This is a genomic window from Paraburkholderia nodosa (genome assembly GCF_001718195.1).
GTDB classification, from domain to species: domain Bacteria; phylum Pseudomonadota; class Gammaproteobacteria; order Burkholderiales; family Burkholderiaceae; genus Paraburkholderia; species Paraburkholderia nodosa_A.
The window spans coordinates 56535-113220 of record NZ_MCNV01000016.1; the positions used below are offsets into that span (position 1 = coordinate 56535).

Sequence of the window (56686 nt, forward strand, 5' to 3'; positions counted from 1 at the left end):
ACCTGTCGACGTGGGAGCCGGCGAAGGCGGTGCGCTTCGGCTGGGTGCCGGCCGGCCTCAACGAGGCGGACTGGCACACCACGCCGGTTCGTCAGTTCGTGATCTGGATGACCGGCTGGGTCGAGTTCGAAACGAGCGACGGCGACACGCGCCACTGCGAGCCGGGCACGGTCGTGCTGTGCGAAGACACCATTGGCAAGGGCCATCGCTCGCGCCATCCCGAGGAAGGCCAGTTCAACGTGTTCATTCCGCTCGCCTGAGTAACCGCTTGATTCGCACGACCGGGCGCTCGTGGCGCGCCGCCATTCACGCCTGCGCGCCGCGCAGCACGAGCCGCCCTTCCAGGCCGCCTTCGGGCCGGTTGCGCAGCGTGAGTTCCGCGCCCATCGCCACGGCGAGCTGGCGCGAGATTGCGAGACCGAGACCCGTGCCGCCCGTGCCCCGGTTGCGCGAGGTCTCGAGCCGGTAGAACGGCTCGAACACCTTCTCGAGCGCTTCCTCCGGAATGCCGGGACCGCTGTCGAGCACCGAGATCGTGACGGTCTTGTCCCGCGGCGACGCGCTCACCTCGATGGCCGCCGTGCTCCCGTACTTCAGCGCGTTATCGACGAGATTGCCGACGATGCGACGCAACGCCTGCACGCGCGTGACGATCGCCACGTTCAGGCGGCGCTCGAAGGTCACGGGCGAGCCCGCATCCACGTAGTCGCATACGAGGCTGTCGAGCAGCGCATCCAGGTCGACGCGGGCGGGCGCTTCGCCGGTGCCGTGCAGCGTACGCGCGTAGGCCACGCCCTCCTTCACCAGCTGCTCCATCTCGTGCAGGTCCTGCGCGAGCTTGCCCGCTTGCGCTTCGTCGTCCATCTGGTCCACGCGCAGGCGCATGCGCGTGATCGGCGTCTGCAAATCGTGGGAGATGGCCGCGAGAATCTGCATGCGCTCGGCCACGTGCGCCGAGATGCGCTCCTGCATCGCGTTGAACGCTCGCGCCGCGCGCGCCACTTCGGAGGGCCCTTCTTCCTCCAGACGCTCCGCCTTCAGGTCCGGGCCGAGCGCGTCGGCCACACGCGCGAGTTCGTGCAGCGGCCGCGTGGCGGTGCGCACCGCGAACCAGCAGCACGCCGCCAGCACGACGAGCTGGGCGATGAGCACGGCCGGCAGCCAGCCCGACAGGGGCAGCGCGGGACCCGGGCGGTAATCGATCGTGAGCGGCGAGCCGTCCGACAGCTGCAGGTGGATCTGCAGGCGTTCGTGCTTGCCGGGCACCGAATTGGTCGTGAGCGCGTACTTGTCACCCAGGCCCGCCGCGATGGCCGAGGCCACGTTCTTCGAGCGGCTCGCTTCGGGCGGCTCGCCCGGCGTGCCGGGACCGAGGATGAAGCTATACGTGCGCCGCGCGAGCTGCGGCAGCCACGCGGCACGTTCGGCGGCGGGCAGATGGTCGAGCAGCGCCACGGAGATGGCGACTTCGCGCGAGATGTAATTGGTCATCATGTTCGCGGTGGCGTCGTTGCGCTCGGTCATCGTGAGCTTGAACGACAGCCCCTGCGCGAGCGCGAGGCCGACGCAAAGGATCAGGGCGAGGCGCGCGAACAGCGTGCGCGGCCAGTGCAGCGCGCGCATTGCCGCGCCGCCCGCTAAAACCGGCGGTGTGCGGCGGGCCGCAAGTCCATCGGCGTGCATGTTCGGACTCCGTGTGCAGGGAATGATGCGTTTATACCCCATGCCGCGAGCGGCTTTGTATCCCACTGTATCGGCGCGGGCACGGGACACAATACATTGCAGGTCGGTTCATTTCACCGCGTCCTTTCATGTTTGCGGCTTGCGCTGCGGTGCGGCATCGGCCCATTCGCGCACGGCCTGCGCGAACAGGCGCAGCGCCGCGGGCGGATGGCGATTGGCCGGATAGTAAAGGCAGAGCCCCGAAAACACCGGCCCCCACTCGGGTAGCAGGTGGACGAGCCGCCCGCCAGCCACATGCTCGGCCACGAGCGTTTCCGGCACCCAGGCCACGCCCACCCCGGCGAGCGCCGCCTCGACCATCAGGTTGAGGTTGCCGAGCGTGAGCGGCCCGTCCACGTCGATGCTGGCGCTCTTGCCGCGGTGCGCGAAATCCCAGCGGAACAGCGCGCCGCTCTCGAAGCGAAAGCGGATACAGCGGTGCTGCTCGAGGTCGTGCGGCGCGCGCGGCGGCGCATGCTGCGCCAGATACGCGGGCGAGGCCACCGCGCCAAAGCGCATGTCCTGCGTGAAGCGCACGGCGATCATGTCGCGCGGCACGTCTTCGAGCACGCGCACACCGGCGTCGAAGCCACCGGCCACGATATCCACGAGCCGCGAGTCCGCCACGAACTCCACGCGGATGTCCGGATAGCGGGCGAGGAACCCCGGCAGCACATGGCGAATCAGCGGGCGCGCCCCCGATTCCGAGGCGCTGACGCGGATCGATCCCGAAGGCCGGTTGCTCGCGGTCGCGACGTCGTTGACGGCGTCTTCGAGATCGGCCATGGCAGGCCGAACGCGGCTAAGCAGCCGCTCGCCCGCCTCGGTCAGCGCCACGGAGCGCGTGGTGCGGTTCAGGAGGCGCACGCCGAGCTTCGCCTCCAGGTTGCGCACGGTGTGGCTGAGCGCGGAAGGCGAAACGCCGAGCATGCGCGCCGCGCCGCTGAAGCTATGCTGCTCGGCGATCGTCACGAAGGCCGTCAGTTCGGATAAGCCGGTGCGCACCATCTGTGAATTTCCTTCAATACCCCATGCAAGTTTAGCGGCATTGTTGAGTGGCCTGCAGGAACCTACACTCGGTCGGGTAGAAGGCGGCTTCCGTGCGAACAGGAGCGCCGGTCATTTCAGTTCACGCAAAAAGGAGCAAGACATGCAAAAGCGCACACTCGGCAAGAACGGCCTCGAAGTTTCCGCGTTGGGCCTTGGCTGCATGGGCTTAAGCTTCGGCTACGGCCCCGCCACCGAAAAGAACGACGCGATCCGCCTGATCCGCACGGCGTTCGAGCGCGGCGTCACGTTCTTCGACACGGCCGAAGTCTACGGGCCCTTCGTCAACGAGGAACTGGTTGGCGAGGCGCTCGCGCCGATTCGCGATCAGGTGGCGATCGCCACGAAGTTCGGCTTTCAGGACGGCGATTCGAAGAAGCCCATGGATAGCCGCCCCGAGCGCATCCGCGCCGTGGCCGAAGCATCGCTCAAGCGCCTGAAGACCGATCGCATCGACCTGTTCTATCAGCATCGCGTCGATCCGAACGTGCCGATGGAAGACGTGGCCGGCACGGTGAAGGACCTGGTCCGCGAGGGCAAGGTCAAGCACTTCGGCCTTTCCGAAGCGGGTGAGCAGTCGATCCGCCGCGCCCACGCCGTGCAGCCCGTCGCGGCGCTGCAGAGCGAGTATTCGCTCTGGTGGCGCGAGCCGGAGCACAAGGTGATGCCGGTTCTCGAGGAGCTGGGCATCGGTTTCGTGCCGTTCAGCCCGCTCGGCAAGGGCTTTCTGACCGGCGCGATCGACGAGCGCACGTCGTTCGACCAGAGCGACTTCCGCGCCATGGTGCCGCGCTTTACGCAGGAGAACCGCAAGGCGAACGCGGAGCTGGTCGACGTGCTCGGCCGCCTGGCCGAGGGCAAAGGCGCGACGCGCGCGCAGATCGCGCTGGCCTGGCTGCTCGCGCAAAAGCCGTGGATCGTGCCGATTCCTGGCACCACGAAGCTTTCCCGGCTCGACGAGAACGTGGGCGCGGCCAGTGTCGAGTTGAGCGCCAGCGATCTCGCCGGGATCGAAGCGGCGCTCAACGAGATCCAGGTCGTGGGCGACCGCTATCCGGCCCAGTGGCAGCAGCGGGTGGATCGCTGAGCCTGCGCGCACGTGCCATGTTCGTCGGCAATGGGCCGGCTACAGATCCGCCGGTTCGACATCCCTCGCTATTCACCGGAACTGATAGAACCTGGCAGCTACTACGCGAGTCGCGAATCCGACCCGCGGCGAAGCGCGAAGGCAGAGGCGTGTTTTATCGCCGCGTGCAAGGGTCAGCTCGTGGGAACGCCCGCCATCGATGCGCCTGGCAAAAGCGAAGCCCCCGTTGACGAAAGGTCTCGGGGGCTTCGCGCTGATCAGTCGGGTAAATATTGGCGAGCCGTCCGGAACGCACTCAGAGATCGGTGGCTGCCAGTGTGATCCGCTCGTTGACGAGTAGAGGATATCGATGCTCGATCAGGCGAACGAGCCTCGATTTATTGAGCGCAAATGCCAGCATGAGTTGTTACGGGGATCCCTTGCCGTAGCGATTGCCGGCCACGGTCACGCTGAATCCGCCATTTAGTACGGAATCCATACCAACAGGATTGTGCTCGCCGGTCTGAAAGCCGAGATAACGCACGCGGCCGAGGCGGTCGTCGAAGCGCGTGAGCACGCTCATCGGCGTGATCTCATCGGTCGACACGTGTCTTTCAATGCGTCCGGCGTGACGCCGGGCAGATCGGCGCCGTTCAATTGCCGCTCGACCTGCCCCGGGTCATTGCAAAGAAACAGTACGCGGCCGGTCAATTCCAGTGTTGCCATCCAATTTCTCCTTGAGGGGAAATCTAGACGGCGGCGTGCGGCGCGATGAAGTGCTCGATCGGCACCTGGCGCTCGAGGATATCCCCACGTCCGCGCGGTCTTCCATACAGGCCCGCACTACACCGTCGCTGATCTGTTCGGTCAGGGCGATCTGCACGAGCGGGTAGCGCGCCTGAAAGTCCTTGAGCCGTTCCGGCAGAAAACCAATGATTGCGGACGCGTTAGCGAACAGGCGCACCACGCCCGCCACCTCGCCGCTGAGCGACCGGACTTCCCGCGCCAGCGACTGCAACTGGTCGTGCACCGCCACCGCGCTTGAAAACGCGTGACGGCCCGCCTCGGTCAACTCGACGCCCTACTTGCTCCCAATAATATCAATAGAGTCAATTAAAATCCGACCCGAATAAAACAGAAAGCAATTTAAAAGGGAAATATAGACGAAAGAATAAATTACATCGATACACTTCAGGCCATCCCAGAACTGCCGATATAGCCGGCAATAGCAGGCGAAACACGCGATCCATGCAGTAAGCATTACCTTCTGCATTTGAGGTAATTAATACCTTGCTATTGGCGAAAATTGACTAAGTTTCGGTAATTGAAACTCGAGCCAATTCGTGTGACATTTTGTTACGTCTGATTTTCACATGGCAGGGGGAATTATCGGTAATATCCGCCGCGCGTCTGACTTCAAGCAGTGACTTCGTAATCTTCGTCCGAAAAAATTGCGCACGTCTCCCCTCCTTCAGGGATCCAGCGCAGGGCCGAATTCCCGACGGGGCAGCCGTAGCGAGGGTGCAAGATTTACCCACGTGAAAGCAAGGACAGATACGCACGTTCGCGCAATAGCGCGAGCCGCGCGGCGCACGTAGCGGGCGCAGGGCTCATCGAGCCGTTGTGCAGCGTCCGTTAAATCTCATTCTTCAGACCTTAGCCAGCATCCGAGCGCTATCGCGCGCCGTCGCCGGCTGGGCGTCGTTTTGTCTTTTTTTTCTTCGATCGATGAAACTCTTCTATCTCTTGCTGTCGTCGTCGTTGTTCCTCGCGGCGTGCGGCGGCGGCTCCGGAAGCTCCGGTGCGAATGCAACCAATGCCTCGGCCACGGCACAAAGCGCGAGTGACGCGACTGCCATGGACGCCACCGCAAATGCGGCCACCACCACGCGCGGCACACTGCACTGCGGCTCCGCCGTGAAATCGAGCGCGGGCTCCAGCAGCGAACTGGTGAGCGTCGATACGCCGACCACGCAGAGCGGCCGTGTCTTCGCCTCGGGCGCGGCATTTCCCCTCGCGTTCACCACCAACGCGCCCGCGGCCGACACCGTGAACTGGTCGATCAGCGACCATCTCGGCAAGGTGGTCACGAGCGGCAGCCTGCGCGTGACGGCAGGCCCGGTGACGACCACGCTGAGCTGCTCGTCGACGCTCGCGGGCTACTTTGCCGTGACCGCCAAGCTCGCGACCGCCGGCGGTCAACTCCCCGAACTGGGCACCCGCCCCGCCGGTACCGCGACCTTCGGCGTGCTGCCCAATCTGGCCGGCATCGTGCCGACTGTGACGTATTCGCATCAGGACCTGCACCGCTTCGGCATGCAAGGCGAAGACGACAACACTTCGGTGCTCTCCTCGCTCGGCATCTCGTGGACGTACGACCACCGCGAGCTGTACAACATGGAGCCGAACGGCCCCAACACCTTCAACCCGAACGTCAACAATCTCGACCCGTTCTACAACACGGGCAACGTGATGCGGCTCGTGCGTCTGGACGGCATTCCCGCCTGGGCGAGCCCGACCGGCGCGTTCGAGGACGAAGCCCTTCCGCCGAGTAACCTCTCGTACTACCAGAACTACATGAGCCGGATCGGTACGGAGTCGAACCTCATTCGGACGGCTTATTTTCCGAAGCAGGCGTCGAACTACTACCAGCTCACCTGGGAACCGGACGCCCAATGGCAAGGCAACAACACGCAATTCGTGCAGCTCTATCAGGCCGTCTATCAAGGTATTCACTCGACCGACCCGCACGCAGTCGTGATGGGGCCGACCGATACGGCGCCGTCCGGCACGGCCGATCACCTCAAGGCCCTCGCGCCGCTCGGCTACGCGCAGGACATCGACGGCGTGACGACGCACGGCTACTACGACATCAACGGCAGCTCGCCTTCGTTCCCGCCCGAGCGTCAGGAAACCGATCCGGCCAACGCGTCCGGCTCGCTGATGGGACAAATGCGCGCGCTGCGCAGCGAAATGGCGGCTGACTACAAGCCGGGCACGAAGCTGTTCAGCACGGAGCTTGGCATCAGCTACGACAACGGTTCGTCGTACGGTCCCAACTATCCGACCGGCAATATCCTGTACGCGCAAGGCGCAGTGGTGGCGCGCAGCCACCTGATCATTCTGGGCGAAGGCGCCGATCAAACCTGGATCTTCTACGGTGCCGACTTCCCGGGCCTCGTGGGCTACGGCACGTTCTTCGATCTCGCCGACGCACAGGGTCAGTATGGCGCGCAGAACATCAGCCCGAAGCCCGCGGCCATGTCCGTCGCGGCCATGACGCGTATTCTCGACGGCACCAACACGCTCGGTCCGGTGAAGAAGACCCCCTCGGGCGTCTACGCCTACGCGTTCCAGCAGCTCAACAACGGCGCGGTCATCACGGCCTTGTGGACGCACAACAACAGTGTGTGGAGCGCGAGCGCCGGCTACAGCTCGACCTATAGCGTGGGCTACAGCCTCGCGGTGGATGCACCCGGCACGAGCGGCACGGTCACCGTGCTCGATGAAATGGGCAATCCGACCACGAAGAGCTACACCAACGGCAAGGTCGCGCTGAGCCTGACCGAGTCGCCGGTGTATGTGATTTCGCAGAACGCTTCGGTGGCGAGCGCCAATGCGACGCTGCCCACGGGCTACGTGGCGAACTAATCGAACCGGGCGGCCACCTGGTCGCGCGAAACAAGCTGTACCCCCAGGCGCCCGGCCCGCGGACATTGTTCTGCGGGCCGGGCGCCTCTTCCGTTTACCGTCGGCGAGGCATGCTTGCCGCGGTAGACTTGCGCTCTGTCCATCCGCGAGCCGGAACATGGAGAATTCGACGTCGACATCCGGCTGCACAGGTCCTTCACGGCCTCATCGGTTAGTGATTGTCGAGGGCATCGCTCTGCACGGCGTACGTGATCGCGACGCCTGCTCGCGGCACTCTCGAACCCTTGAATTTTCGACGCAGCGACAGAAATGAACGAAAATCCTGCGAAGCCACTGGAAAGCAACATGAAACGACTGTTACTCGCCGCACTCACCGCCGCCTCGTTCGTGACCTGCGCTCATGCGCAAAGCGACGCGACCGGCTCGTTCGCCACCGCCGCAGGCACGGTGCAATTCGTGCGCGACGACCGCGACTTCGTGGCGGTCCTCGGCAAGGATATCTTCGACCGCTTCGACGCGAAGACGCTCGCGCACTTCGACGAAGTGGGCCACGACAACAGCACGATTACGCGCATGCTCGTGCAAACCGCATACGGCCCGGTGCTGTACGACTTTCGCCACAATCCGCCGCTCGTGCAGCACGTGAACACGCGCATGACGATCAAGCGCGTGTTCTGGCAACCCGACGAAGTCGTGATGCAAGGCTCGGAGGGCTGGTTCCGGCTCAAGAACGGCGCGCTCACCAGGCTGCAATCGTCGACGACCACGTACCGCACCAATTAATCCGGTCAGAGGTCTTTGTCGTCCTTCTCGTCGCCCTGCGTGTCGCGATCCGCGATCTTCAGCTGACGCAGCTTGTGATACAGCGTTTTCTTCGGCATCCCGAGCTCCTCGCTCGCCTGGGCGACGTTGCCTTGATGGCGGCGCAGCGTGTTCTCGATCAGCATCCGCTCGAAATACGCCAGCTGGTCCGCCAGCGTCTCCCCTTTCACGGTAGCCGCGCCCGCTGAAAGCAGGCTGTCGCCAGTCAGCCCGAGCACGAAGCGGTCAGCGACATTCTGCAGCTCGCGGACGTTGCCGGGCCATGCGTGCGTCATGAGCTCGGACACTTGCGCAGCCGTCACGACCGGCGCCGGCGTGCCGAAACGCCGCGCGGCCGCGAGCACGAAATGCTCGAACAGCAGGGGAACGTCCTCGCGCCGCTCGCGCAGCGGCGGCAATTCGATCTGCGCGACGTTCAGCCGGTACAGCAGGTCGGCGCGAAAGCCTCCTTGCGCAGACACTTCCGCGAGGTCGGCCTTCGAAGCGGCAACGATCCGGCAATCCACCGGAATCAGCTCGTTTGCGCCGAGGCGCTCGACCACGCGCTCCTGCAGCACGCGCAGCATCTTGATCTGCAGCGCCATCGACATCGTTTCGATTTCGTCGAGAAAGAGCGTGCCGCCATTCGCCCATTCGATCTTGCCGACGCGCTTCTTGATCGCGCCCGTGAACGCGCCCGCCTCATGCCCGAACAGTTCGCTCTCGAACACCTGCTCGGGCAAACCGCCGCAATTCAGCGCCACGAAATGCGCGTCGCGCCGCGCGCTGAAGTCATGCAGGCTGCGTGCGATCAACTCCTTGCCCGTGCCGGTTTCACCGGTGATCAGCACCGACACGGAGGTATCCGCGAGACGCAGAATTTTCTTGCGGACCTCCGCCATGGCCGGCGACTTGCCTAGCACCAGCGCCTCGATCCCCTGCCAGTTGTGCAGCGAAGCGCGCAAGCCCTCGACTTCGAGCGTGAGCCGCCGTTTCTCGACCGCGCGCGCCACGCGGCCCGCGATGACATCGGAGGAGAAGGGTTTTTCGATGAAGTCGTAGGCGCCCACGCGCATCGCGCTGACCGCCGTCGAAATGTCCGCATGCCCGCTGATCAGCAGCACCGGAATTTGCGGGTCGATCGCCATCACGTGATCGAGCAGTTGCAGGCCGTCGATGCCGGGCATGCGTACGTCGGAGACGATCACGATCGGCGCGCCCGGCGCGATGTCGGCATACGCATCGGCCGCCGACGCATAGGCGCTCACCGGAAAGCCCGCCAGCGCCACCGCCTGCTCGACGCCGATGCGGACATTCTCGTCATCCTCGACGACCAGCACCCGAATCTCATCTGCCATGTTCTGTCCTCTGCGGCTCGGCGGCCGCGAATTCGATCGTGAAGCGGGCTCCGCCTTCGTCGCGATTCGTTGCGGTGATTTTTGCGCCAAAGCCTTCGACGATGCGCGACGTGATCGCGAGCCCGAGCCCGAGTCCTTGCCCGCGCGGCTTGGTCGTCACGAACGGCTCGAACAGGTGCGCCAGCACATCCGGCGCGATGCCGGGGCCGCTATCCTCGAGCGTGAAGCGCACACGGCCTTGCGTGTCAGGCTCGCCCGCCTCGATCGCGATCACGCGCGTGCTCGCGTCGCGCACGGCGTCGAGTGCATTGCCGAGCAGATTGACGATCACCTGCTGCAGTTGACTCGACTCCGCATACACCGTCGTGCCCGGCGCGATCCGCACGTCGAGGCGCACCGCTTCGTCGCGGATGCGCGACTCGTAGATGAGCCGAGCATGCGCGACGGCTTCGCCGAGCGACACCGCCACGCGCTCCACTTCCGGCTTGCGCGCGAACGCCTTCAGCTCGCTCGTGAGCACCGCCATGCTGTCCACGAGACGGCCGACGCGCTCGAGATTGGCGATCGCTTGTGCGCCCTGATTGCGCTCGAAGAAGGTACGCGCATTGTCGCAGAGCGTGCGGATCGCGACGAGCGGCTGGTTCAGTTCGTGTGTGAGCCCCGCCGCCATCTGGCCGATCACCGCAAGCTTGCCGGCATGGACGACTTCCTGCTGCGTGGCGCGCAGACGCTGCTCGGTGCGTTCGCGCTCGGCGATCTCGCGCTGCATCTGCGCGTTCGCTTGCGTGAGCGCGGCGGTCCGCTGCGCCACGGTCGTTTCCAGCTGATCGTTCGCGCGCCGCAAGGCTTCTTGCGCCTTGAGCTTCTCCACGATCACACGGCGGCGCTGCACCGCATACAGCGCGTAGAGCGCGGCGATCAGAAACACGCCCGTCACGAACGCGAACGCAAGCCGTTGCTGGCGCCGCGCGCCCGCCGTGTCGAGCAGCACCATGATCGTGTCCTGCCCTTGCGGCGCGGGGCGCGACATCACGAGAAAGCGGGCCGTGCGGCCCGCGCGGCGCAGGTCGGGGAAGATGCCGATCCACGCGCTGTCATTCCAGTCGCCCACGCGCCGGTATCGGAGCGCCTCGACGATGCGCCCCGCGTATTGGCGCGATGCCTGGATATCGCGCTGCTGCGGCTCGGTCATCGCGCGCATCGCGGTGAATTTCCATTCGGGCTGGGTCGAGATCACGATCACGCCGTTGCCGTCGACGACGATGGCCGCCTCGCCAGGCGTGCGCCACGCGGATTCGAGCGCGTCGACGCTGACCTTCACGGCTGCCGCGCCGATCGCCGTGTCGCCGTCGTGAATCGCACTGGCGAAGTAGAGCCCGGGAATGCCGGTGTTCGTGCCGATGCCGAAGAAGCGGCCGCGGCCCTGCGCGAGCGCGTCCTTGAAGTACGGGCGATACGACACGTTGGTGCCGACGAAGCTGACCGGCTGATTCCAGTTGCTCGCGGCGACCACCGTGCCGTGCGCGTCGATCACGTCGACCGCGCCGCTGCCGACATCGTTGTTGACCGCTTCGAGATAGGCATCGACCGCGGGCAACATGCCATGCGCTTCAGCGGGCGGCGCCTTGAGCAACGCGCGCACGCTGTCCTGGCGCGCCACGAGCGCGGGGACCATCTCGAAGCGTCCCAGCTCGCTTTTCAGGCTCGCCGCGTAAAGATCGAGCCGATGCTCGCCGACGTCGGCCAGCGCATCGATCGCACGGTTCCATGCGAACTCCACCGCGGCGGCGGCCGCACCGACATACAGCACGGCCGCCGCCGCCCATCCCCACCATGGAATGCCCTTGTAACGCATCTGCACGTTCGCCCTCGTCGATTGGCTGCCGCCAGACGGCGGGTTCAGCGGATACCGCGCGCCGGATGCACCGGCGCCACGATCGCGAAGGCGCGTACGAGGGGCGCACAGCCGCGCGTCATGCGCCGAAATGCGCGAGCAGAATGAGCGTCACGGTCACGACGATGGCGCCGCCAATGCGCGTGGCGATCTGCGCGAACGGCATGAGCTGCATTCGGTTCGCGGCGGTGAGGATCGCCACGTCGCCGGTGCCGCCCTGGCCGCTGTGGCACGCGTTCACGATTGCGGTGTCGATAGGGTACATCTTCATCAGGCGGCCCACCACGAAGCCCGTGCCCATCAGCGTAACGACGGTCGCGGCGATCGTCACGACATTGACGAGCGTGAACGCGGCCATGAGCTTGTCCCACGGCGTCATCGCCACGCCGATCGCGAACAGCAGCGGGTAGGTGACCGCAGTCGAGAAGAACTTGTAGACCACGAACGCGCCTTCCTGCAGCGGCGGCGAAACCGCGCGCGCGAGCTTCACGAGCACGGCGAGGAACAGCATCGCCACCGGCGCGGGCAGGCCGAACAGCTTGTTCGCCATCAGGCCGATGAGGTACAGCGTGATCGCGGTGATACCGGCCGCGGCGATGTGGCTCACGTCCACGTGCCCGCGAGCCTCGTCGTTCGACGACGCCAGTTCGTCGCTCGCGCCGACTTGAAGACGGCCGTTACCGGTGAGATGCGGCATACGCTTGCCCAGCATGTCGAGCATGCCCGAGAGGATGATCGCCATGAGGCTGCCGAGCATCACGGGCGGCAAGACCTGCGCGAACAGGTCGCCTTGCGCGACGTGCATGATTTCCGAATAGCCCACGGAAAGCGGAATCGCGCCTTCGCCCACGCCGCCGGCCATGATCGGCACGACGATGTAGAGCAGCGTGTGCTTGACGCCGAGACCGAGCGCCGCGCCAACCGCGGTGCCCACGATGGTCGCCGCCACCGTGCCGGCCGCAAGCGGAATGAAGATCTTCAGGAAACCTTGAATCAGCACGCGCCGGTCCATGCTGAGAATGCTGCCGACGATGATCGAGGCGATGAAGAGATAGAGGAAGTTGGTCTGCTTCGTGAACTCGACCGTGAGGTGCTGCACGGGCGTGGGCAGCACGTGGTAGTACACGAGCGCCGAGGGCACGAAGGTCGCGAGAATCGCCGCCGCGCCGATATTGCGCAGCAGCGGCAGGCGCTTGCCGAGTTCGGCGCACGTGAAGCCGCAGAAAGCGAGCACGGCGATGGCCATCGAGATCTCGCCGGGCACCTTGCCGGTGACCGCGAAGCCCGCGATCAGCGCAAACAGGATCACGTAGATCGGCAGCGGAATGATGCCGATGCGAATTTCCATCAGCTTCCACCAGCCTTCGGGCCAGAAGCGGGTTTGCGTTGTTTGGGATGACTCGGGGACCGCCTGGTTGACCTGCGAGGCGGCGGATACGGATGCACTGTTCTGCACGGGATGTCTCCTTCGTTTTCGCGACCGGACTGCGTCGCATCTCCGGTGCTTGTTTAATGAGGGCTGCGGGCTATTAGGGATAGGCCGTCGGAGCTCTATAAAGCAGTAGCCGTGCCAGCGCGCATCGACGTCTGGAACAATCCGCAACACATTGATTTCTTTGCCATTTTCCGGAACGCCACTCGGCTCGAATCCGCCATCGATCCGAGATTTCAGAATCGGCTCGAGCCGGAGGCCGAAATCTCGGCCTGCCTCGACCCGACCGTTGAGTGTATGGCAAGAGTGAGTTTCAGAATTCGCTCTGGAACGGCGCCGATCGTTGGCAGAAGATGGATCACCGCAATGTGAGGAGTGAGCCATGAAGATCGTCTTGCCAGGATGCGCCGTCGTTTGCGCCGCGGCGCTATGGAGTGCCGGCGCGCTGGCCGCGCCGCCGGGTTCGGCTTACCAGACGCCTGTGCAGTTATCGAGCGGAAGGAATCTGCTTTGCAGCGTGAACGCATCACAGCCTGCCGGCGAAGCGGCCGCGCTCTCGCGTCGCGAGCAGGTGGAAGCCGATGTCCTCGCCACGCAGCCTTTGAGGCTCGTGAGCGGCCCGGAATCGCCTTACCCCTCTGCCTATACGGCGCCGAGCGTTGCCTGCGTGGACGCGGGTTGATGCCGCAGAAAGCACCGCGGGGCTCGATTCGCCTGACGAATCGAGCCCCGCGTGCTACGAAGTTGAGTGAGAAGGCCGATCAGAAGCGCGTGCGCACGCCCGTCGTCACTTCGACCTGGTTGGTCGCACCGAAGGTCGTGCCCACCGTGTAGCCGCCGTGCAGCTTCATGTAGTCGCCTGCCAGATACACTTCGGTGCGCTTGGACAGGTGATAGAAGATCGAGCCGTAGAGCGTTTCCTTGAAGCCGTTGTGCAGCCCGCTCGTGGGATCGAATGCGCCGATGTTGGCGTTCGGAATATTGCCATCGACGTTATACGCGGCGTTGTGCGTGCGCATTTGCTGGTAGCCGAGTTCGTAGTCGAGCGCGCCCTTCGGCACGAGCTTGAACGAGACCGTCCACGCATTGTCCTGACGCTGGCCGAGCGCCCCCTGATTGCCCCAGTAGCGGAAGTAGCCCGCATTGGCGCGCACGATGCCGATCGTGTAGTTGCCGCCAACCGAGAACGCCTGGTTCGTGTTGCCGTCGCGGTTCACGTGGTTATAGAAGGTCGAGGCCGTCCACGTCGGGGCGTTGTAGCCGAGTGCGAACTGATAGTTCGCGTTATTGCCGAAGCTCGTCGAATTGCCGAAAGCGTAGCCCGCTGCCGCGTAAATACCGTTATCGAAGACCTTCTTCCACGCGAGGCCGTTTTCGTAACGGGTGCCCGTTGCGCTCGCCGCGTAGAAAATCATCTGCTTGAAGTTGTTCGCGTTGGTCCAGCCGCCCTCTTCCGTCGTGAGCTTCGCGTTGCCGTACGGGTCGCCGTAGATGGCCGCGGCGTCACGCGCGATGGTGTTCTGGAAGCCCGCCGTGAGCTTGCCGAAGCGCTCGTCTTCCACGCCGACCCAGGCGTCACGGTCGAAGATCTGGCCCGGGTCTTCCATCTGGCCATCGCTCGCGCGGTATTCGCTTTCGAGCCGGAAGATCACCTTTGTGCCGCCGCCGATGTCTTCGGCGCCCTTCAAGCCCCAGCGGCTGCCGCTGAACCACGGTTCGCCGGCAATGCCCATGCCGATCACGTGGTTGCCGTTGGCATCCGCGTGCGATTGATAGGTGGGGACGCTCAGGTCGATGAGGCCGTAAAGTTGAACGCTCGATTGCGCGTGTGCGCCGCTCGCTGCGAGTGCGCCGAAGGTCGCGCCTACGGCAGCGACAGCAAGTTGTTTTCTCTTCAAGATCGTCTCCAGGGGTTGCTTCGTTGGAAGTTTTCATGGACCCGCTGCCATCACTCGCCGGTTTCGGCGAGCCGTGTGAATCAGCGGGTGAGACGAATAGTAGAGAGGTGAATCCTTCGCGATTCTTTCACGAACGATGGGTATTCCTAAGTAGATCCACTAATACCGTAAATAAAGCCGGCCTGCTCAGGCCGCCACCGCCTCTTTCACGCGAAGGATGTAGCCGAGGCCGCGCAGCGTGGTGATCTGCACGCTCGATTCCGCCAGATGCTTGCGCAGGCGATGGATGTAGATGTCGATCGCGTCCACGCTCGGTTCGTCGCTCAGGCTGCAGATGCGATCCAGCAGCGCCTGCTTAGGCACAGCCTTGCCCTGGCGCAGCATGAGTGCTTCGAGGATGGAGTGCTCGCGCCGGCGCAGGGTGAGCGGTGCATCCTTGTGGCGAAACTCGCGCGTGTCGCAAACGTACTGCAGGTCGCCGCAGGTCAGCCAGCCCGACTTCTCGCCAGTCTGCCGCCGTATCAGCGCCTTGATGCGCGCAACCAGTTCGCGGCTGTCGAACGGCTTGACCACGTAGTCGTCGGCGCCCGCGCCGAAACACGCCACCTTGTCGTCTATCGAGCCATGCGCGGTCAGCATGAGCACGGGCACGTTGTTGCGCCTGCGCCGCAAACGATTGAGCACGTCCTTGCCGCTCAGTCGCGGCAGGCGCATGTCGAGAAGCACGAGGTCATAGCTCTGCGTGAGCAGCACGGAGTCCGCGGCTTCTCCATCGGCCACGCAGTCCACCGTGAAATTCTCGGCGCGCAGCAGGTTGACGATCCAGTGCGCGAGTTCGGCGTTGTCTTCTACGAGCAGCAGCTTCATGGTCCTTCTTACCCCTCCTCATCCGGGCCAGACGGGCAAACGCACCGTCGCGACCAGACCCACCCGCTCGGCCCCCGCGGCAACGCTCACCGAGCCGCCGTGCGAGCGCGCGACCTGATGCACGATGGCGAGACCAAGCCCCGTGCCGTCGGTATCCGCCGCGACGCGATAGAAGCGCTCGAACACGTGCGCACGGGCCTCGGCTGGAATGCCGGGGCCGTTGTCCACCACTTGCAGCATGACCTGCTCCCCTTCGCTGCGGCACACGGCCGTCACGCGGCCGCCCTTGTGCGTATAGCGAATGGCGTTGTCGATCAGGTTGGACACGAGCGAGGCCAGCAGGCCGGTGTTGCCCGCCACGTGCACGTCGTCGTCGAGTTCCGCGCCGAGATCGATGCCGCGCCGCTCCGCCGCCTGGACCATCTCTTCGAGCACGGAAGACACGACCTCGGTGAGATCGACGCGCGTCTGGCTCGGCGACGATTGCGTCATCGATTCCGCCTGTGCGAGCACAAGCAGTTGATTCGTCAACTCCGCCATTTTCTGGCTGGTGCGGCGCACACCTTTGAGTGCGTCGAAAAGCGCGGGATCGTTCGCGTCGCACTGACTCGCGAATTGCGTTTGCGTGGTGAGCAGCGTGAGCGGCGTGCGCAGCTGGTGCGCCGCGTCGGCGATGAACTGCCGCTGCATGGCGGCATGCACCTTGAGCCGCGCGATGCACTGGTTGATCGCCTCGACAATCGGCCTCAGTTCCGATGGCAGATGATCCGGGCGGATCGGCTCCAGTTGCACGGGCTCGCGGTCCGCGACGTCGTCCTTGAGCTTCATGAGCGGCCGCAGCTCGAGCGTAAGCCCGAGCGGCACGAGCAGCGCGACGAGCGCCAGCATGAACCACTGGCGTGCGAGTTGCGGCCTCCACAAGGCGTTGATCATCGCCTCGCGCGACGCGATCGTCTTGCCGACGATCACCATGACGCGTTCGGCCCGGCCCGAGTCGTAGAGCATGCGCTCGTAGGCCACGGCGCGAATCGGCAGTCCCGCATACGTGGTGTCGTAGAACACAGGCACCTCGGCGGTGTTCGCGCGCGGCAACGGCAAGTCCGGCGCGCCGCCCAGCAAGCGGCCATTGCCGGCGAGCACCGTGTAGAACACATGATCCTGCCACGGCGATTCGAACAGTTCCAACGCCGCCGGCGGGATTGTCGCTCTGAGGGAGCCGTTGTCCCAGTCGACGTCCTCGATGATCGTGCGCGCCGAATCCAGCAGCGAGTGGTCCTGCACGAGATCCGCGGTCTGCCGCGCGGCATCGTACGACTCGCAACTCGTCACAACGACAAACGCGGCGAGCGGCACCAGCAGCCACAACAGCAACCGCCCACGCAGGCTATGCACCATGTCGCGCTCTCTCAGATACCGGACCGCCAGACGGCGAGCGCAGGACGGCAGCTCCGGACCTGCTTCATTTCGCGCTGACGAATTCGTTCGTGTAGGTGCCGGACAGATCCACGTGCTTGCCCTTCACCGAGGGATTGAAACTGGAGAGCACCTTCAGTACGGTCGCCGGACCGTCGGCGGGCATCTTGCCGTCTGCGGTGTACATCGGCAGCGAGGCCTTGAGTGCGCTCACATAAAGCGCCTTGTCCTTTTGATAGTCGGCGGGCATTTGCGCGGCGATTTCCTCGGCGCTGTGCGTGTGAATGAATTGCATGGTGCGCACGAACGCGTGCGCGAGCTTCACCGCCTGAGCCTTGTGCGACTGGGCCCATGCGTCCTGCACGTAAAGGCTTGCGGCGGGATAGGTGCCGCCGAGCGCGGCGCGCGTGCCTTCGACCGTGCGCATATCGACGAGCACCTTTGCATCGCCGGCTTTTTGCAGCGCCGATACGGTCGGCTCGGTCGTCATGCCCGCGTCGATGCGCCCCTGCTTGATGGCCGCGATGAAGCTCGCGTCCGCGCCCACCGGCAACATGGTGTAGGCGCTGGAGGCGATGCCATGCTGGCTCGCCAGATACTGCGTGAGAAAACTGGTCGAGGACCCAAGGCCCGTCACGCCGAGCGTCTTGCCTTTGACGTCGGCCATCGACTTGATCGTGCCCGCCGCTTTCGACGACACCAGTTCCACTTCGCCCGGCACCTGGCCGAACACGACGATCGCCTTGACGTCCTTACCCTTGGTCTGCAGGTCGATAGTGTGATCGTAGAAGCCGACCACGGCCTGCACCGCGCCTGCGAGCAGTTCGTTCTCCGCATCCACGCCCGCGGGTTGCGAGAGCAACTCGACGTTCAGCCCTTCGTCGCGGAAATAGCCCAGTTGTTCGGTGAGGCGCGCGGGCAGGTAAATGAGCTTCGTGATACCGCCGACCATGATGGTGATCTTCTCGCCGGCATCGTCGGCGGCATGCGCGCCTTGAAGCGCCATGGCAAACAGCAGGCCACCAGCGAGTGCGACTCGACGCAGCGCGCCAAAACTCAATTGCATTGATTGTCTCCGTCGGGATAGGCCGGTGGCGCGATGCTCGCCACTTCGATCGTTTCGGGGATTCTAGTGATTCAAACCCTTCCCGAAGCTTTCGCGGGTCACGCGGATTTATACGGGATTTCCATGAGCGACGGTGTTATTTATGCTTTTAATTATTCTGAATAAAAATGGCTTTTATTCAGAATAATGACTGCGGTGCAGTCGATTCAAACAGGATTACTGATCGATTTGGTGCAAAGCCGAGAGACCCGGTTCGAGAGTCTCTGCCAAGGGAAATACCGGCCGGCGTTATTGCGGCAGTGCGCTCTTCATGACCCGCACCACGTCGCGGGGCTCAATTCCTGGCCTGCCGACCAGCGAGTCGTCACAGAACGCGCTGGACGGCCCGGGCGGAATCTGTGATGTCCTGCCCGAAACCGGCGACCGTGTTGCAGCCCGCCAAAGCGGCCAAAGCGCCGATCATCGATACCGCCGCCAGAATCCGTCCGATCATGTTCAACTTCCCCTAAGCTCGATTTTTGATTGTTGCGCGGGCGGCCGCTCATGGCCATTCGCCCGCGGAGTCCAGCCCGATTTGAGTCGGCCGGAATTTCGTATTCTGCCTGTGCCGGATCTTTGCGTGCAAATTGGCAGCGGATGCGGTCACGCGCGGGGGCATTGCGCCGCCCGCGCAATCCGGCAGTTGCTTGAATGCGGCGTTCCTTCTCGAGCAAGGCGCCAACGCCAGTTATTCGCTTTGGGCAGCCGTATGGCGCGATGACGAATCTGAACGAAGCGGGAGCCGATCCGTCCATCGCCGACCCGCAAGGCCGCGATAGCATGGCGATCGCGCGCGAACGCAAGCTGCCGGCGGGTATCATTGAAAAGCTCGAGTCGCTGCAGCGCAAACTGCCTGGGCGTCGCCATTGATCCGCCAGCTTCCAGTCATTTCGACGCCTGCGACGCGTAACACAATCACGTAACACAACCACGCAACACAACGGGCCCTCTCGTCAATGCGCATTTTCGGAATCAGCCTTTACGTCATCATCGCGCTGCTTTTTGCAGTGCACGCGATCCGCAACCAGCAGAACATGTACTGGCTGCTGATCCTGTTTCTTTTCCCCGGGCTTGGCAGCCTCGTCTACTTCTTCGTCATTTATCTGCCGAGCCTGCGCCAGTCGCGCGGGGCGAGGGCAACAGGCCGGGCCATCTCGCAACTGGTCGACCCCAACCGCGCCGTGCGCGAAGCGCGCAACGATTTCGACCGCGCGCCGACCGTCGCGCACCGTATGCGCCTGGGCGCTGCGCTGCTCGACGCGGGCAACGCCGTCGAAGCGCTGCAGCACTACCAGGCGGCGGCCACCGGGCCGTTCGCATCCGATCCCGCGTTGCTCGAAGGTCTCGCACGCGCGCAGTTTGCCAATGGCAATACCGCAGCCACGCAGGAGACGCTGGAAAAGCTGTTCGCCCTCCAGCCTGTCGCCCGCCAGCAGCCGGATCCCTCCTTGTTGTATGCACGGGCGCTCGCCGCGAATGGCGCAGCGGGCACCCGCGCCGCGTTCGAAGCCGCGCTCTCGTGCGCGAGCGACGCCGCTCCGCGTTGTCTCTTCGCCGACTGGCTGGCAAAGCAGCCCGGTGACGCCGATCGCCAGCGCTCGCGCGAGCTTTACGCCGAGATCGTGCACGACGCGAAGCACTGGCCGCGTCACGCCCGCGAGCACAATGGCGAGTGGCTGCAACGGGCTCAGGCCGCGTTGAGCCGATAGCGTGCCGAGCAGCGCCGCGGTGTCATGGTGTGCGCCGGTCATCGCGCCTGGAATCGATATGACATGACCTGCCGGATGCGTTCAGTCCGGCGTGTGCGCGTCCATGCGCGCGCACATGCGCCGGTAGGCGGCCGGCGTCATGCGGTACGCGCGGCGAAACCAGCGGCCGAGATGGCTCTGGTCGGCGAAACCCACTTCAGCCGCGACCCGCGCCGGCGTGTGGCCCGCCGCCAGCAGCCTGCGCGCGGCACGCAGGCGCAAGCGCACCAGGTACGCATGGGGCGACGTGCCGAACTCGCGCTGGAACAGGCGCGTCAGACGAAACCGGTCGATGCCCGAGCTATCGACGAGTTCGTCGAGCCCGATGTTCGCGCTCATGTGTTCGTGCAGCAGGTCGCGCACACGGGCAAGGGCGGGCGAAGCGGGGCGCGCCGCTGCGGTCGTATCGAGCAGATGGCCGCCCAGGCGCTCCAGCAAGCAGTCGAGCGCCTCGTCGCGCGCGAGCCGGCCTTCCTCGCCGTATAGCGCAAGAAACGCCCGGCGGATCGACTCGGTCAGGCGCGGGTCGTCAACGAGCGTCTGGCCGAAAGCGGCCGCCACGCCGCCCAGGCCCGCGATGTTCAGCCTGCGCGCCGCACACTCGACCCACGGCTGCGGGAGGTACAGCATCGCGTAGGTGAAGCCGCCCGGTTCGGGCGCGTGGCCGTCGTGCAGCGCGCCCGGTTCGATCAGGATCGCGCGGCCCGGCACGCTCGTATGCAGCGACCGGTGACACTGAAAGCGCTGCACCCCCTGCTCCGTATAGCCGATCAGCATGTCGTCGTGATCGTGGGGATCGTAAGCGTGGCCGCTGAAATGCGCGCGCAGACTCTCGATGCCCGTCTGCGCATCGCGCCGCGCGACGAGCCAGTGATCATTCCGGCCCTCAGTCACCGTGGCGTTCGTCATGGCAAGCCTGGCTCCTCGTTTCCGATTCCTTTCCCAAGGGGACGAGTGTACGCCGGCCATGCGCGGAGGACCGTACGTGGCCTCGTCGGCGTCATCGGCGCCGGCGCTCCATGGGGTTCAGTCGTCGAACTCGCCGGCCTGCAGCGCTTCGTCGAAATCCGTGATCCACGGGGCGAAGTGATCGGTGTCGTAGGTGGCCGTCTTGCCGTTGGCGATCCGGGTGACGGATACCTGGCGAATCGCCGCGCGCTCACCGCCGGCAGCGGTTTTCTCGTTGTCCGAGATCCGGAACTCGCCCAGGTCGAGCCCCCGGCTCGCGAGCACAGCCTTGACGTCTTCCTGCTCATCCCAGGAAAACTCGGCGAAGTCGTGGGCTGTCATGTTCGTCTCCTCCAGGGCGTCATCACGGACTGCACGGCGCGACGGGCAATCCCTCGGCCTTCCAGCGCAACATGCCGCCAGCGAGATTGGCCACCTTGCCGAAGCCCGCCTTGGTCAGCAATACGCTTGCCTGCGCGGAGCGCACGCCGGAGCGGCACACCGCCACGACCGGCCGGTCGCGATCGAGCTCGTCGATGCGCGACATCAGTTGCGAGAGCGGCACGAGTTTCGCGTCGGGCAGATGGCCGAGATGGTCGATGAACTCGGGCGCCTCGCGCACGTCGACGATCTGCAGCGCCGCCGCATGCTCCAGTAGCGCCATGGGCTCGATTTCCCATACGCCGCTGAAGCGCAGCGTGAGCGGCGCCCAGTCGGGCGTTTCCTGGATCGGCGCGTCGCCTTCCGGCTTGCCGCAGCGCAGGTTGGCGGGCACCGCGACGGCCATCTGCTTGGGGTGCGGCAAATTCAGGTTGTGCATGTAGCCCGCGAAGTCGCCGAGATCGACGTCGCCGCCCAGGCGCGGATTAAAGCGCCTCTCCTCCGCCACGCTCGTGACCGTGATGCCGCGATAGTCGTGCGCCGGGTAGAGCAGGCAGTCGTCGGGCAGCGTGAGAATCTGCTCGCGCACGGAAGTGAACAGCTGCTCCGCGCTCCCGCCCTGGAAATCGGTGCGGCCGCAGCCGCGTATCAGCAGGCTGTCGCCGGTAAAGGCCATGCTCGCGTCGTCGAGGACGTAGGTCAGACAGCCGCTGGTGTGACCAGGCGTGGCGCGCACTTCCAGATACCGTTTGCCGAAGGCGATGCGATCGCCGTGCCGCAGCGGACGGTTCACGCCCTCGGCGCCCACCGCGTCGGCGAGCGCGATCTGGCTCCCGCTGCGCTCGCGCAAACGCCACGCACCCGTGACATGATCGGCGTGCACATGGGTATCGAGCGTCGCCTGCAGGCGCAAGCCCAGCTCCCGCAGCAGCGCGAGGTCGCGCGGCACCTGCTCGTAGACCGGGTCGATCAGGAGCGCCTCGCCGCTTTCGGGGTCGCCGAGCAGGTAGGTATAGGTAGACGATACGGGGTCGAAAAGCTGGCGAAAGATCATCGCGGCTCTCTGCGAAAACAAACGCGTGGTTCGCTTTCCAGTATGCCGCATCCGGTTTCGGCCCGGCGGCTCGACGTGCGCGATCTACCCGCGTTTGTTCGGCAGAGAACCAAAGAGCCGCAAGGTCGCTCGCCGCGATGCGGCTCATCGATTGCCATTGCCCGGCTCACCCCTGTGCTGCGGGGCGAGCCGTGGGCAGTGACGTGCATTGTTGGCGATCAGTTACCCGTGCGCAACGTCCAGACCGTTGCCGCGTTGGTAGTGTCGTCGACGGCGGCGAACTGCGAGTGGTGCTGGCTGTCCATGCCAAATGCGAGCCCGAACGCGGAACCCGTCGTGGGATCGACCGACATCTGCGCGACGAACTGGCCGTCCATGGTGAATTCGACGATCTCGCTGGGCTGTTGCGCGTCGGCGTTCACGGCGTCGCCATTGGCCGTGACGAGATGCCCGTTGGGCGCGAGCGCAAGGGCAAGCGGTCCGTGCAGGTGGGTATTGTCCTGATAGATCAGCCGCCCCACTCCGCCGCTATGATTCGCACCCGCCGCGCCGTAGACGGCGAATACCGCGTTGTCGCCTGTCGAAGCGACGTAGAGCACGTCGTGCTGGCCATCATAGGCGAGGCCCGTCGGGCCGACGACCAGCGCAGCCGGATCGGTGCGATGCATGTAGCCCGAAGCGACGATGGTCGAGGAGGGCAACTCCTTCACGCCGTCCTCGCCGATCGCAAGGTCTATCCGGGCGACGGTGCCGTCGAGCACGTCCGAGACGAAGACCTTCACGATTTGGCCGCCGTCGAGCACGGTGAGGTCCCAGGGGCCGTCGAGCAGCCGCGCATCTTTCAGTTCCTTGACGAGCCGGCCCTGCGGATTGATGACGAGAAGCGAGCCCGGCGCGATGACGTCCTTGCCGTTCGTGGTCGGCACGTTGCCCACCAGTACGAAGCCGCTTCGCAGCACGGCGAGCGCCGTCGTGAGACCAAGGTTGGCGCCCTGGAAGAACGTCACTGGCGGGCTATTCGGAACGAGCTTCACGATCGTCGTGCCGGTGCCTTGCAGATTCGATTTCGCGTTGAAGTTGGACACCACCACGTCACCGGGCTTGAGCGTACTCCATGAGGGCACGCCGAACGGTACGAATGCGATGCCGTACGGATTGACGTCGCCATTGGACGGCACGGTCGATGAAGTCGCAAAGGCCGGCGGCAGGATCGCCTGCAGGCCGTCGGCGCGCACGGTCCCAAGCGTCAGGGCGAAGAGCCCGGCGCCCATCGCGAGATGACGCAGTCGCGGCACGAACGCCGCCCGGTTCCGGCCGAAGTATGAACGACATGCAGACAACGCGGGGGAAGCTTTCATCTGACACCTCCTTCTCGCGGGGACGGTCCGGACGCCAGGACGACTCGCGCGGCCAGTGAACGCACCATGCTTCGCGCGCCCCGCGTTTTGCGTAAACGATCCAGTGGCGAGGCTATTCCGCTAGTCGCGCTTCAACGCTTTGCCATTCCGATTTTCGCTTTTGGCGAAACCGCAGGCGCCGAAAGCTGCTCCACCAGAAAATCCACGAACGCCCGCACCCGCGACGTCAAATAACGTGCGTGCGGATACAGCAGGATGAACGGCCGGGTACGCCCTCCCTCCTCTCGCAGCACTTCCACGAGCCGGCCTTCGCGCAGGTCGTCGGCGACGACGAAGCGATACGTCTGGAACAGCCCCGCTCCCGCGCGCGCGAGCGTTACGCCGGCGAGCGCGTCGCCCGACGTTCCGTAACTTCCGCTCGTGATCACGTCGCCATCTTCATTGGCATTGCCGTCGAACGTCCAGGCAAGATGGCGCCCACTACTTGGCAGTTCGAACTGTATGCATTCGTGCGACTGCAGATCCGCCACGGTCTTCGGCACGCCTGCGCGCTTCAGATAGGCGGGCGTGGCCACCACCACCATCTCCGCGTCTTCCAGCTTGCGCGCCACCAGGTTGGAATCGGCGGGCGCGCGCCCGCGGATCGCCAGGTCGAAGCCTTCGTCGGCGAAGTCGATGTTGCGGTTGCTCAGATGCGTGTCGACCTGCACCTCCGGATAGCGCTCGCGAAACGCCGGCAAGAGCGGCAGCACGCGATAGTGCCCGTAGGGCGTGGGCATGCTGATGCGCAGCACGCCAGCCGGCGTGGTCTGTTCGCCCGTGACTTCGCGCTCCGCGTCCACGAGTTGCGAGAGCGCCTGGCGGCACTGCTCGAAGTAGCGCCGCCCCGCATCGGTCAGGCGAATCTGGCGCGTCGTGCGCACGAACAGGCGCACGCCGAGCCGCTCTTCGAGCCGCGCCACGGACCGGCTCACCGCGGCGGGCGTGACGCTCGCCGCATTGGCCGCCAGCGTGAAGCTGCCCAGCTCCGCCGCCTGGCAGAACAGTTCGATGCTGCCCAGCAGCAGATCGTCGAATTTGCGTTGCATGCCCTTTTCTCCTGATGGCTCCAGCTCGCGCCAGATGCTTTAGTTCTATTCTGATGCGTCCAACATGAGGCGAATACGCATCGCCACTCGAGGAGAACATGGTGTCCGTCGAACAAAAACTTGCCGATCTCGGTCTCGCTCTGGCCGTCGCGCCGCAACCGCTCGGCAACTACAAGGCCAGAAGGCTTTCTCGAGCAGCCTGCCGTGCTCGACGCCGCATCGGATCTCTTCGCCGCCGCGCTCGGCGAGAAGGCCGGGCACGCGCGCTCCGCGTTCTCGCATGCGCGACTGCCCCTCGATCTGCCCGTCGAACTCGTGGTGATCGCGCAGATTCTGCCTGCCTGAAACCGTCTTTTCCGCCGCCTAAAGGAACATCGGCACGCGCATCCATCGCGCGTGCCGATGTTCCCGTTTGCGTCGATCAAATGCCGCTCAAGCCCATACCGACTGCAGCCGTGCGATGCTCTCGCGCGTCTCGCGCTCCAGTTGCGCCACCAGCTCCGCCGCCGGCAACGCGCGCGCGAGCGGCGCGGCCTGGCCCGCCCACTGCGCGCCGTAGCCGAATTCACCCTTGGCCTTCGCAGCCGCGATCAGCGCCTTGCCCGCGTCGTACGTGATCGGATAAGACGGAACGCGCGGCGCCTTCGGGTCCTCGCCAAGCGCGGTGAAGCGATTGACGATGCTGCGCGCAAGCCGCCCCGAGATTGCCGAGGTGAACGTCGTATGGCGCGCGGGGTCGCCGAGCAAGGCGGCGCGATAGCCTTCGTCGGCCGCGCTCTCCGGGCAGGCCACGAACGCCGTGCCCAGTTGCGCCGCCTGCGCGCCCAGCGCGAGCGCGGCCGCGATGCCCGCGCCGTCCATGATGCCGCCCGCCGCAATCACGGGCACGTCGAATTCGCTCACCAGCAGGCGCGTGAGCGCGAACGTGCCGAGGCCGTCGTCGCGGGCGTCCTGATCGAACACGCCGCGATGGCCGCCCGCCTCCACACCCTGCGCGACGATCGCATCCACGCCCGCCTCCACCGCTGCGGCCGCTTCGTCGAGACTCGTTGCGCTCGCAAACAACCGGACGCCCGCGTGCTTGAGCTCGGCGATCACCGCATCGGGCGGCAGGCCGAAATGGAAGCTCACCACGGCCGGCTTCTCTTCGAGCAGCATGGACTGCATGGCCTTGTCGACGACGAAGCTCATGTAGATCTCCGAGAGCGAGGCAGGCGGCTTCGCGCCGTATTGCTCGAACACCGGCGCGAGCCAGTCGAGCCACGCGCGCTCCACAGCCGCGTCGGGCGTGGCCGGGCGATGGCAGAACACGTTGACGTTGAACGGCTTCGCCGTCAGCTCGCGCGTCTGGTGGATCGCGCGACGGGCGTTCTCCGCGTTCATCGCGGCCACGCCCAGCGAACCGAGCGCGCCCGCATTCGACACGGCGGCGGCCAGCGCCGGCGTGGTAGTGCCCGCCATGGGCGCCTGGATGATCGGCTTCTGAATGCCGAGCGAGCGCAGCAACGCCCGCTGGTCCACTTGAGTGCTCATGTTGCGTTCCCTCCGGATCCGTTCCCGTTTCAAGCGTGAGCGCGGCGCTGCGCCCAGTGCGCGAGTCCGCCGCATGCGACCAGCAGCGCGCCGGTCGCGAAGAACACGGCGTGCAGACCGAAGTGAACGCCGACCACGCCGCCGATCACCGGCCCCACCACCTGGCCGCTGAATTGCGCCGACTGCAAATAGCCGAGCATGCGGCCCGTTTTGCTTTCGTCTACCGACTGCCGCGCGAGCTTGCCGATGGAAGGCAAGAGCCCCGCGAGCGTCATGCCCATCACCACGCGCAGGCCCGCGAGCTGCCACCAGTGTATGACGAACGCTTGCGGCACCATCGCGAGCCCGGTGAGCACGAGGCAGGCGACGATCACGCGCCAGCTCCCGAAGCGGTCGGCCAGTGCGCCGAGGCGCGCCGCCGTGAGCATGCTGCCAAGCGCCGAGCATGCCATGACCACGCCCGCCACGCGCGCGAGATGCGCCGCGCCCACGCCCAGACTGCCGATATACACCGTGATGACGGGCTCGATCGACATGTTGGCGAGCAGCACCATCATCGCGGTCACGAGCAGCGCGGCCACCACCGCATAGTCGGGGCGGCGCGCACCGCTGCCCGAACCGGCCGCCGCGTTGCTTGCGTGCGGTTTCGCGTCGCTTTCTGGATGAAACTCTTCCTTCACGACGAAGATGGTCAGGAGCGCCGCCACGGCGATCATCGCGCCGCCGGCGAAAAAGGTGCCGCGAATGCCGATCCACCCGGGCAGCACGCCGCCCACCAGCGGCCCGACGAGATTGCCCGCGAGCGCGCCCGTGGAAAGAATGCCGAGCGCCCAGCCCGCGCGCTCGCGCGGCGCCTGGGTGCCGACCATCACCGTGGAAGCCGACGCGTAGCCACCTACGAGGCCGGCGATCAGACGCAGCGCGACGAGCTCGTACACATTGTGCGCCACGCCGATCATCGACATCACCACGGCCATGCCGATGGCCGCGCGCACGAGCATGGGCTTGCGGCCATAGCGGTCGGCAAGGCGGCCCCAGATCGGGGCGGTGAGCGCCGTGCCGAGGAAGGTCGCGCCGAATGCCACGCCCGACCACTGGATCACGGCGGACTGCGAGCTCACGCCGAGCTGCCGAACGTAGAGCGGCAGGAATGGCAGCAGCATGCTGAGGCTCACGAGCGTCGTGAACGAGCCGATCACGCACACGACGAGATTGCGCCGCCAGTACTGCGCATTGCGCTCCGAATAGCCGCGCGGTTGCGGCTTTGACTGCCGCAGCGCAGCCGCGGGCGAGGAAACAGTGGTATTCACTTGGCCCTCAACGCAGAGAAGAGATCGACGAAGAGCGCGAGCCCGAGCGCCGCGGCGCCGAGCGCGAACAGCGCGAGGTAGTTGCCGCCGCTCGACGAGAACACGAACGACAGGCCGTACGCGGCAACCGCCTGCATCACGGCGAAGCTCGTCGTGGCGGAGACCGCGTTGCAGGCCGCAGGCGCGGACGGATTCGAGACGGCTTGATGCATTGCGACTCCCAGGAGCGAATGCAATGAAGCACCCGCTGAACATGGGAGCCAGTCTAGGTTAGATCGCGCAGCGAGAGAATCACCGCGATACGTAAGTCATTCTTCCGTGAGGCGAACGAATGGTGAAGATGTGCTCAGTCGGCGTCGGTAATGCGCCGGGCCTGCTCGAAGTACTCACGTAGCCGGGGCACGGCGAAATCGACGAAACTGCGCACCTTAGGCACCGACAGGCGCCCGTGCGGCGTGACGAGATTCGCGGGCAGCGGCCCATGCTCGCTGTCGCGCAGCACGATCCTGAGCCGGCCCGCCTCGACCTCTTCGGCCACGTGATAGGAAAAGAGCCGCGTGACGCCATGCCCTGCCACGGCCGAAGCCCGCGCCGCGCGTATGGTATTCACGATGAAGCGCGGCGAGAATTGCACGACCTGGGGCAGCGCGGTCTGACGCGCCGCCGGGAAGCTCCACGAGTCGAGCCCGAAATGCGTCATCGAGATGATCGGGTGGCTCGCGAGATCGGCGGGCGTCTCGATGGCCGGATGCGTGGCGAGATAGTCGGGCGAGGCGACCACCACGCGCCGCACCTCGCCCACCGGGATGGCGACGAGCGTCGAATCCTGCAGATGCGCAATGCGCAACGCCACGTCGATGCCCTCGTCGATGAGGCTCGCGGGCCGGTCGAGCAGGTGCAGACGGATCGACACCTCGGGGTTGCGGTCGATGAACGCCTCGATCATCGGGCGCAGCACTTCTTCGCCCACGGCCACCGCCGCCGTGACGCCCAGCAGCCCGCGCGGCGCGGAGCGTTCGTCGGCGGCGAGCAGGTCGGCTTCCTCGAGATCGGCGAGAATGCGCCGGCATGCCAGCGCATAGCGCTCGCCCGCCTCGCTCAGGCGAATCGTGCGCGTGGTGCGGTACAGCAGCGCCGTGCCGGTGTGCTCCTCGAGGAACGCAATGGCCCGGCTCACCGCGGCGGGCGAGCGGCCCAGCCGGCGGCCCGCGCCCGCGAGACTTCCCTCGTCGAGCGTGGCGACGAAAACCTTCATGGCGTCGATTCGGTCCATTGCGCGTTCTGGCTTGCGGTCGCTTCGCTCTGTGAATTCCGCGTCGATCTTAGCGGATATCGCGCAGGCGTTAAAATCGGCGCTTCCACTTTTGCGGCAATCGATCACTCATGAAGTGTCCTACCCTCTCGCCGGTCCTCGCTGCCTTCGCTGCCATGGCGCTGGTCGCAACGCCCGCCCTTGCCCAGACGTCGTCGGGCGATTCGAATTCGAAGCGCGACTGCGCGATCGGTTATGTGACGGGCGTGGCAGGCTCGGCGCAAAGCGTGCGCGACTATCTGGCCACGCCCGACCGCGACCGCATTCGCTACCTCAAGGACAACGAGATTCAATGCAAGATCGCCGACGACGACAGCCACGCGTCCGGCTGCACCGGCGTCACGCTATTGAAGAACGAGAAGGTGAGCGTGTACGACGATAGCGACCCTGCCACCACCGCCATCGTCGTGCGCGTCGAACTCGATCGCGGCACCTACCCGGTGATCATCGTCGCGCCCAAAAACGAGGTGAAGTGCGACGAGTGAGCGGAACGTAGTTAGCCTGGCAGTTAACGCGAGCTGCTCTCGCACGCCGCGATTTCCGCCTCAGTCACGCCCGCCATACGCGCGGCATCGACGATCTGCGACCAGCTCGTCGCATCCACGGGAATGCCCTGCGCTTCGCGCTGCCGCCGCGTCGCGTCCTCGCGCTCGCCGGGCAGCAGGATCTCGTCGACACCCGCTGCGCGCCGCGTGGCCTTCAGCCATTCCACGAACGCAAGCGCTTCGTGCTCGCGCGAGGGCGCGTCGAACGCCGCCGGATCGACGATCACCGACGTCATGCAATTGACGATCGCGTGCGTGGAGACGATGGTTTGCTCGCGCGTGGTGAAGCCGCCCGAGAGCGCGCCCGCCAGAATTTCGCACATCGCGGCGAGCCCCGAACCCTTATGGCCCGCCACCGCGCCGCCGAAAGCGCGCAGCGCACCGTGCTGCGTATCGCTGAACAGCGCGCCCGGATCGCGCGTGGGGCGGCCGTCGCTGTCGATCAGGGCGTCGGCTGGCACATCCACGCCCTTGTTGTAGGCCACGCGCACTTTCCCCGCCGCAATCGCGCTCGTGGCGAAGTCGAGCACCAGCGGCGAGCGCCCCTCGAGCGGAAACGCCGCGCAAAACGGATTGGTGCCGAAGCGCCTGTCGATGCCGCCGAACGGCGCGACGAGCGGATCGCCCGCGACGTTGACGAAGTGGAACGACACGAGCCCGGCGCGCGCGCATTGCTCCGCCCAGTGCCCGATACGTCCGATGTGATGCGCGTTGCGCAGGCCGAGTGCACACACGCCGAGCGATTTCGCGCGCTCGATGCCGTGTTCCATCGCCTCGAAGGCCGTGACTTGCCCGAAACCGCGCCCGCCTTCGATCGTGAGCACCGCGCCCGCGTCGCGCGCGACCTGCGCGTGCGCGTTCAGTTTGAGCTCGCCTTCGCGGCACGACAGCATATAGCGCGGAATCATGCCCACGCCGTGCGAGTCGTGCCCGGCGAGATTGGCTTCGACGAGATGATCGGCAACCAGCGTCGCCTCGCGCGCCTCGCTGCCGGCCGCGCGCCAGATGGCGACGACGAAGGCGTGCAGCGCACGAGCCTCGATAACGACTTCTGAACCTTTTGCAGCAGCGGCATTCGACATGTACGTGACCCTGTGTATGGCGGCGGAGTAAGAGGCCGCGCCTTCGTGGTTACGTGCTTACGTGCGCGGCGCGTAAGCCGGTTGGTCGACGCGGCTGGCCTCGGGAGCCTCAAGCGGCTCGACGCGTCCGACAATCACAAGATAGCTCACCGCGCCGAGCACGCAAAACCCACCGGCGACCACGAGCGGAATCGTGAACGAGCCGCGCGTGAGCTGCAGCATCACGCCGGTAAACGTCGTCAGCGCGATGCCTGCGAGATTCGACGCGAAGTTCTGAATGCCCGCCAGCGAAGCGACATGCCGCGGCGTGGGCGCGACGTCGGCAGGCAGCGACCAGATGCTGGCCGCCGCGGCCGCGAGGCTCCCATAAGCAATCGCGAAGAGTGCGAGCATTACATAGATATCCTGAACAACACCGGTTAGCGTGATCACGGACGAAAGCAGCATGCCGCCGACGATGCACGTCTTGCGCGCAGCCGTCAGGCTCCAGCCGCGCTTCACGAGTGCATCGGAAAGCCAGCCGCCCAGCCAGCCGCCCGGTATCGAGGCGATGGCGGGCAAGGTGCCGAGCGTACCGAGCGACTTGAGCGAGAAACCGCGCGCCTCGACGAGATAGCTCGGGAACCACGTAATGAAGAAGTAAATGACGAAGTTCAGGCAGAAGAAGCCGAGCATCATGCCCCACACGGTGCGGTAGCGGAACAGGCCGCTCCAGCGTATCGAGGCGGCGGCCGGCGCGGGGGCGCGCGGCTTGTCGAGTGCGGCCCGCGCCTCGGGTTCCCGGTACATCACGATCCAGCCCAGGATCCACACGAGCCCGAGCGCGCCGGTAATCACGAACGACGCCTTCCAGCCCCACGCGGCCATGATGGCGGCCACGAGCGGCAGCGAGAGTGCGGAGCCCACGCGCGAGCCGCTGTCGAAGATGCTCGTGGCGAGCGCGCGTTCATCGCGCGAGAACCATTGGCTCACGAGCTTCGCGCACGACGGATACGCCCCCGCCTCGCCCACGCCGAGCATGAGCCGGCAGCCGAACATCGCCGCGAAGCCGCCCGCCACCGCGGTGGCCGCGGTGAACACCGACCACCAGCCCACGGCGAACGGCAATGCGATGCGCGCGCCGGCCCGGTCGACGAACCAGCCAAACGGCAGTTGCATCACGGCGTAAGTCCAGAAGAAGCCGCTGAGCAGCAGCCCCATGGCGGCAGGACCAATGCCGAGGTCCTTCATGATGTGCGGCGCCGCTACCGCGAGATTGGCGCGGTCGATGTAGTTGACCGCTATCGCCAGAAAACAGAAGAAAATGACCAGCCAGCGCGATTTTTCCTTCATCGAAAGCACTCCTTCTGAATGTGGCGCCGTCTATCCAGTGAATGGCGGCGCCTGTTCGAATCGCTCCCGCTCTACATGACCGCCCCCAGATGCCAGGGCACGAATTCGTTCTGGCCGTAGCCGTGCAGTTCGCTCTTCGTGCGCTGCCCGGAGGCGGTCGCGAGCATCAGCTCGAAGATCGCAGCACCGGCCTCGTCCACGCTTTGCTCGCCGTCCAGAATGCGGCCGCAGTTCAGGTCGATGTCCTCTTCCTGGCGTCGCCACAGCGCGCTGTTGGTGCCGAGTTTGAGCGACGGCGAAGGCGCGCAGCCGTATGCCGAGCCGCGACCCGTCGTGAAGCAGATCAGGTTGGCGCCGCCCGCCACCTGGCCTGTGGCGGACACCGGGTCGTAGCCCGGCGTATCCATGAACACGAGACCCTGGGCGCGCACGGGCTGCGCATACTCGTAGGTTTCGACGAGCCGCGTCGTCCCGCCTTTCGCCACCGCGCCGAGCGACTTTTCGAGAATGGTCGTGAGGCCGCCCGCCTTGTTGCCGGCAGACGGGTTGTTGTTCATGTTGGCTTCCATGCGCGCACAATACGCTTCCCACCAGCGAATGCGCGCCACCAGCTTTTCACCCACCTCGCGCGACACCGCGCGCCGCGTGAGCAGATGCTCGGCGCCGTAGATTTCGGGCGTTTCGGAGAGGATCGCCGTGCCGCCGTGCATGACGAGCCGGTCCACGGCCGCGCCGAGCGCCGGGTTCGCGGAAATGCCGGAATAGCCGTCCGAGCCGCCGCACTGCAAGCCGACCATGAGGTGACGCGCATCGACCGGCTCGCGCGTCACGCGGTTCGCATCGGCCAGCAGCGCACGCACCTGTTCGATGCCCGCTGCCACCGTGCGCGCGGTGCCGCCCGTCTGCTGGATCGTCATGGTCGAGAGGCGCGTACTGCGCTCGAGTTGTTCCGCTTCCACGAGACCGTCGATCTGATTCGTCTCGCAGCCGAGCCCGACGATCAGCACGGCGTAAAAGTTGGGGTGCCGCGCATAACCCGCGAGCGTGCGGCGCAACACCGTGATCGGCTCGCCCTCGGCCGCTAGCGCACAGCCTTCGCCGTGCGTGAGCGCCACCACGCCATCCACGTTGGGGAACGCTTCCAGCGCTTCGGGGTGGATGTCGCGGCGAAAGTGATCGGCAATCGCGCGCGCGACCGTGGCCGAGCAGTTCACAGACGTCAGGATGCCTATGTAATTACGCGTCGCGACGCGGCCATCCGCGCGCCGAATGCCGAGAAACGTGGCCGGTTGCGCAGCGGCGGGCGTGTCGTGCGCGTCCACGCCGAAGGCGTAGTCGCGCTCGAAATCGCCCATCGAGAGATTCTGCGTATGCACGTGTTCGCCGCGACGGATCGGGCAGCTCGCAAAGCCGATGATCTGCCCATAGCGGCGCACGGGTTCGCCCGGCTCGATATCGCGCAGCGCGACCTTGTGGCCAGGCGGAATCATACCCGCGACCGTATGGTCGCCATAGAGTGTCGAGCCAGGCATCAACTGTCCGCGCGCGATGGCAACGTCGTCGCGCCGGTCGAGGAGAATGAGCGCGGCCGAAAGCGAGGCGGGGTCGAGAAGTGTCATAGCCGGTCTCCGTAGGCAGCGCCGCGCACGCCCACGTAAAGCGAGTACAGCGACGTGCTGGCTGCAATGAATAGGCGATTGCGATTCGGGCCGCCGAACACGAGATTCGCGACCGTCTCCGGCACGAGAATCTTGCCGAGCAGCGTGCCATCGGGCGCATAGCAGTGGATGCCGTCGCCCGCGCTCGTCCAGACGTTGCCATGCTCGTCCACGCGCATGCCGTCCGGCACCCCAGGCGAAACGTCCGCGAATAACCGCCCGTTGTGCAAACCGCCTTGCGGATCCACGTCGAATACGCGGATGTGATGCGGACCGTTCTCGATATGCGATGCGCCCGAGTCGGCCACATAGAGCCGCAATTCATCGGGCGAGAAGGCGAGCCCGTTGGGCTTCATGAAGTCGTCGGCCACGCGCCGCACCACGCCCGTATCGGGCGCCACGCGATATACGTGGCATGCGCCGATCTCGCTCGGCGCGCGAAAGCCCTCGTAGTCGCCGAGAATGCCGTAGTCGGGGTCGGTGAACCAGATCGAGCCGTCCGAATGCACGATCACGTCGTTGGGAGAATTCAGCCGATGCCCTTCGTAGCGGTCGGCAATGACGGTGATGCGCCCGTCGTGCTCCGTGCGCGTGACGCGGCGCGTGCCGTGCTCGCAGGTCACGAGCCGGCATTCGCGGTCGAGCGTGTTGCCATTGCTGAAATTCGAGTTCGCGCGGAACACGCCCGTGCCGATGCCGGGCACCCAGCGCATCATCCGGTTGTTGGGAATGTCGCTCCAGACAAGAAAGTCGCCGGCGGGAAACCACACCGGTCCTTCCGCCCACATGCAGCCGCCCGCGAGCTTCTCGAACTGCGCGTTGGGCTGCAGCAGCATGCGAAAGCGCGCATCGTGGATTTCGTATTCGTGGGGATTCATCGTTCCGGCCTCGTACCGTCAGGGTCAGGTCACGGCGACGCGCGTGACCCGTCGCTCACTGCCGCGCCGGTTTATTAAATACTAGTTGAATAGGCGTGTGAAGATTTTCTTCAAGCGCCTGGAATGTGGTTTACCCGTGTTTCCCCGCGAGCCTGTGTGGCGATCAGGTTTCGTCGAACACCTGGTCCAGGTCGTAAACGAGCAGGAACACGCAGCCCGTGTCGCTATGAAATCCCGCGTCGACGGTGCCCCGTTCGGCAATGCCCACGTATCCCGCAGTGAGCCGCCGGCCGTTTTGCACGGCCTCGCCTTCGAGTACGTAGATGAACTCCGGGCCCGTATGGCGGTGATCAGGGAACGTTGCCCCTGCAGCGAACCGGACCAGTTGCATCGCGCGGCCGTCTGCCTTGCCGAGGTTCTTGACCTCCACGCCGGGCGCGAAGCGGGAGGGCACCCATGGCAGGCTCGCTGAATCGATGCCTGAGAACCCAGGCGCGAGCGAAGGGTCGTTTGCCATGACGGTGCCCTCGTGTGCGCGGGTGCGCGTTATTGCGCCTTCGCGTCGGCAGCGGCAAGCATGGCGTCGGCGATGCGCGACTCGCCGCTCGATTTGAGCGCGTCGCCCGCGCCGCGAATATCGCGCTCTTCCTTGTTCTGGCTGAGCTTGCTCTTGCCGACCAGACGCGTGATCTCGATCTCCACGCCGACGATCGCCTTGACGAGCGTGTCCGTGTAGTCCTTGGGCGCATCGGCCATCTTCCAGGGCTTGGGCTGCGTGGCTTCGTGCGTGCGCGTCAGGCGGCCAATCACGCCGCGCACGTAGCGCTCGTCGTCGAGAATCTTGATGCGCCCGTGAGCATGGACCACGACGTAATTCCAGGTCGGCACCTGCTTGTGCGCCTCGTGCTTGCTCGGATACCAGTTCGGTGAAATATACGCGTCGCCCGCGCGGAAGATCACGAGCACGTCGTCGCCGTTCGCCACGTCCTGCCAAACCGGGTTGGCCCGCGCGACGTGCGCACGCAGCACGCCCAACTCGCCCTCGCCCGCCGCGAGTTCAAAGGGGATGTGATTCGCATCGAGCCCGCTTTTGCCCTGCGTGACCAACGTGCCGAACGGATGTTGGGCGATGCAATCGTGCAGAACGTCTTTGCGGTTTTCGGCGAAATGGGCTGGTACGTACATGCGTTTGTCCCTGCTCGTAAGGTGATGGGCGAGCGCGGCCGCAGCCGCCACAAATCCGAGTCTGCCGCAAAAGTGGTTTATTCTATAGATCCAGTTTATTCATAATCCAGTGAACCAGAATCATGCCGAGAACCGCACAGGCCGCTGAGATGCCATCGTTCGGCACGCTGGACCGGGAGGCCGGCAATCTCAGCCGCCAGCTGGCCGAGGCGCTGCGCGAAGCGGTGCGCAAAGGCGATCTGCGGCCCGCCGATGCGCTGCCTTCCACGCGCGCGCTCGCCGCTTCGCTCCGGGTCGCGCGCGGTACGGTGGTCGAGGCCTACGAACAGCTGATAGCCGAAGGCTTTCTTGAATCGAAAGCCGGGGCAGGTACCCGCGTGGCGCTCGCACTGGCGGAGCCGCCCGCGCGCGAGCCCCGCGTGGCTTCATCGCAGGCGGCGCAAGCCGGGCTGCCGGAGCGCGCCGAAACGTTCGCCAGGATCGGACGCGAGTTCAAGCCGCTTCCTCCGGTGCCGTTCGCCATTTCGGTGCCAACGGGCTTGACCGCGCCCGGCGACATCTGGCGCCGGCTCGGCAACCGCCTGCGCGCGCGTGGCCCCGCCTCGCCGACCGGCTATGCCAACCCGCTGGGCGCACTGGCGCTGCGCGAAGCGATTGCCGATTATGTGCGCAAGTCCCGCTCGGTGCGCTGCGAAGCGGATCAGGTCATCGTGACGAGCGGCACCCAGCAGGGGCTCTTTCTCGCAAGCCAGGTGCTGCTGGGGCCGCGCGACCAGGCGTGGGTCGAGAACCCGGCCTATCGTGGCGTCACCGCCATCCTCGAAAGCCTGCCCTACCGCGACGCCATGGTGCGCGTGCCCGTGGACGCCGAGGGTCTCGACGTCGAGGCCGGCATTCGCATGGCCCCGAAGGCGCGCGTGGCGTTCGTCACGCCTTCGCATCAATATCCGCTCGGCATGCCGCTGAGCATGGCGCGGCGCGCGGCGTTGCTCGCCTGGGCGCGCTCGGCCCATGGCTGGGTCGTCGAAGACGACTACGACAGCGAACTGCGCTACGAGGGCTCTCCGTTTCCGGCGCTTCAGGGCCTCGCGCCGGATCGCGTGGTGTATCTCGGCACCTTCAGCAAGATCCTGTTTCCGTCACTGCGGCTTGGCTACGTCGTCGTGCCGCCCAGCCTCGTAGATGCGTTCTGCGGCGCGCGCGTGCTCATGGACCGCCATCCGCCAACGGCCGATCAACACGTGCTCGCCGCCTTCATGACCGAGGGGCACCTCGAGCGACACGTCCGCAAGGTGCGCAACGTCTATGCCGAGCAGCGGCTCAGCCTGATCGAAACGCTCGAAGCGCTTTTGCCCCGTGAACTGGCGTGGATCGAGCCCGGCGATCAGGGCATGCATCTCGTGCTCTGGCTCGCCGCGAGGCTGGACGATCACGAGATCGTGCGGCTTGCAGCGAACGAGGGTATCGCGGTGCGCGCAGCGTCGCCGATGTTCGCCGCGGGCACCGCACGCCCCGGGCTCATCCTGGGCTTTGGCGGCTTTCTCAGCGCGCAAATGAAAGCGGCCGCGGAGCGCCTCGCCGCCGTGATCGCCACGGCGGCGACATGAAGCATCGCTAAGCGCTTCGGGCTACTGGATATCGCTGCGACTTGCTCAATTCGATAGCGAGGAAGTCGACGAAAGCCCGAATGCGCGTGGACAACTGGTGCCGCTGCGCATACACGGCGTAGATATCCGCACCGGGCGTTTCATACTCGGGCAGCACGACCACGAGCCGCCCGTCCGCCAGATACTCGTTGATGTCCCATTCCGCGCGCATCAAAATGCCATGCCCGTCCAGCGCCCACTTCACGGCAATCTCGCCGTCGTTGGTCGTGAGATTGCCATTGATCCGGACGGCTTCCGATTTGCGCGCATTGCCGCGCTCGTGCGAAAGCCGCCACACGCCATAGGCTTCGTCGCCCTGACGAATGCTGATGCAGTTGTGCTTCACGAGGTCGTGCGGCGTGGCGGGCGTGCCCCGGCTCGCGAGATAGGCGGGCGAAGCGCAGAGCAAACGCCGGTTCGCTGCGAGACGCCGCGCGATCACGCGCGTATCGGGCGGCTCGCCGAAGCGGATGCAGACATCGTATGAATCTTCCGTGAGCGGCGGCGGCATGACCGAAAGCTGAAGCTGCACGGAAACCTGTGGATACTGCGCGACGAAACGCGAAAGCGCGGGCCCGATATGGCTGCGCCCAAAGCCGAGCGTCGCGTTCACGCGCAGCAAGCCCTTGGGATGCTTCTTCGAGCCGCCCAGCAGCTCGCCCAGCTCGTCGATCTCGTCGAGAATGCGGCGCGCGTGCTCCAGGTACACCTCGCCTTCTGGCGTCAGCATCATGCGGCGGGTCGTGCGGTTCACGAGCGGCACCCCGGCGCGCTCCTCCATTTGCGCGAGCCGCTTGCTCACGGCGGCGGGCGTGAGGCCCAGTTCGCGCGCGGCGGCGCTCAGGCTGCCCGAGGAGGCGAGCGTCGAGAAAAAGCCAAGATCGGCGGGTAGAACGGTGTCGGTCACGGTCGCCACTTGTGAATTCAAGTTAAGGATGCTTTGAGTCTAGCACCGGTTTTTGAACCGGGAGTTCGGTAAAGTGAACCCACACTGGCCTCACTTCACAGGAACGAGACATGAAGACCTATCGCATCGCGACCATTCCCGGCGACGGCATCGGCAAGGAAGTCGTGCCCGCGGGCAAGGAAGTGCTGGAAGCGCTTGCGAAAACCACGCAGCGCTTCGCGTTCGAATTCGAAAACTTCGACTGGGGCGCCGACTACTACCGCCAGCACGGCGTGATGATGCCGGCCGACGGGCTCGACGCCATCCGCAACAAGGACGCCATTCTGTTCGGTTCCGCGGGCGACCCCGACGTGCCCGACCACATCACGCTCTGGGGCCTGCGCCTGAAGATCTGCCAGGGCCTCGATCAGTACGCGAACGTGCGGCCCACGCGCATCCTGCCCGGCATCGACGCGCCTCTGAAGCGCTGCAAGCCCGAAGACCTGAACTGGGTGATCGTGCGCGAGAACTCCGAAGGCGAGTATTCGGGTGTGGGCGGCCGCGTGCACCAGGGGCATCCGCTCGAAGCCGCGACCGATGTCTCGATTCTCACGCGCGCCGGGGTCGAGCGCATCCTGCGCTTCGCGTTCCGCCTCGCGCAGTCGCGCCCCCGCAAGCTGCTCACGGTCATCACCAAAAGCAACGCGCAACGCCATGCCATGGTGATGTGGGACGAGATCGCGCAACAGATCTCGAAGGAGTTCCCGGACGTGAAGTGGGACAAGGAACTGGTGGACGCCGCCACGGCGCGCATGGTCAACCGCCCGGCTTCGCTCGATACGATCGTCGCGACCAACCTGCACGCGGATATTCTCAGCGACCTCGCCGCCGCGCTTGCGGGCAGCCTGGGCATTGCGCCGACCGGCAACATCGATCCCGAGCGGCGTTATCCGTCGATGTTCGAGCCGATCCACGGTTCGGCCTTCGACATCATGGGCAAGGGGCTCGCCAATCCGATCGGCACGTTCTGGTCGGTCGTGATGCTGCTCGAGCACCTCGGCGAGACCGAAGCCGCCGCTCATGTGATGCAGGCCATCGAGACCGTGACCGCGAACCCCGCGCTGCACACCGGCGACCTGGGCGGCAAGGCGACCACGGCGCAGGTCACGGCCGCGGTGTGCGAACTCGTCGAGAAGGCGGCCGTCGCTGCCTGAGCGCTAGCGCGCCGTTAAAAAAAGCAGACACGGGGGCGTGACACCAAAAATACCCGCATGCCCCCGCCGAACCCTCCAGGGAGGAGACACGTGAATTCGGATACCGAAGCAATCGTCACGCGCAAGCTCATGTGGCGCATCATCCCGTTCGTCATGCTGCTCTATTTCGTGAGCTTTCTCGACCGGGTCAACGTGGGCTTCGCGGCAATGACGATGAACAAGGCGATCGGCCTCTCGCCCACGGCGTTCGGCCTCGGCGGCGGCCTCTTCTTCATCGGCTACTTTCTGTTCGAAGTGCCTTCGAATCTCATCTTGCACCGCGTCGGCGCGCGCATCTGGATCGCGCGCGTCATGGTCACGTGGGGCATCGTTTCGGCGGCGTCCGCCTTCGTGACCGGCCCCACCAGTTTCTATGCGCTGCGCTTTTTGCTCGGCGTGGCGGAGGCGGGCTTTTTCCCCGGCATCATCCTTTACCTGAGCCTCTGGTTCCCGACGAAGCAACGCGCGGCAGCCGCGGCGTGGTTCATGGCGGCGGCGCCGATTTCGACGGCGCTCGGTTCGCCGATTTCCGGCGCGCTCATGCAATTGCCGACCCTGTTCGGGCTCGCCAACTGGCAGCTGCTCTACGTGATCGAAGCGGTTCCCGCTGTGCTGCTCGGTTTCGTGGTCCTGAAAGTTCTCACCGATGCGCCTTCGAAAGCACACTGGCTGAAGCCGCAAGAACGCGACTGGCTCATGGCAAAGCTCGCCGACGAAGCGAGAACGCGCGAAGGCCACGCAGGCCACACAGCCGGGGCGCTGAACGCCCTGCGCGACCCGCGCGTGCTGGCGCTCGCGCTGATCTACTTCGGCACCTCGGCCGGCCTGTACACGCTGGGCCTGTGGGCGCCGCTCATCATCCGGCAATATGGCTTCAGCGCGCTCGAAACCGGGCTGCTGAACGCGATTCCGAGCATCGTGGCGGTCGTCGCCATGATTCTCTGGGCGCGGCACTCCGACCGCACCGCAGAGCGCACCTGGCACGTCGTGATTCCCTGCGTCCTGGCATGCGTGGGCTTCGTCTTCGCGGGGCAGGCCAGTACCGCGCTGATGATCGTGCTGGCACTTGTGGTGGTCAATGTCGGCATCAGCGCAGCCAAGGCGCCGCTCTGGGCCATGCCCAGCATGTTCCTCTCCGGCGCCGGGGCCGCAGCGGGCATCGCCATGATCAATTCGATCGGCAATCTCGGCGGATTCGTCGGGCCCGCCGTGATCGGGTGGCTGAAAACCCAGACCGGGAGTTATGCCGCGGGCTTGTACGTCGTTGGCGCGACGCTCGCGCTTTCCGCGGTGGTGACGCTGATGCTGAGCCGCAAGGCGAGCCAGCCGGTGATGGCGCAGGTAAGGCACGATCACTGAAAGCAGGCAGGCCCTTGCGCGGGCATCGGCCGAGTTTTGCCGATTCTGGCGCACGTTGAGTGCGCTTGCATTATGTGCGCTAGCGCACGGAGCAGGCCGCGCGGAGTCACTATCCTCGCCGGGTGCCCGAGAGACCCGGCGCGAGCCCCCACGTTCGTTTCGCCAAACGGTATCGCCAGTGCGTAGCCAAGCCATCCAATATGCCTTGCTTCTCGCCTGCGGGTGCCCGCCAGCCTTCGATGCGCACGCAGCCGATGCAATTGGCATAGTCAAGACGATCAAAGGCTCGGTGCATATCGAGCGTGCGAGTCAGCCGGTCGGCGTCGCGGTCGGCAGCGAGGTGTTCGCGAGCGACCGCGTCCTGACCGGCCCCGCGTCTTCCGTCGGCATCACCCTGCGCGACAACACGCTGCTGACCGAGGGCGCCAACTCCATTCTCGATCTCAACAAGTTCGCATTCGATACCACCACCTACGACGGCGCGCTCGACGTGAGCATCAAGCGCGGCTCGCTCGCCGTGGTCGACGGCAAGCTCGCAAAGGCCAATCCGGAAGCCGTGCGCTACAGCACGCCCACCACCACACTCGGCGTACGCGGCACGGAGTTCATCATCGAGGTGGGAGGAAGCGGGGAGACCGATCATTGAAGACGACGAACGCCGCACACTGCCTGCCGCAATGCATGGCGCTCACGCTGTGCGCGTGCCTCTGCGCGTGCAGCACGCCCGACAAGATCACGCTCCTGCCCAACCCGGACGGCAGCGTCGGCAACGTGATCGTGCATAACGGCGGCAAGACGCAAGTCATCAATAAGGCCTACACGCGCGCCGATGTTTCGAAAAGCGGTGCGATCGAGCAAACCGCCGGCAACAAAGCCGCGGTGGATGCCCAGTACGGCGACCTGCTGGCCGCAGAGCCGCCCAGGCCCCGAACGTTCACGATCAACTTCGTATTCGACTCCGCCACGCAACTTGCGCCCGAGTCCGCGGCCACCGTCGCCGAGTTGAAAAAGGTATTGGCGAACTGGCCCGCGCCTCACCTCACGGTGGTCGGCCACACCGATATGGCAGGCTCCCAGGAGTTCAACGACCGGCTTTCCATGCGCCGGGCGCAAAGCGTGGCGTCGTTTCTGGTCAAGTCAGGCATACCCGCGCAGCAGATCGAAGTTGCAGGCCGAGGCAAGCGCGAGCCGCTCGTCCATACCGCGGACGGCGTGCCCAACCAGGCAAACCGTCGCGCGGTCATCACCGTTCAGTAATCCGTATCGATCCGCGATGCGCTTCATCGATCCCATGCCACCATGAAACGCTACCGCAACTCATGCATCGCCTTCCTCAGGCGCATGATGCGGGCGCGCAAAGGGCGCCCCTGGGCGCTCGCGGTGCTCTTGACGCTTCTGTTCATCAACCTGTGCAGCGAATGGCCCGGCGATATTGCGCGGCCGGCCTTGCTCGACACGCTCGATACCGTGTTGCCCGACACCTTCGGCTCGGCACGCCAGCTTCTTTTCGACCACTACCAGCGCCGCTTTCCTCGCGTGCCGGCCACGCAGCCAGTGACCATCGTCGAGATCGATGACAAGACGCTCGAAACCTTCGGCCAATGGCCGTGGCCGCGCAACCGCCTCGCCGGGCTCGTCGATGCGATCGAGGCGAACAGACCGCTGGCGATCGGCCTCGACATCTACATGCCCGAGCCCGACCAGACCTCGCCTGGCATCGTGGCCGACAATCTGCCCGCCTCGGAGGCCGCGCTCGCTACGCAACTGCGCGCGCTGCCCAGCCATGAGCGCATTCTCGCGACCGCGTTGCGCGCATCGCCTTCGATTCTCGGCGCAGCGGCCTTCGACTACGCGACCTCCACGACGCGCACCGACATCCTGAGCGCCCCCGTGCTCGTGCACGGCCCGGACGCCCTCGCGAACGTTCACCGCTTCAATTACGTGCTCGCGAGCCTCCCCGAATTGCAGGGCGCCGCCCACGGCCAGGCCATGCTCAACGTTGCACAGGAACAGGGCACGGTACGGCGCATTCCGCTCGTGCTGGGTCTTGGCGACAAACTTGTGCCGAGCCTGCCCATCGAGATACTGCGCGTGGCCACCGGCTCGCCAGCCATCGAGGTGTTCGCGGGCCCATCCGGCGTGCGCGCGGTCGGCGTGGCGGATGTGCGGGTGCCCACGCAGCCCGACGGCGATATCTGGCTGCATTTCGCCTCGATTGCGCGTACGCAGCAGCGTTATGTTTCCGCACGCGATGTGTTGCAGGGCAAGGTCGATGCGAGCCGCATCCGCAACAAGCTGATTCTCGTCGGCCTCACCGGCACGGGCTTGACCGACATGCGCACAACGGCGTTAGGCGAACTGGTGCCCGGCATCGAGATTCAGGCGCAGGTCATCGAAACGATTTTCGAGGGCAGATTCCTGCAGCGCCCGGACTGGCTGATCTGGTGTGAGACGGTTTTCATCCTCGCGCTCGGCCTGTTCTTCATCTGGTATGTGCCGCGCAACGATTCACGGCTTGCCGTCTTCATGCGCGCCGTGCCGAAGGCCTCCGCGATCATCGGTCTTACGCTTAACTTGTTGACGCTTTCGATTTGCTTCCTCGTATTCCGTTATTTCGGCTTCCTCGTCGATGCCGCATCGATCTTCATCATTCTTTCCGCGGTCATGGGCAGCTTCTTCACCATCTCCCTCATGGAGCCGGAAGCGCACAACGCATCCACCTCCGCCAAGACGCCCGGTTCGAGCGCGACGACCAACACTTAACGATTGCTTCGGTTGCCTGCATGGCTTCGACCTGGCAACCTCGGTGCTACATTACGATCCTGATTGCCCGACAACAGGAAGTCATGCAAGCACGGAGCGCGAATGACCCCATCGGAACGGATTGACCAGCTGATCGCGGAACTCACCGACTGGCGCCGCGAAACCTTCGTCGCGATACGCGAGGCCATTCTCGCAGCCGACCCGGCAATCGTCGAGGAATGGAAATACATGGGCAGCCCCGTGTGGTATCGGGACGGCATGATCGCCGTGGGCAACGCGCACAAGGGCAAGGTGAAGCTCACGTTCCTGTACGGCGCGAGCCTGCCCGACCCGAAGCAGCTGTTCAACGCCGGGCTCGACGGCAACGCGCGACGCGCCATCGACTATCTCGAGGGCGACAAGGTCGACAAACGCGCGCTCACAGCGCTCATTCGCGCGGCGATCGAATTCAACCAGGGCAACGCGAAGAGAAAGGCGCCTACCAAACCGCGCGCCCGCAAAACGGCCTGACGCGAGCGCAAGGCGGCGCGCGTCAAAGCACCTTCGCCTCAGGCGTCGGCCTCGATCATCTCGCGAATGGGAATCACGGTGCGCGCGCCGCAATCGCGCAGCAGGTCGCGCAATTCGTTGATGACAGGAAACACTTCGTGATTCCAGTCGGCGCCCTGGTTGTCGTGCGCGGCCTGTTCGAGTTCGACGATGGTGCGGTCTTCCTTGAAGATGCGCTCCGTGAACCAGACCAGCAGCGGCCACGCCGCATCGAGCAGGAAGGGAATGGCGGGCCGGCGGATCGAAAGGAGTCCAAAAGTCCGGTTCGTGCGCTGCCGTGCGTCGAGCGGCACATAAACGATCCACAGGTCCATGAGGAGCGAGTCGTCGCCCGAGCGTATTTTCAGCGTTTGATACGGATATTCCGTGCGGATCGTCATCACGCTCTGGTCGCTCGGGTCCGCGCGGTTCTTGCTCGCGCCAAACACGAGCGCCTCGCCTGCGGGCTGCTTGCCCGCCATGCGCGCGAACGTATAGTCCACTTCGATGGAGTTCTCGCCACGCCGCCGGCCAAGCGAACGCGCCCGCATCTGGCCCATCTGGCGGCGGTGCAGAAACTGATGATTCATGTCCATCAGATTCTCGTGCATGAACGAGTAGTGGCACTTCACCTCCTGCCCGAAGCGGCGCGTCTTGTATGCCTTGTCCGTGACCGAATCCAGCACGGGCAGCGGCGTTGCTTCGGCGAGCGTGGCGTTGCCGGGAAAGACGAAGATCATGCCGTGCGCCTCGCGGCACGGATAGGCGCGCACGCCGTTGGGCAGGCGCTCCCTGCCGAGGTAAGGCACGTCCACGCATTGGCCCGAACAATCGTAGGTCCAGCCGTGGTAGCCGCAGCGAAGCGACTCGCCCTCCACCACGCCCGCATGCAGCGGCACCTGGCGATGCGCGCAGCGGTCTTCGAGCGCGTGCACCGCGCCGGACGCGGTGCGAAAGAGCACGATGGGCTCGCCGGCGAAATGCGTGCCCAGCGTCTTACCGGGCTTGAGTTCGCGCGACCAGGCAAGCGGATACCAGTGATCGGGATGAATGGGCACTCGGCGCAGGTCGCGCGGTTCCTGCAAATGTGACTCGATCGTATAGCCGTCGGGGAAAGGCATTGCGCGCATGCGGAGAAACTCCTTGTCGAGTCCGTCGATATGGTCGTTATCGTCGTTCCGGGAAATCGGTACGTCGACGCAAATCTCGTGCCCGCCCATTCAACGCGAATGGCGCATGCGTGTCGATCAGTGTTTTGCCGGAAAGCACGCGATGATGGCCGCCTGGACCTTGACGATGGCGGCGTCGCGCAGCGAACTGTTGCGCCACCCGAGCTCCACGGGATAGCGCGGCAGATCGATCGGACACTCGAGCAGCTTCAGGCCCGTCACGCGCGCGATCGCCTCGGCCGCGTGGCGCGGAATCGTGGCGACGCTGCGCGTGCCCTTGAGCAGAAAGGGCAACGCGGCGAAATGCGTCGTCGAGGCCACGACATTGCGCTTCAGGCCCCGCGCGGCGAGCCCTTCGTCGACGATCCCGACCACGCCGCCCGACGACACCAGGATGTGCCCTCTCGACACGTAGTCGCTCAGCGTCAAACGCCGCGGCGTGCGCGGTGCGTCGTCCACGAGGCACGCATAGCTGCCCTCGCCGAGCACCCGGTGACTCAGCCCGCGCGAAGCGAAGCCGCCCGCCGCGACGGCCAGATCCATGTCCTGATTGGCAAGCGCATCGGCGACGATCTGACTGTGCGTCTGGCGAAAGATGATGCGCAGACCCGGCGCGCTGGTTTCCAGCGTTTCGATGATGCGCCGGCCGAAAGCCACTTCGAAGTCGTCCGAAAGCCCGATGGAAACCGCGCGACCGTGAAACGTGGTGGCATCGGGCGAGGCGATCGCGAGGCTATGGCGGCAACGGTCGAGCGCTTCGCTGATCACGGGCTTGAGCTCCTGCGCACGCGAGGTCGGCGCGAGCCCGCGGCCGGTGCGCACGAACAGCGTGTCCGCATAGAGCGCGCGCAGACGCCTGAGCGCCGCGCTCACGGCCGACTGCGTCATGTCGAGGCGAATCGCGGCGCGGCTCGCCCCGCCCTCTTCGAACAGCGCCTCGAATATCTTCAGCAGATTCAGGTCCACGCCGGCGATATCAAAGTGGTTCATATCTCATAGTATCGATATACGTTCTCGCGATTTTATCGCCGTGGAAAGATGTGGGCAGTCCAACCCCTGGGAGCCATCATGGCCAAGTCGAAAGTCGCCGCGCTGCAGATCGGTTCGTCCGCCGCCGGCAAAGCGCACACGCTGGAACAGATTCTCTCGTTCGAAGCGCAGATCCGCGCCTCGGGCGCGAAGCTCGTCGTCATGCCCGAGGCGTTGCTCGGCGGCTACCCGAAGGGAGAAATATTCGGCACGCGCCTCGGCTACCGCTTGCCCGAAGGCCGCGAGGCATTCGCGCGCTACTACGAAAATGCGGTCGACGTGCCCGGCGCGGAAACCGAAGCGCTCGCAGAGCTTTCGACGCGTTGCGGCGCATCGCTCGTGATCGGCGTGATCGAGCGCGACGGCAGCACGCTCTTTTGCACCGCGCTGTTCTTCAATCCGGGGGAGGGGCTCGTGGCGAAGCATCGCAAGCTCATGCCGACGGGCACGGAACGGCTCATCTGGGGGCAAGGCGACGGCTCGACGCTGCCGACCGTTCGCACGGAATCAGGCGTCGCGGGCACGGCCATCTGCTGGGAAAACCACATGCCGCTGTTGCGCACGGCGATGTACGCGAAGGGCGTGCAGATCTGGTGCGCGCCCACCGTGGATGAGCGCGACATCTGGCAATGCTCCATGCGCCATATCGCGCACGAAGGACGCTGCTTCGTGATCAGCGCGTGCCAGGTGCAGCCTTCGCCCGCGGCGCTCGGCGTCGAAGTGCCGGGCTGGGACGAGAACCGGCCGCTCATCAACGGCGGCAGCCTGATCGTCGGGCCGCTCGGCGATGTGCTGGCCGGCCCGCTGCGCGGTGAAACCGGGCTCATCGTCGCCGAGATCGATACCGACGAACTCACGCGCGCCCGCTACGATTTCGATGTGGTGGGCCACTACGCACGGCCCGATGTGTTCGCGCTTTCGGTCGACGAACGGCGCAAGCGCACGGTCTCGTTCATCGCGGAGTAACGCCGCGCGGAAGCGAAAGGCGCGCCGTCAGGCCGAATAAAGCCCTTCCGGCCCGTTGCGCAGCGTGCGCGCCAGCAACTCGAGCCCTTCCCGCAGCGCCTCATGGCTGCGCGCGCCGCCGAGGCTCAAGCGCACCGCGTGCGGCGCCGAGCCGCGGCCGATCACGAAGCTGTCCGCCGTTTTCGCAAGCACGCCGGCCTGACGCAGCGCCGCGGAAAATTCGGCGGCGCGCCAGGGCTCGGCGAGCGGCAGCCAAAGATGCGGGCTCGCCGGATCGGTGCGATACGTCCAGTCCGCCAGCACTTCGGCGGCGATCGCATGGCGCGCGTCCACCTGCGCGCGCTGCTGCGCGATGAGCCGATTGACCTCGCCGTCCACGATCCAGCGCGCCGCGATCTCTGCTGCGAGCGGCGACGTCATCCAGCAGTCGCTGCGTATCACCGCGAGGATCTTGCCGACCCAGTCCTGCGGCGCCTGCACATAGCCCACGCGCAGACCCGGCGCCACTGCTTTCGAAAGACTGCTGATGACGATGCCGTGCTCGGGCAGCCGCGCGGCGAGCGGGGTGGGCGGCGCGTCGAGCAACGCGGCGGGCACGAGGTCCTCGATCACGACGAGGTGATGGCGCACCGCGATCTCGGCGATCTGCGCGCGGCGCGCTTCGGAGAGCGTCGCCGTGGTCGGGTTGTGCAGCGTCGGCACGCAAAAGAGCGCGCGCGGGGCGAGCAGCCCGCACGCGCGCTCGAGCGCGGCGGGGACGATGCCCTCTTCGTCGATTTCGATGCCGACGAGATTCAGCCGCAACTGCCGCGCGAGCGCGACGATGCCCGGATAGCTCAACGCCTCGGCGAAGATCGTGTCGCCTGGCCGCAGCACCGCGCGCAACACACAGGCAAGACCGTGCTGCGCGCCCTGCGTCACCAGCACACGCTCTGCAGCCACCGTGCAGCCCATGCGCGCGAGCCAGCGCGCACCCGCCTCGCGGTGCGAGCGGCGCCCGCCTTCGGGCTGATAAAGCAGCAGTTCGCCCGCGAGGCGCTCGTCGGTGGCCAGCTCGCGCAAGGTCTGCGTGAGCAGGAAGGCTTCGTCGGTCGGCATCGGCACGTTCTGACCGAGATCGATCAGGCGTCCCGGCGCATGGACGCCCGGCGCACCCGCCGTGACCTGCGCGGCGGCGGCCCGCTCGCTGGACTCGGGCACGGTGCGCGTGCGGTCCTGGATGCGCGCGCCGTCGGCGTCGGGCTCGGCCACATAGGTGCCGTCTCCCACGCGCGCCACCACGAGACCGCCGCGCTCCAGCTCCGCATAAGCACGGCTTACCGTGCCGGTTGTGACGCTGAGCTTCTTCGCGAGCAGCCTGTGCGCGGGCAGCTTTTCTCCGGGCAGCATCTGGCCGCCGTGAATGGCCTGTGAATAGGCCTGGGCGATCGCCCGGTACTTGGGTTCGCTGCTGCGCGAGAGCGTGGGCATCCAGCCATTCATGGTTTTCCCGAAGGAGATAAGCACGCCGCAGCACGGCGCGACGGCTGCGTCATTATCGCGCCCAATCCGCGGAAATGAAGGCTGTCATTTACTTCAATTGACTTCATTGAGTGCACGAAATTGACCCTCTAGGATGCCGTAACGCCTGACAAGGCCAAGGAGACAATCGCCCGCCCACGGCGCGCCGCATGCGTATCTTCAGACGTAAGCCACGCAATGCTGCGCGCCCAAGGCGGCGCCCCACGCGCCATGACGAATCGCATCGCACGCATCACCATGAGCCAGCACCGGCTGCCGCTCGACCCGCCGTTCCCCGCCTCGTGGGACAGCCGCCCGCGGCGCGCCTTCCCCGCGACGATCGTCCGCGTGGAAGATAGCGAAGGCCGCGTTGGCATCGGCTCCGGCGACGCGATGTACGGCTTTGACGACTACCGGGATCTCTTCATCGGCGCCGACCCGCTCGACCTCGCGCGGCATTCGGCAGTGCTCGAGAACCTCAGCTTCCACGCGGGGCGCCTCTGGCCGCTCGACGTCGCGCTCTGGGACCTCGCCGGGAAGATTCGCGGCGAGCCGTGCTGGCAAATGGCCGGCGGCCGATCGAAACGCGTGCGGGCCTATGCGTCCTCGGGCGTGCATCGCACGCTCGACGGCATGGCGCAGTGGGCCGAGCATGCCGTCGCCCGCGGCTTCCCGGCGCTCAAGGTGCGCTTCGGCCGCCCGACCCTCGCCGACGATCTCGCCGCGCTCGCCGCCGTGCGCGAAGCCGCAGGCGAGAACATCGAACTGATGGTCGATTGCAACCAGGGCTGGCGCATGCCGTGGGACACCCAGGCGCCGTGGCGCGCCGACGAAGCGCTCGCCGTGATTCGCCAGATCGAAAAGCATCGCGTGTACTGGGTCGAGGAGCCGCTGCATCGCGGCGACTACGCGGGCCACGCGCAGTTGCGCAAGCAAACGGACGTGCGGATCGCAGGCGGCGAGATGACACGCGACGCGCACGAGTTCGCAGCGCTCCTCGCGCACGACTGCCTCGACGTCTATCAACCCGATGTCGTCTGCACGCTCGGCATGGAAGGCGCGCGGCGGCTCGCGGCGCAAATCGAGGCGCACGGCAAGGTGTTCACGCCGCATACGTGGGGCAACGGCATTGGCCTCGCGGCGAACCTGCATGTCGTGGCAGGCGCTGCGCACGCGCCGTTCGTCGAGTTTCCGTACGACCCGCCTGAATGGACGCCGGCGCGGCGCGACTTCCCGATCAAGCGCGTGATCGACATCGACGCGAACGGCTGGATCGAGCTAAGCGATGCGCCAGGACTTGGCATCGAACTCGACGAAGCCATGCTCGCCGCGACACGCGCACACGACAGCCGTTACGACTGAAACCTCTTTGGGCCGCAGCAACGAACCAGATGCCAGCCCCATCTAAAGCATTCCGAAACATTTCAATAAAACGGAGACACACAATGAAACGCTTCACCACCCTCTTGCGCGCAGCCTGCCTGGCGGCCCCGCTCGCCCTCGCCGCGTTGCCGGCGCACGCCGCCGGCACCTGGTGCAGCGCGGGCAAACCCGTGCGCTTCGCTGGCGTCACATGGGAAAGCGGCAACTTCACGAGCGAAGTGCTGCGCTACATCCTCAAGAACGGCTATAGCTGCCAGACGGACACGGTGCCGGGCAGCACAGCGGCCACCGAAACGGCGCTCTCGCGCAACGACCTGCAGATCTGGTCCGAGCAATGGACGGGCCGCTCGGAGATCATCGCCGGCGCGGTCAAGGCGGGTTCGGTCAAGCTCGTGGGCGACACGCTGCCGGGCGGCACGAAGGAAGGCTGGTACGTGCCCGACTATGTGGTGCACGGCGACGCGAAGCGCGGCATCAAGGCGAGCGCGCCCGACCTTCAGTCCGTGAGCGATCTGCCCAAATACAAGGGCCTTTTCGTCGATGACGAGGAACCGGATCGCGGCCGCTTCCTCAACTGCCCCTCGGGCTGGGACTGCGAACGCGTGAATACGCGCCTGCTCAAGCTGCTCAAGCTCGACGACACCTACACGAACTTCCGCCCCGGCACGGGCGCGGCGCTCGACGCGGCCATCTCCTCGGCCTACGCGCGCGGCAAGCCGATTCTCACCTACTACTGGGAGCCGGCCGCACTGATGGCGAAGTACAAGTTCGTTCAGCTCAAGATGCCCCCGTTCAACGAAGCGTGCTGGAAGACGCTGCGCGATGCCAACAGCGCACAGCCATGCGCCTCGTCGTATCTGGTCTCGCAGTTGAAGATCGGCGTTTCGACACCGTTCTATCAGGCCGAGCCCGACGTGATGGCGTTCTTCTCGAAAGTGAACTTCCCCATCGACTTCCTGAACACGACGATTCTCGACATGACCGAGCATAAGGTCGATGCCCAGAACGAAGCGCTCAAGTTCCTCAAGCAGCACCCCGAGATGTGGAAGACCTGGGTGCCCGCCGATGTCGCGCAGAAGGTGCAGAAGTCGCTTGGCGCGTAAGCGCGACGCGCCCCACGAGATAAAACGATTCCAACGAGAAAAGCCGGGCCGCGCAATGCGGCTCCATGATAAGGAGACTTAAATGAATAAGAAGATTCTCGCGGCGCTGCTGCTGGCGCTGGCCGCGGCGGGCGCGCACGCCCAAAGCAGCGTGACGCTGTACGGCCTCATCGACCTCGGTGTGGACTACGCCAGCAATGTGGCAAACGGCGCGAACGGCCAGCTCGTGCCGGGCACCGGCAGCAAGCTCGTGCAGATGCAAAGCGGCGTGCCCGCCGGCAGTCGCTGGGGTCTGCGCGGCACCGAAGACCTGGGCGGCGGCTACGCCGCGATCTTCCGGCTCGAAAGCGGCTTCAACGCGGCGACGGGCGGTCTGGGCGGCGGTCTCGCGTTTTCGCGCAACGCGTATGTCGGCTTCAAGTCGGACCAATACGGCCAGATCACCTTCGGCAAGCAATGGGACGCCACCGTCGATCTGATCGAGCCGTATTCTCTCAATGGCAACTACGGCGGCTGGTATTTCGCACACCCGAACGACATGGACAACCTCGACAACGGGTTCCCGGTCAACAACGCCGTGAAATACGTGAGCCCGGTGCTCGCCGGCTTCCAGTTCGAAGGCCACTATTCGTTCGGCGGCCAGGCGGGCCAGTTCTCGAAGAACGCCTCGTATAGCGCGGCAGCGGCCTACACGCTCGCCTCCTTCAGCGCGGGCGTCGGCTACCTGCGCGTGAACGATCCGATCACGGCGGTGGCCGGGTATGGCAGCGGCGGCAGCTTCGTGAACTCGATTTTCGGCGACGCGCTCGCCAACGCACGCTATCAGGGCATCCTCTCGGCCGGCGCGTCGTATGTGATCGGCAGCCTCAAGCTGATGACGAACTACTCGAACGTAGACTTCGCCTCGGCCACCGGCAGCGGCGACCTGCACTTCCAGAACTTCGAAGTGGCGGGTACCTATGCCGTGACGCCCGCGTTCGTCGTGGGCGCGGGCTACACCTACACGGTGGGCCAGGACCACGCCACCGACAAATCGCCGAAGTATCACCAGGTCAACCTGATCGGCCAGTACGCGCTGTCAAGGCGCACCTCGCTCTATGCGATGGGCGTGTACCAGCACGCGGCGGGCTCGGCGGACAACGCGCAGATCACGGGCTTCAACCCCTCGGGCACCGACAACCAGGCCGTCGCCCGCGTGGGCATCACGCACGCGTTCTAACGTTTTCCACGCTGTCCTTATCACCGAAAATGCGCCGGCGCGAACGACAATGCGCCGACGCTTCTGCATCGCGAGGCTTGCATGCGCCGCCTACCCTCTTTATCGGCACTGCGTTCATTCGAGGAGGCGAGCCGCACGCTCAGCTTCACCCGGGCAGCGCAGAACCTGCACGTGACCCAGGGGGCGATCAGCCGCCAGATTCGCCTGCTCGAAGACTATCTCGGCACGCCGCTCTTCATGCGGCATCATCACCGGCTCGAAATCACGGCCGCGGGCAAGCGTCTGCTGCCTACGCTGCAGGCCGCGTTCGACAGCATCGCCCATACGCTCGACACGATTCGCGCCGATCCGTCGAACAGCCTGCTCAGTCTGAACGCCGCGCCCACGCTCGCCACGCGCTGGCTCACGCCGCGCCTGCGCGACTTCCAGGTGCGCCACCCCGACTTGCGCATCTCCATCACCAACGAATACGGGCCGCTGCACGGCACCGAGCGCAACGAAGATTGCCAGATCCGCTTCGGCATGGAACCGCTGCCGGGCGGCCAGAGCACGCTGCTCATGCGCGAGCGCCACGTGCTGGTCGGCTCGGCGCGCGAGTTCAGCCAGCCCGCCGCCGATCAGGACGCGTTGCGCGAGATCCTCGCGCAGCATCCGTGGCTCTATATCCTCGATATCGACCGGCGCCTGCTGGTCTGGGAAGCATGGCTCGAAGCCGCGGCGCTCGACGTGCAGATGGCGCCGCGCGGAGAACTGGAGTTCAGCACGCTCGATCAAGTGATCCACGCGGCGGTGGCGGGTCTGGGCATCGCCGTTGCCGACCGGCACATGATCGCGCCCGAACTGGAGAACGGCACGCTCGTGCAACTGTGCGAAGTGGAAGTGGTGGGACCTTCGGGATACTGGCTCGACGTGCGTCCCGAAGTGCAAGAGACACTACGCGTGCGCAACTTCAGCGACTGGCTGGTCGGCTACCACAGCGAACAGGGCAGCCAGCAACGCTAGCGCGGGTGCATGACTCGCGTCACGCACCCGCGTCTGCGCTTTGGATATCGTCAGTTGGGATCGATCGGTGGCCCCGGCGGGCCCGAGTCCACCTGTCTCATCGTGGCCGCGGGGGGGCCCGCGCCCTGTGCCACGTGGCCGGCGCCCTGTGCCATGTTGCCGGCTCCCTGAGCCGCGATCGAACGCGAGAGGATCTCCCGCGCTTCGCCGCTCGACGAATCGACGGTCAGTGCGTGCCCCGCGTTATGCCAGGCGCACACCCACCGCCCATCGCGCGCGCAAAGCCGCGCGTAGCCAAGCAACGAATCGCGCTGATCTTCGCGCGACGTCAATTCGGCCTGCATTTGCAGCGCGGAGCCGTTGCCCGGTTGTGCCGCGAGCGCGGAATTGATCGCACTGCGTGCAGGCCCGAGGCTGTTCTTGTCGAGGCTCGCGCGCGCCATCGCCAGACTTCTCGAGACGTCGGCCCGCGAATCGGCGGCGGCCTTCGCTGCGGCGACCTTCTCTGCGTTGGCCTTCGCGGCCGCGACCTTCTCCGCGTTCGCCTTGTCTGCCCTGGCCTTCGCGGCGGCAATCCTCTCCGCGTTGGCCTTGTCTGCCTTGGCCTTCGCTGCAGCGAGCGCGCGCTCTTCCGCAGCGCTCGGCGGTGGTGCGGTCTCCGCGCGAGCGGTCGCCGTACGCGGCGGCTGCACTTGAGCAGGCGTCGGTTGAGGCGCCGGCACCGGTGCGGGCGGCGCGACATGGGCCACCACGGGCGGCGGCGCGGTATTGGCTGGAGGCGGCTTGACGCTCGCGACCGGAGGCGGCGGCACACTGGCAGCCGGAGGCGGCAACTGCGCGACGGCTACGGGCGGCGCGCTGAGCACCGTATGCGGCTTCGAGTCGTGCGCGGCCGGTGTGGCCTTGGGTCCGAGAATCGCACCCTCCACGATCTGGGCGCCCGGGGTCGGCTCGCGCTCGGTCCGGTGCGAAATCATGTACGCGGTCAGCAGGAACGCGATCGACACTACGCTGCCAATCGCATAGAAGGGCAACCACGAGCGCGGCGCCCGAGGCGCCTCATCGCGCGGCTCGTAATCGCTGTCGCGCGGCGCGCCGCCACTGAAGCTGAATGCAGAAGGGTTCCACTGCGTGCGCGCATGGCGCGCGAACCCATCGTGCCATTCGGGCGCGACGGATTCGCTGGCCGGCGACGTGCGCGGGCCAGAGGAAAGCTGCTTCGCGCCGCACTGAGGACAGATCATCAGTGGCGCATTAAAACCGGTCCCGCAGTATGGACATCCCCACGGACCAGACTTGGATCGGCCAGGTTCGTTGAACATTGCAGGCATGGAAGCTTTGACAGGATGGTTTCGGGTTGGCTACCGGCGGCTGGTGCGCGTCGCAGCGGAGGCAACCAGGCGGCCCGGATTCGAAGTATTCGCTGTAGTCTCTACTCTATTGCGCAGATCGTTGGACGGTTGTAACAAATAGTCGATTTGAATATGAGCTACTTCGCCGCGAAGTTCAACCGGCATAATCGGCCAGATGGCGGATAAGGACAGGCGGGATTTCGACCCCCGCTGGGGCCGCTCGGGGCGTGCCATGATGGCCGCGCTGCGCAGGCAGATGGGCCCGCTTGATGCGTCCCCGCGCCGTGACATCTTGATACAGAAATCGTGTGGCTGACTGTGGCTGATACGCCATGAGCGCAGCGTTCGGAACGCCTGCGCGGGATATTTCGCCCTCGATTTGCGTGCCAAATCGCGACCGCGACCCGTTTGTTTTCGGCTGTTTTTTAAGTACGTTGGTGACGCCGCGAGCCCGCGCCCCACAGTGTCACGCCTTCAACGCGTCCTTGTAGACGCGGCCATCCTTCATGATCAGGCTCAGGTTCTGATCGGGGTTGGCCAGCAGCGTCATGTCCTGGAGCGGGTCGCCCGCCACGATCAGCAGATCCGCGTATGCGCCCTCCTCCAGCACGCCGAGCTTGTGCGGATACGGATTGCGCTCGCCCGCCATCGCGAGCAACTGTCCGTTCGTGGCAGTAGCCATGCGCAACGACTCGGCATTCGAATACCAGCGCGTCATGTGCCCGAGCATCGTGCCTTGCCGTGTGGCCAGCGCCTGCGAAAAGATCAGGTCCGTGCCGAACGCCACCTTGAGCCCATGCTTGCGCGCGAGCTTGTACATGTTGTCGGTCCCGGCTGTCACCTCGAGAAACTTTTCGCGGCTCGACGGCGCCAGCGGCGCAACGTCCTCTTCGCTGGTAAATGGTTGCGTGCTCAACCACGTGCCGTTCTTCGCCAGAACTTCAGCCGTCCGGTCGTCGATGAGGTGTCCGTGCTCGACGCATTGCACGCCGGCAGCCACCGAGCGCTTCACCGATTCCGGCGTGTAGGCGTGCACGAGCACGTAAGTGCCCCAGTCGGACGCCGTTTCCACCGCGGCTTTCAGCTGCGGCTCGGTGAACGTGAGCATGTCGAGCGGACTGCGCGGGGTCGACACACCGCCGCAGCCCACGAGCTTGATCTGCGTGGCGCCCATCATGAACTGCTCGCGCACACGCAGGCGCACTTCGTCGGCCGTGTCGGCGATGGCGGCCGCGCCGGTGCGTTCGATCTCACTGATCTGGCTGCTCGTGCGCGGCACGTCGGTCAGCAAACGAAAGTCTCCATGGCCGCCCGTCGTGGTGATCATCGCGCCGCAGGGGTAAATGCGCGGGCCGCTCAGCATGCCGGCGTCGATGGCCTGCTTCAGCGCGAATGCGGGACCGCCCACGTCGCGAATGGTCGTGAATCCGCGCAAGAGTGTGCGCTGGGCCTCCGCGCCCGCGGCCAGGTAGACGAAGCTCAGATCGGACTGGAGGATGGTCGCGATCGGAACCGCAGCGAGAAGCGAATGCCAGTGCATGTCGATGAGGCCCGGCATCATCACCTTGCCGCCGCAGTCGATCACGCGCCCGCCCGACGCGTTCTGCGCGTCAGGCGCGCCCCGACGCAGCCGCGAAATGCGGTTGCCATCGACGACGAGGGACATGCCGTCCTGCAGCGCCGCGGACTTGCCGTCGAACAGGCGAAAGTTCGTGAAGGTCGTGGGCTGGGCGGGAGCGGCGGCGCCAGGCTGCTGCGCGCTGCTGAACTCGGGCAGCACCGCGCTCAACAGGGATGCGCCCATGCCGATCAGGAAGCCGCGACGGGCAAGATCGGCGCTGATGCGGCGACTGGCGAACTCC

The 56686-nt window shown here is 65.6% G+C and carries 53 protein-coding genes and 2 pseudogenes (2 of these 55 only partly in view); 22 read left to right on the top strand and 33 right to left on the bottom strand.

Going from position 1 to position 56686, the window contains the following annotated elements; all coding sequences use genetic code 11:
* Positions 1 to 260 carry the 3' portion of a hypothetical protein gene (locus tag BFD71_RS24665; RefSeq protein WP_069266944.1) on the top strand. Its footprint begins 106 nt before the window's first position, so only the last 260 of its 366 coding nucleotides appear in the window; its start codon lies off the left edge, out of view; its stop codon occupies positions 258 to 260.
* A 46-nt stretch (positions 261 to 306) separates the two neighbouring features.
* Here the strand turns inward: BFD71_RS24665 and BFD71_RS24670 are convergent, their stop codons facing one another.
* Both BFD71_RS24670 and BFD71_RS24675 read right to left on the bottom strand, forming a co-directional pair.
* Entirely contained in the window at positions 307 to 1623 is a 1317-nt protein-coding gene (locus tag BFD71_RS24670) for an ATP-binding protein (protein WP_069267047.1), read from the bottom strand.
* A 186-nt stretch (positions 1624 to 1809) separates the two neighbouring features.
* Positions 1810 to 2730: a LysR family transcriptional regulator gene (locus BFD71_RS24675; protein ID WP_069266945.1), complete on the bottom strand. Its 921-nt coding sequence runs from the start codon at positions 2728 to 2730 to the stop codon at positions 1810 to 1812.
* Between the two features lie 142 nt (positions 2731 to 2872).
* Between BFD71_RS24675 and BFD71_RS24680 the strand changes: the two genes are divergently transcribed.
* A complete protein-coding gene (locus BFD71_RS24680) occupies positions 2873 to 3856 on the top strand; it encodes an aldo/keto reductase (RefSeq protein ID WP_069266946.1) in 984 nt (327 codons plus the stop codon).
* A 406-nt stretch (positions 3857 to 4262) separates the two neighbouring features.
* On the opposite strand, the gene BFD71_RS41575 is transcribed toward BFD71_RS24680, so the two are convergent.
* Together BFD71_RS41575 and BFD71_RS40745 are read right to left on the bottom strand one after the other, a co-directional pair.
* Entirely contained in the window at positions 4263 to 4442 is a 180-nt protein-coding gene (locus tag BFD71_RS41575) for a hypothetical protein (RefSeq protein WP_069266947.1), read from the bottom strand.
* Positions 4443 to 4514: 72 nt separating this feature from the next.
* Entirely contained in the window at positions 4515 to 4907 is a 393-nt protein-coding gene (locus tag BFD71_RS40745) for a LysR substrate-binding domain-containing protein (protein WP_069266948.1), read from the bottom strand.
* 656 nt (positions 4908 to 5563) lie between these two features.
* Between BFD71_RS40745 and BFD71_RS24695 the strand changes: the two genes are divergently transcribed.
* Positions 5564 to 7486, top strand: coding sequence for a hypothetical protein (locus BFD71_RS24695; protein WP_069266949.1), 1923 nt, complete (start codon positions 5564 to 5566; stop codon positions 7484 to 7486).
* Positions 7487 to 7831: 345 nt separating this feature from the next.
* Positions 7832 to 8269, top strand: coding sequence for a hypothetical protein (locus BFD71_RS24700; protein ID WP_069267048.1), 438 nt, complete (start codon positions 7832 to 7834; stop codon positions 8267 to 8269).
* A 5-nt stretch (positions 8270 to 8274) separates the two neighbouring features.
* Here the strand turns inward: BFD71_RS24700 and BFD71_RS24705 are convergent, their stop codons facing one another.
* The 3 genes from BFD71_RS24705 to BFD71_RS24715 all read right to left on the bottom strand — a co-directional run bounded on the left by BFD71_RS24705 (position 8275) and on the right by BFD71_RS24715 (position 12995).
* Entirely contained in the window at positions 8275 to 9645 is a 1371-nt protein-coding gene (locus BFD71_RS24705) for a sigma-54-dependent transcriptional regulator (protein WP_069266950.1), read from the bottom strand.
* A complete protein-coding gene (locus BFD71_RS24710) occupies positions 9635 to 11500 on the bottom strand; it encodes an ATP-binding protein (protein WP_069267049.1) in 1866 nt (621 codons plus the stop codon). Before BFD71_RS24710 ends, BFD71_RS24705 begins: the two co-directional genes overlap by 11 nt.
* A gap of 118 nt (positions 11501 to 11618) precedes the next feature.
* Positions 11619 to 12995: a 2-hydroxycarboxylate transporter family protein gene (locus BFD71_RS24715; RefSeq protein ID WP_069266951.1), complete on the bottom strand. Its 1377-nt coding sequence runs from the start codon at positions 12993 to 12995 to the stop codon at positions 11619 to 11621.
* A 111-nt stretch (positions 12996 to 13106) separates the two neighbouring features.
* Between BFD71_RS24715 and BFD71_RS40750 the strand changes: the two genes are divergently transcribed.
* Both BFD71_RS40750 and BFD71_RS24720 read left to right on the top strand, forming a co-directional pair.
* On the top strand, positions 13107 to 13343 hold the full coding sequence (locus BFD71_RS40750) for a hypothetical protein (RefSeq protein ID WP_141710796.1): 237 nt from the start codon (positions 13107 to 13109) through the stop codon (positions 13341 to 13343).
* A 10-nt stretch (positions 13344 to 13353) separates the two neighbouring features.
* Positions 13354 to 13653 (top strand): hypothetical protein, encoded by a 300-nt coding sequence (locus BFD71_RS24720; protein ID WP_069266952.1) that lies wholly within the window; start codon positions 13354 to 13356, stop codon positions 13651 to 13653.
* A gap of 79 nt (positions 13654 to 13732) precedes the next feature.
* On the opposite strand, the gene BFD71_RS24725 is transcribed toward BFD71_RS24720, so the two are convergent.
* From BFD71_RS24725 to BFD71_RS42295, 5 genes are all read right to left on the bottom strand, one after another.
* The gene (locus BFD71_RS24725; RefSeq protein WP_370684310.1) at positions 13733 to 14881 is read right to left on the bottom strand and encodes a porin; all 1149 of its coding nucleotides are present in this window, start codon (positions 14879 to 14881) and stop codon (positions 13733 to 13735) included.
* A 174-nt stretch (positions 14882 to 15055) separates the two neighbouring features.
* On the bottom strand, positions 15056 to 15736 hold the full coding sequence (locus BFD71_RS24730; protein WP_069266954.1) for a response regulator: 681 nt from the start codon (positions 15734 to 15736) through the stop codon (positions 15056 to 15058).
* 18 nt (positions 15737 to 15754) lie between these two features.
* Positions 15755 to 17131, bottom strand: coding sequence for a sensor histidine kinase (locus tag BFD71_RS24735; protein WP_069266955.1), 1377 nt, complete (start codon positions 17129 to 17131; stop codon positions 15755 to 15757).
* Between the two features lie 64 nt (positions 17132 to 17195).
* Positions 17196 to 18155, bottom strand: a complete 960-nt coding sequence (locus tag BFD71_RS24740; protein WP_370684311.1) for an ABC transporter substrate-binding protein — start codon at positions 18153 to 18155, stop codon at positions 17196 to 17198.
* 424 nt (positions 18156 to 18579) lie between these two features.
* On the bottom strand, positions 18580 to 18708 hold the full coding sequence (locus BFD71_RS42295; protein WP_256094903.1) for a hypothetical protein: 129 nt from the start codon (positions 18706 to 18708) through the stop codon (positions 18580 to 18582).
* 263 nt (positions 18709 to 18971) lie between these two features.
* Here BFD71_RS42295 and BFD71_RS41580 point away from each other — a divergent pair, with 263 nt between their 5' ends.
* Both BFD71_RS41580 and BFD71_RS24745 read left to right on the top strand, forming a co-directional pair.
* Positions 18972 to 19124, top strand: a complete 153-nt coding sequence (locus BFD71_RS41580; protein ID WP_176732957.1) for a hypothetical protein — start codon at positions 18972 to 18974, stop codon at positions 19122 to 19124.
* A gap of 86 nt (positions 19125 to 19210) precedes the next feature.
* Positions 19211 to 19963 (top strand): hypothetical protein, encoded by a 753-nt coding sequence (locus tag BFD71_RS24745; RefSeq protein ID WP_069266957.1) that lies wholly within the window; start codon positions 19211 to 19213, stop codon positions 19961 to 19963.
* Positions 19964 to 20044: 81 nt separating this feature from the next.
* Here the strand turns inward: BFD71_RS24745 and BFD71_RS24750 are convergent, their stop codons facing one another.
* The 5 genes from BFD71_RS24750 to BFD71_RS24770 all read right to left on the bottom strand — a co-directional run bounded on the left by BFD71_RS24750 (position 20045) and on the right by BFD71_RS24770 (position 24831).
* On the bottom strand, positions 20045 to 20911 hold the full coding sequence (locus tag BFD71_RS24750; RefSeq protein ID WP_069266958.1) for an AraC family transcriptional regulator: 867 nt from the start codon (positions 20909 to 20911) through the stop codon (positions 20045 to 20047).
* 117 nt (positions 20912 to 21028) lie between these two features.
* Positions 21029 to 21292, bottom strand: a complete 264-nt coding sequence (locus tag BFD71_RS24755) for a hypothetical protein (RefSeq protein ID WP_069266959.1) — start codon at positions 21290 to 21292, stop codon at positions 21029 to 21031.
* A gap of 22 nt (positions 21293 to 21314) precedes the next feature.
* Entirely contained in the window at positions 21315 to 22385 is a 1071-nt protein-coding gene (locus BFD71_RS24760; protein ID WP_069266960.1) for an MBL fold metallo-hydrolase, read from the bottom strand.
* 218 nt (positions 22386 to 22603) lie between these two features.
* Complete coding sequence (locus tag BFD71_RS24765; RefSeq protein WP_256094904.1) at positions 22604 to 23743, bottom strand: hypothetical protein; 1140 nt, start codon at positions 23741 to 23743, stop codon at positions 22604 to 22606.
* A gap of 131 nt (positions 23744 to 23874) precedes the next feature.
* Positions 23875 to 24831 carry a LysR family transcriptional regulator gene (locus BFD71_RS24770; protein WP_069266961.1) on the bottom strand — a complete coding sequence of 319 codons (957 nt, stop codon included), beginning with the start codon at positions 24829 to 24831 and terminating at the stop codon, positions 23875 to 23877.
* Positions 24832 to 25011: 180 nt separating this feature from the next.
* Between BFD71_RS24770 and BFD71_RS24775 the strand changes: the two are divergent.
* Positions 25012 to 25176 (top strand): annotated as a pseudogene (locus tag BFD71_RS24775) (RidA family protein); the annotation flags it as partial.
* 87 nt (positions 25177 to 25263) lie between these two features.
* Here the strand turns inward: BFD71_RS24775 and BFD71_RS24780 are convergent.
* The 4 genes and pseudogenes from BFD71_RS24780 to BFD71_RS24795 all read right to left on the bottom strand — a co-directional run bounded on the left by BFD71_RS24780 (position 25264) and on the right by BFD71_RS24795 (position 28947).
* Positions 25264 to 26364, bottom strand: coding sequence for an NAD(P)H-dependent flavin oxidoreductase (locus tag BFD71_RS24780; protein WP_069266963.1), 1101 nt, complete (start codon positions 26362 to 26364; stop codon positions 25264 to 25266).
* Between the two features lie 29 nt (positions 26365 to 26393).
* The gene (locus BFD71_RS24785) at positions 26394 to 27674 is read right to left on the bottom strand and encodes an MFS transporter (RefSeq protein WP_069266964.1); all 1281 of its coding nucleotides are present in this window, start codon (positions 27672 to 27674) and stop codon (positions 26394 to 26396) included.
* A pseudogene (locus BFD71_RS24790) lies at positions 27671 to 27835 on the bottom strand (MFS transporter); the annotation flags it as partial. The pseudogene BFD71_RS24790 and the gene BFD71_RS24785, both read right to left, overlap by 4 nt.
* Before the next feature lie 185 nt (positions 27836 to 28020).
* On the bottom strand, positions 28021 to 28947 hold the full coding sequence (locus BFD71_RS24795) for a LysR family transcriptional regulator (RefSeq protein ID WP_069266966.1): 927 nt from the start codon (positions 28945 to 28947) through the stop codon (positions 28021 to 28023).
* Between the two features lie 110 nt (positions 28948 to 29057).
* On the opposite strand from BFD71_RS24795, the gene BFD71_RS24800 reads away from it, so the two are divergent.
* Positions 29058 to 29471, top strand: a complete 414-nt coding sequence (locus BFD71_RS24800) for a hypothetical protein (protein WP_069266967.1) — start codon at positions 29058 to 29060, stop codon at positions 29469 to 29471.
* Between the two features lie 23 nt (positions 29472 to 29494).
* On the opposite strand, the gene BFD71_RS24805 is transcribed toward BFD71_RS24800, so the two are convergent.
* The 6 genes from BFD71_RS24805 to BFD71_RS24830 all read right to left on the bottom strand — a co-directional run bounded on the left by BFD71_RS24805 (position 29495) and on the right by BFD71_RS24830 (position 35666).
* On the bottom strand, positions 29495 to 30613 hold the full coding sequence (locus tag BFD71_RS24805; protein WP_069266968.1) for a malate/lactate/ureidoglycolate dehydrogenase: 1119 nt from the start codon (positions 30611 to 30613) through the stop codon (positions 29495 to 29497).
* Positions 30614 to 30670: 57 nt separating this feature from the next.
* The gene (locus BFD71_RS24810) at positions 30671 to 31945 is read right to left on the bottom strand and encodes an MFS transporter (protein ID WP_069266969.1); all 1275 of its coding nucleotides are present in this window, start codon (positions 31943 to 31945) and stop codon (positions 30671 to 30673) included.
* A gap of 71 nt (positions 31946 to 32016) precedes the next feature.
* Positions 32017 to 33564 (bottom strand): UxaA family hydrolase, encoded by a 1548-nt coding sequence (locus BFD71_RS24815; RefSeq protein ID WP_069266970.1) that lies wholly within the window; start codon positions 33562 to 33564, stop codon positions 32017 to 32019.
* On the bottom strand, positions 33561 to 34481 hold the full coding sequence (locus BFD71_RS24820) for an SMP-30/gluconolactonase/LRE family protein (RefSeq protein ID WP_069266971.1): 921 nt from the start codon (positions 34479 to 34481) through the stop codon (positions 33561 to 33563). Before BFD71_RS24820 ends, BFD71_RS24815 begins: the two co-directional genes overlap by 4 nt.
* Positions 34482 to 34644: 163 nt before the next feature.
* The gene (locus BFD71_RS24825; RefSeq protein WP_069266972.1) at positions 34645 to 34998 is read right to left on the bottom strand and encodes a cupin domain-containing protein; all 354 of its coding nucleotides are present in this window, start codon (positions 34996 to 34998) and stop codon (positions 34645 to 34647) included.
* 29 nt (positions 34999 to 35027) lie between these two features.
* Positions 35028 to 35666 (bottom strand): FMN-binding negative transcriptional regulator, encoded by a 639-nt coding sequence (locus BFD71_RS24830; RefSeq protein ID WP_069266973.1) that lies wholly within the window; start codon positions 35664 to 35666, stop codon positions 35028 to 35030.
* Positions 35667 to 35788: 122 nt separating this feature from the next.
* Between BFD71_RS24830 and pdxR the strand changes: the two genes are divergently transcribed.
* The gene (gene pdxR, locus BFD71_RS24835) at positions 35789 to 37273 is read left to right on the top strand and encodes a MocR-like pyridoxine biosynthesis transcription factor PdxR (RefSeq protein WP_069266974.1); all 1485 of its coding nucleotides are present in this window, start codon (positions 35789 to 35791) and stop codon (positions 37271 to 37273) included.
* Between the two features lie 7 nt (positions 37274 to 37280).
* Here the strand turns inward: pdxR and BFD71_RS24840 are convergent, their stop codons facing one another.
* Positions 37281 to 38219: a LysR family transcriptional regulator gene (locus tag BFD71_RS24840; RefSeq protein WP_069267051.1), complete on the bottom strand. Its 939-nt coding sequence runs from the start codon at positions 38217 to 38219 to the stop codon at positions 37281 to 37283.
* Positions 38220 to 38329: 110 nt separating this feature from the next.
* Here BFD71_RS24840 and BFD71_RS24845 point away from each other — a divergent pair, with 110 nt between their 5' ends.
* The 6 genes from BFD71_RS24845 to BFD71_RS24870 all read left to right on the top strand — a co-directional run bounded on the left by BFD71_RS24845 (position 38330) and on the right by BFD71_RS24870 (position 44083).
* Positions 38330 to 39412 carry a tartrate dehydrogenase gene (locus BFD71_RS24845; protein WP_069266975.1) on the top strand — a complete coding sequence of 361 codons (1083 nt, stop codon included), beginning with the start codon at positions 38330 to 38332 and terminating at the stop codon, positions 39410 to 39412.
* Positions 39413 to 39469: 57 nt separating this feature from the next.
* Positions 39470 to 40810 (top strand): MFS transporter, encoded by a 1341-nt coding sequence (locus BFD71_RS24850; RefSeq protein ID WP_370684307.1) that lies wholly within the window; start codon positions 39470 to 39472, stop codon positions 40808 to 40810.
* Positions 40811 to 41015: 205 nt separating this feature from the next.
* Entirely contained in the window at positions 41016 to 41456 is a 441-nt protein-coding gene (locus BFD71_RS24855; RefSeq protein ID WP_256094905.1) for a FecR family protein, read from the top strand.
* The gene (locus tag BFD71_RS24860) at positions 41453 to 42067 is read left to right on the top strand and encodes an OmpA family protein (protein ID WP_256094906.1); all 615 of its coding nucleotides are present in this window, start codon (positions 41453 to 41455) and stop codon (positions 42065 to 42067) included. Before BFD71_RS24855 ends, BFD71_RS24860 begins: the two co-directional genes overlap by 4 nt.
* Before the next feature lie 42 nt (positions 42068 to 42109).
* The gene (locus BFD71_RS24865; RefSeq protein WP_083245456.1) at positions 42110 to 43573 is read left to right on the top strand and encodes a CHASE2 domain-containing protein; all 1464 of its coding nucleotides are present in this window, start codon (positions 42110 to 42112) and stop codon (positions 43571 to 43573) included.
* Between the two features lie 102 nt (positions 43574 to 43675).
* Positions 43676 to 44083 carry a DUF1801 domain-containing protein gene (locus BFD71_RS24870; protein WP_069266978.1) on the top strand — a complete coding sequence of 136 codons (408 nt, stop codon included), beginning with the start codon at positions 43676 to 43678 and terminating at the stop codon, positions 44081 to 44083.
* Between the two features lie 38 nt (positions 44084 to 44121).
* Here the strand turns inward: BFD71_RS24870 and BFD71_RS24875 are convergent, their stop codons facing one another.
* Together BFD71_RS24875 and BFD71_RS24880 are read right to left on the bottom strand one after the other, a co-directional pair.
* Positions 44122 to 45231 (bottom strand): aromatic ring-hydroxylating oxygenase subunit alpha, encoded by a 1110-nt coding sequence (locus tag BFD71_RS24875; RefSeq protein WP_069267053.1) that lies wholly within the window; start codon positions 45229 to 45231, stop codon positions 44122 to 44124.
* Positions 45232 to 45348: 117 nt separating this feature from the next.
* Positions 45349 to 46260 (bottom strand): LysR family transcriptional regulator, encoded by a 912-nt coding sequence (locus BFD71_RS24880; protein ID WP_069266979.1) that lies wholly within the window; start codon positions 46258 to 46260, stop codon positions 45349 to 45351.
* Positions 46261 to 46338: 78 nt separating this feature from the next.
* Between BFD71_RS24880 and BFD71_RS24885 the strand changes: the two genes are divergently transcribed.
* On the top strand, positions 46339 to 47265 hold the full coding sequence (locus BFD71_RS24885) for a carbon-nitrogen hydrolase family protein (RefSeq protein WP_069266980.1): 927 nt from the start codon (positions 46339 to 46341) through the stop codon (positions 47263 to 47265).
* 27 nt (positions 47266 to 47292) lie between these two features.
* Here BFD71_RS24885 and ehuR read toward each other — a convergent pair whose 3' ends face one another.
* Complete coding sequence (gene ehuR, locus BFD71_RS24890; RefSeq protein WP_069266981.1) at positions 47293 to 48747, bottom strand: MocR-like ectoine utilization transcription factor EhuR; 1455 nt, start codon at positions 48745 to 48747, stop codon at positions 47293 to 47295.
* A 249-nt stretch (positions 48748 to 48996) separates the two neighbouring features.
* On the opposite strand from ehuR, the gene BFD71_RS24895 reads away from it, so the two are divergent.
* From BFD71_RS24895 to BFD71_RS24910, 4 genes are all read left to right on the top strand, one after another.
* The gene (locus BFD71_RS24895) at positions 48997 to 50127 is read left to right on the top strand and encodes a mandelate racemase/muconate lactonizing enzyme family protein (protein WP_256094907.1); all 1131 of its coding nucleotides are present in this window, start codon (positions 48997 to 48999) and stop codon (positions 50125 to 50127) included.
* Positions 50128 to 50210: 83 nt separating this feature from the next.
* Positions 50211 to 51251 (top strand): ABC transporter substrate-binding protein, encoded by a 1041-nt coding sequence (locus BFD71_RS24900; protein WP_069266983.1) that lies wholly within the window; start codon positions 50211 to 50213, stop codon positions 51249 to 51251.
* Positions 51252 to 51333: 82 nt separating this feature from the next.
* Positions 51334 to 52470, top strand: coding sequence for a porin (locus BFD71_RS24905; protein WP_069266984.1), 1137 nt, complete (start codon positions 51334 to 51336; stop codon positions 52468 to 52470).
* An 81-nt stretch (positions 52471 to 52551) separates the two neighbouring features.
* Positions 52552 to 53472 carry a LysR substrate-binding domain-containing protein gene (locus BFD71_RS24910; RefSeq protein WP_069266985.1) on the top strand — a complete coding sequence of 307 codons (921 nt, stop codon included), beginning with the start codon at positions 52552 to 52554 and terminating at the stop codon, positions 53470 to 53472.
* A 50-nt stretch (positions 53473 to 53522) separates the two neighbouring features.
* Here BFD71_RS24910 and BFD71_RS24915 read toward each other — a convergent pair whose 3' ends face one another.
* A complete protein-coding gene (locus tag BFD71_RS24915) occupies positions 53523 to 54716 on the bottom strand; it encodes a hypothetical protein (protein ID WP_069266986.1) in 1194 nt (397 codons plus the stop codon).
* A 574-nt stretch (positions 54717 to 55290) separates the two neighbouring features.
* A protein-coding gene (locus BFD71_RS24920) for a metal-dependent hydrolase family protein (protein ID WP_256094910.1) crosses the window boundary here: on the bottom strand, positions 55291 to 56686 show its 3' portion. 74 nt of this gene lie beyond the right edge of the window; the window shows 1396 of its 1470 coding nt (coding positions 75-1470); the start codon falls outside the window, past its right edge; the stop codon is at positions 55291 to 55293.

Coding starts and splice junctions, on each gene's coding strand:
- BFD71_RS24670 (WP_069267047.1), bottom strand. CDS start 1,623: ATGCGCGCGCTGCACTGGCCGCGCACGCTGTTCGCGCGCCTCGCCCTG.
- BFD71_RS24675 (WP_069266945.1), bottom strand. CDS start 2,730: ATGGTGCGCACCGGCTTATCCGAACTGACGGCCTTCGTGACGATCGCC.
- BFD71_RS24680 (WP_069266946.1), top strand. CDS start 2,873: ATGCAAAAGCGCACACTCGGCAAGAACGGCCTCGAAGTTTCCGCGTTG.
- BFD71_RS24695 (WP_069266949.1), top strand. CDS start 5,564: ATGAAACTCTTCTATCTCTTGCTGTCGTCGTCGTTGTTCCTCGCGGCG.
- BFD71_RS24700 (WP_069267048.1), top strand. CDS start 7,832: ATGAAACGACTGTTACTCGCCGCACTCACCGCCGCCTCGTTCGTGACC.
- BFD71_RS24705 (WP_069266950.1), bottom strand. CDS start 9,645: ATGGCAGATGAGATTCGGGTGCTGGTCGTCGAGGATGACGAGAATGTC.
- BFD71_RS24710 (WP_069267049.1), bottom strand. CDS start 11,500: ATGCGTTACAAGGGCATTCCATGGTGGGGATGGGCGGCGGCGGCCGTG.
- BFD71_RS24720 (WP_069266952.1), top strand. CDS start 13,354: ATGAAGATCGTCTTGCCAGGATGCGCCGTCGTTTGCGCCGCGGCGCTA.
- BFD71_RS24730 (WP_069266954.1), bottom strand. CDS start 15,736: ATGAAGCTGCTGCTCGTAGAAGACAACGCCGAACTCGCGCACTGGATC.
- BFD71_RS24735 (WP_069266955.1), bottom strand. CDS start 17,131: ATGGTGCATAGCCTGCGTGGGCGGTTGCTGTTGTGGCTGCTGGTGCCG.
- BFD71_RS24740 (WP_370684311.1), bottom strand. CDS start 18,155: ATGGCGCTTCAAGGCGCGCATGCCGCCGACGATGCCGGCGAGAAGATC.
- BFD71_RS42295 (WP_256094903.1), bottom strand. CDS start 18,708: ATGATCGGACGGATTCTGGCGGCGGTATCGATGATCGGCGCTTTGGCC.
- BFD71_RS41580 (WP_176732957.1), top strand. CDS start 18,972: ATGACGAATCTGAACGAAGCGGGAGCCGATCCGTCCATCGCCGACCCG.
- BFD71_RS24745 (WP_069266957.1), top strand. CDS start 19,211: ATGCGCATTTTCGGAATCAGCCTTTACGTCATCATCGCGCTGCTTTTT.
- BFD71_RS24750 (WP_069266958.1), bottom strand. CDS start 20,911: ATGACGAACGCCACGGTGACTGAGGGCCGGAATGATCACTGGCTCGTC.
- BFD71_RS24755 (WP_069266959.1), bottom strand. CDS start 21,292: ATGACAGCCCACGACTTCGCCGAGTTTTCCTGGGATGAGCAGGAAGAC.
- BFD71_RS24760 (WP_069266960.1), bottom strand. CDS start 22,385: ATGATCTTTCGCCAGCTTTTCGACCCCGTATCGTCTACCTATACCTAC.
- BFD71_RS24765 (WP_256094904.1), bottom strand. CDS start 23,743: ATGAAAGCTTCCCCCGCGTTGTCTGCATGTCGTTCATACTTCGGCCGG.
- BFD71_RS24770 (WP_069266961.1), bottom strand. CDS start 24,831: ATGCAACGCAAATTCGACGATCTGCTGCTGGGCAGCATCGAACTGTTC.
- BFD71_RS24780 (WP_069266963.1), bottom strand. CDS start 26,364: ATGAGCACTCAAGTGGACCAGCGGGCGTTGCTGCGCTCGCTCGGCATT.
- BFD71_RS24795 (WP_069266966.1), bottom strand. CDS start 28,947: ATGGACCGAATCGACGCCATGAAGGTTTTCGTCGCCACGCTCGACGAG.
- BFD71_RS24800 (WP_069266967.1), top strand. CDS start 29,058: ATGAAGTGTCCTACCCTCTCGCCGGTCCTCGCTGCCTTCGCTGCCATG.
- BFD71_RS24805 (WP_069266968.1), bottom strand. CDS start 30,613: ATGTCGAATGCCGCTGCTGCAAAAGGTTCAGAAGTCGTTATCGAGGCT.
- BFD71_RS24810 (WP_069266969.1), bottom strand. CDS start 31,945: ATGAAGGAAAAATCGCGCTGGCTGGTCATTTTCTTCTGTTTTCTGGCG.
- BFD71_RS24815 (WP_069266970.1), bottom strand. CDS start 33,564: ATGACACTTCTCGACCCCGCCTCGCTTTCGGCCGCGCTCATTCTCCTC.
- BFD71_RS24820 (WP_069266971.1), bottom strand. CDS start 34,481: ATGAATCCCCACGAATACGAAATCCACGATGCGCGCTTTCGCATGCTG.
- BFD71_RS24825 (WP_069266972.1), bottom strand. CDS start 34,998: ATGGCAAACGACCCTTCGCTCGCGCCTGGGTTCTCAGGCATCGATTCA.
- BFD71_RS24830 (WP_069266973.1), bottom strand. CDS start 35,666: ATGTACGTACCAGCCCATTTCGCCGAAAACCGCAAAGACGTTCTGCAC.
- pdxR (WP_069266974.1), top strand. CDS start 35,789: ATGCCGAGAACCGCACAGGCCGCTGAGATGCCATCGTTCGGCACGCTG.
- BFD71_RS24845 (WP_069266975.1), top strand. CDS start 38,330: ATGAAGACCTATCGCATCGCGACCATTCCCGGCGACGGCATCGGCAAG.
- BFD71_RS24850 (WP_370684307.1), top strand. CDS start 39,470: ATGCCCCCGCCGAACCCTCCAGGGAGGAGACACGTGAATTCGGATACC.
- BFD71_RS24865 (WP_083245456.1), top strand. CDS start 42,110: ATGAAACGCTACCGCAACTCATGCATCGCCTTCCTCAGGCGCATGATG.
- BFD71_RS24870 (WP_069266978.1), top strand. CDS start 43,676: ATGACCCCATCGGAACGGATTGACCAGCTGATCGCGGAACTCACCGAC.
- BFD71_RS24875 (WP_069267053.1), bottom strand. CDS start 45,231: ATGCGCGCAATGCCTTTCCCCGACGGCTATACGATCGAGTCACATTTG.
- BFD71_RS24880 (WP_069266979.1), bottom strand. CDS start 46,260: ATGAACCACTTTGATATCGCCGGCGTGGACCTGAATCTGCTGAAGATA.
- BFD71_RS24885 (WP_069266980.1), top strand. CDS start 46,339: ATGGCCAAGTCGAAAGTCGCCGCGCTGCAGATCGGTTCGTCCGCCGCC.
- ehuR (WP_069266981.1), bottom strand. CDS start 48,747: ATGAATGGCTGGATGCCCACGCTCTCGCGCAGCAGCGAACCCAAGTAC.
- BFD71_RS24895 (WP_256094907.1), top strand. CDS start 48,997: ATGACGAATCGCATCGCACGCATCACCATGAGCCAGCACCGGCTGCCG.
- BFD71_RS24900 (WP_069266983.1), top strand. CDS start 50,211: ATGAAACGCTTCACCACCCTCTTGCGCGCAGCCTGCCTGGCGGCCCCG.
- BFD71_RS24905 (WP_069266984.1), top strand. CDS start 51,334: ATGAATAAGAAGATTCTCGCGGCGCTGCTGCTGGCGCTGGCCGCGGCG.
- BFD71_RS24910 (WP_069266985.1), top strand. CDS start 52,552: ATGCGCCGCCTACCCTCTTTATCGGCACTGCGTTCATTCGAGGAGGCG.
- BFD71_RS24915 (WP_069266986.1), bottom strand. CDS start 54,716: ATGATCTGTCCTCAGTGCGGCGCGAAGCAGCTTTCCTCTGGCCCGCGC.